Here is a 57,671-nt window from a genome sequence, read left to right on the forward strand (position 1 = left end):
AAGAAATAATAAGAGAGAGGTCTAGTTATGAAAAAAATTATGAGTCTGGAATAAAAACTGTAAAAAATTTTGTACAAAATTTTAAAAAAAAATCTAGCCAAAATGCAACTGTTGGTGTTGCTATACCTGGATTTTTATCAAATGAAACTGGCTTAGTACATAATGCTAACTCTGATTGGTTAAACAAAAAATCTTTTAAAAAAGATTTAGAGAAAGAATTAAATTGTGAAATTAAAATGATGAATGATGCCAATTGTTTCACGCTTTCAGAGTCTATTGATGGAGCTGGTAAAGATTTTAGAAGTGTTTTTGGTGTTATAATTGGAACTGGTTTTGGTGGTGGATTATCATTTAAAAAAGAAATAATTGAGGGTGTTAATCAAGTTGCAGGCGATTGGGGTCATCAACCATTACCCTATCCAACTGAGGATGAAAAAAATGCTGAAATAAAATGTATTTCTCCAACTTGTGGTAGACCATTATGTGCAGAACAATTCATTTCAGGAACAGGCTTTGCAGATAACTTTAATAAAAAATATAATACAAATTACAAATCACCTGAAATTGTAGAATTAGACAAAAATAATGATGAAAGAGCGAATAAAGAATTTGAATTGTATGAAGACAGATTTGCAAGACTTATTGCTGTGATGATTGGGATATTTGATCCAGAGGCAATTATTTTAGGTGGAGGAATGTCGAATGTTGAAAGATTGTATAAAAATCTACCAAAAATCATTCCTAAATATACTTTTTCAGAGAAGGTCAGAACTAAAATTTTACAAAATAAACATGGCGACTCTAGTGGTGTAAGAGGTGCTGCATGGTTGTGGAAATAAATCTTCAAACTGTGGTTGTAAGTTAAAAAGTAAGTAATAATCAAGTAAATACTCTGCGACCTATAGAACTATTCTATACATGTATATGAATTATAATTAAATTTTTGTTGTTAGAATATTTCAAAAAATTAAAGTCAATATTATTAATTAATAAAGAGAGAAATATGAAAAACTTAAAAAACCTAATGGTTGCACTGTTTGCTCTTATATTTGCTACAACCGCAAATTCAGAGACAATTAAAGTTGCAACAGTAAACAACGGTGACATGATAAGAATGCAAGGTCTGACTGATGACTTTACTTCTAAAACTGGCATAAACGTTGAGTGGGTAACTTTAGAAGAAAATGTTCTTAGACAAAAAGTTACTACAGATATCACAACAAAAGGTGGACAATTTGATGTTCTTACAATTGGAACTTATGAAGTGCCAATTTGGGGAGGAAAGAATTGGTTAAATGAATTAAAATTTAGCGCTGCATACGATGTTGATGATTTATTACCAGCAATAAGAAGTGGTTTATCAGTAGATGGTAAATTATATGCTGCTCCATTCTATGGAGAGTCTTCTATGATTATGTATAGGAAAGACTTAGTTGCTAAAGCAGGTATGACTATGCCTCAACAACCAACTTGGGGTGAAGTTTATGATATTGCTAAAGCAATCACTGAAGGAAATGATGGAGTTTATGGTGCTTGTTTAAGAGGTAAACCTGGTTGGGGTGAAGGTGGAGCTTTCATTACAACAGTTGCGAACGCATTTGGTGGAAGATGGTTTGATGAAAACTGGCAACCACAAATGAATAGTCCTGAGTGGAACGCTGCAGTTTCATTTTATGTAGACTTATTACAAAACTATGGTCCTCCAGGAGCATCTTCAAATGGTTTCAATGAAAACCTTGCTTTATTCAATGAAGGTAAATGTGGAATGTGGATTGATGCAACAGTTGCTGCAAGTTTTGTGACAAACCCTAAACAGTCAAAAGTGCATGACAAAGTTGACTTTGCACAAGCACCTTGTGCTGTAACGTGTAAAGGTTCTAATTGGTTATGGGCATGGTCTTTAGCAATACCAGGTGGTTCTAAAAAAGTTGATGCAGCTACAAAATTTATTGATTGGGCTACGTCAAAAGAATACTTAGAGTTAGTCGCTTCAAAAGAAGGATGGGCTAATGTTCCTCCAGGAACAAGAACTTCTTTATATAAGAATCAAACTTATTTAAATGAAGCTCCTTTTGCAGCTATGACTTTAAATGCGATTAATACTGCTGATCCATCTTTTAATGGTACTTTAAAAAAGAAACCTTATATGGGTGTTCAGTTTGCAGCTATTCCTGAATTCCAAGGAATTGCGACATCTGTAAGTCAGCAAGTATCATCTGCATTAGCAGGAAAAATTTCAGTAGAAAAAGCATTAAACAATGCTCAAAAGATTGCTGAAAAAGAAATGAAAAAAGCTGGTTATATTAAATAATTATAACCAAAACTTTTAAGAATTAAAGGCCACTGATTTATTTAAATTAGTGGCCTTTATTTTAAACTAAATTAACTTAAAATTTTCTTATGAAAAATAAGTTTATCTCTAGAGCAACCTCCTATCCAACAATTACTCTTTTATTTATTTGGATGGCTGTACCACTTGGAATGACAATTTATTTTTCATTTCTCAGATACAGTTTGATGAATCCAGATGTTCAAGAGTTTACTGGTATTCTTAACTACGAATATTTTTTAACTGATTTTGCTTTTTTAGAAGCATTATGGAATACTTTTGTTTTAGTTTTTTCTGTACTAGTTGTCTCGGTACTATTTGGAATTGCATTTGCACTTTTATTAAACCAAAATTTTTTTGGAAGAGGTTTTGCAAGAATTTTAGCAATAGCTCCTTTTTTTATAATGCCCACTGTGAGCGCATTAATTTGGAAAAATTTATTCATGAATCCTGTTTCAGGTTTATTTGCTTGGTTACTATCTTTATTTGGTTTAGACCCCATTGATTGGTTTACTCATGTTCCAATGCTTTCAATAATATTAATTGTTTCATGGCAATGGATACCATTTGCCACCCTAATATTACTGACAAGTTTGCAATCAGTTGATAAAGATCAAATAGAAGCAAGTAAGATAGATGGAGCAAATCAACTTCAAATATTTAGATACGTAACATTGCCCCATTTATTAAGACCAATTGCAATTGTTATTTTAATTGAAACTATATTCTTATTAACTATTTTTGCTGAAATTTTTGTGACTACAACTGGTGGACCAGGTTTAGCCACAACAAACCTAGCATTTTTAGTTTTTACTGAAGCACTATTAAAATTTGATATTGGGATAGCATCTGCTGGAGGGGTGGTTGTTGTAATTCTTGCAAACATAGTAGCGTTCTTTTTAGTAAAAATGATTGGAAAAAATTTACAATAATTATGAAAAAAAAAATTACTCTAACCTTTTTAGCTTGGTTAATCTCTCTAATAATGTTTTTTCCAATTTTATGGATGATTGTTACTTCATTTAAAACTGAGTTAGATGCAGTAGCTATTCCACCCTTATTTTTTTCATTTGAACCAACAATTGAAAATTATGGAATTGTACAAGAAAGAAGTAACTATTTTAGATTTGCTTTAAACTCTGTAATCATTTCTTTTGGCTCAGCAATATTAGGGTTAATTTTATCAATACCAATTGCTTGGTCTATGTCTTTTCACCCTACAAAAAAAACTAAGGGAACTTTGTTATGGATATTATCAACAAAAATGATGCCACCCGTTGGTGTATTAATTCCAATATATTTAATTTTTAGAGACTTATCACTTTTAGATTCAAAAATTGGAATGATTGTAGTTTTATGTTTTGTAAATTTACCAATAATGATCTGGCTTTTGTATTCGTACTTTAAAGAAATTCCTAATGAAATTTTAGAGGCAGTTAGAATGGATGGTGCTAATACTTTTCAAGAAATAATTTATGTTTTGCTGCCACTCTCATTGCCTGGGTTAGCATCTACTACCCTGCTTTGTATTGTGCTTGCTTGGAATGAAGCTTTTTGGACCTTAAATTTAACATCAGTTGATGCAGCGCCACTCACAACATTTATAGCCTCTTATTCAAGTCCTGAGGGTTTATTTTACGCAAAACTATCTGCAGCATCCACTTTATCAGTTTTGCCTGTTTTATTTTTAGGTTGGTTAACTCAAAAACAATTAGTCAGAGGCTTAACTTTTGGAGCTGTTAAATAGATGATTTTGAAAAATGAAATAAATCAAAATTCTATACAATTAATTGAGAGTAGTTTTGAAAAAAAAAAATTAAAACCAGGTATTTTGCATATTGGTGTGGGTAATTTTCACAGATCTCATCAAGCTTACTTAATTGATGAATATATAGAAAAAAACTCTGAATTTAATTGGGGAATTGTTGGATTAAATCTAATCTCAAATAGCTCGAATATTATTAATAATTTAAAAAAACGTAATGGTGATTATATATTAAAGACTATTTCATCAAATGGTGATGTTAAATATAAAAATATTAAATCAATTATTGATTTAAATGACTGGTCTACTGACAAAGAAAATTCAGAAAAAATATTAAATAATGAAGATATTCATCTGGTAACAATCACAGTTACTGAAACTGGTTATTTTTTAAATGAAAAGAATGAGCTTGATCAAAATAACGAATTAATAAAAGATGAATTAAATAATAAAATATCTAATTCAATTTATTCGTATTTGAGAATTGCTTTAAATAATAGAAAAAAATCAATAAACAAACCAATTACTATTCTTTGTTGTGATAATTTAAGAGAAAATGGAAAGATTTTAAAAAATTCATTAATTAAATACCTGGAATTAATTAATGATAAAGAATTAATTAATTGGTTATTAAAAAACGTAACCTTTCCTTCATGTGTTGTAGATAGGATTACACCTAGAACACCAGAAAACTTGGCTGCGGAAATAGAAAGTAATTTCAATGTAAAAGAAAATTGTTCAGTTCTTTCTGAAGATTTCATTCAATGGGTAATAGAGGAAGATTTTGCAGCTCCATTTCCTGCACTAGATCAATTAGACAATGTATATTTTGCATCAAATGTAGTTAACTTTGAAGAAACAAAGATAAGAGTTTTAAATGGTGGTCATTCATGTTTGGCATACTTTGGTGCTCTAAAAGGACTGAATACATTTGATCAATGTTTTAAAGAAAAGTTTTTGGATAACTTTTTTAAGGAATTAGAAAATGAGGAAATTCTACCTGCACTAGGAAACATGAGTCCAATAGAATTACCTGAGTATCTCAAAACTATTTATAGTCGATTTAAAAACTTGTATATAAGTGATGCCCTTGAAAGAATTTGTATGGATGGTTCAAGTAAATTTCCAATTTTTGTAATACCTACAATAGAAAAAAGTTTTTTAAATAATAAAGAACCTCATAGAGCTATTACATCTATTGCTAGCTGGTATATATTTATGAAAAAAATTAACAATAATGAGATAAAATTTAAGTACATTGATCCTAAATGGGAGTGGTTACAATATTTTTTACAAGATGACAGAGTTGATGACTTCTGTGCAAATAAAGATCTTTGGGGAGATTTACCAAAAAGATTTCCTAGATTTAAAGAAATATTAAGATTAAAAATTAATGATATTAACTTTTGGAATAACTTAAATGGCTGACATAAAAATTAATAAACTTAATAAATTTTATGGTGATTTACATATCATTAAAGATATTGATATCGAAATAGAAGATAAGTCCTTTACTGTATTAGTTGGTCCTAGTGGCAGTGGAAAATCCACAATGTTAAGAATGATTGCTGGATTAGAAGAAATCAATTCTGGAGAAATATCAATTGATGATAAAATTGTAAATAAACTTGATCCAAAAGATAGAGAAATAGCAATGGTATTTCAATCTTATGCTTTGTATCCACATATGAATGTTTTTGACAACATGGCCTTAGGTTTGAAATTAAAAAAAACTCCAAAAGACGAAATTGAGAAAAAAGTTCACGAGGCAGCAAAAATTTTACAGTTAAATGATTATCTAGACAGATTACCAAAGCAATTATCTGGTGGTCAACGTCAAAGAGTGGCTATTGGAAGAGCAATTACAAGAGATCCAAAAATTTTTTTATTTGATGAACCTTTATCAAATTTAGATGCAAAATTAAGAGTGGAGATGAGAAGAGAATTAAAAAAACTTCATCAAAATTTAAAAACAACTATGGTTTATGTGACTCATGATCAAACAGAAGCTATGACACTTGGAACAAAAATTGCATTAATGAACAATGGAAAAATAGAGCAATATGATACACCAGAAAATATCTATAATAATCCTAAAAGTATTTTTGTAGCTGATTTTGTTGGGTCACCGCCAATGAATTTCATTAGAGGAAAGATTGTTAATAATAACAAGAAATATTTTTTGGCTAAAAATGCTGATAATGAATTTCAAATTCAGTTATCTGATGACGTGATAACTCCAAAAAATAATGATTCTTTACTTTTGGGTATTAGGCCAGAACATATCTTTTTTAAAAAAGAACATGCTGTAAGAGTATCTAAAGATGATAATTTTGCTCAGATAAGTGTTGTGCCAATATTAAACGAATATGTAGGGCATGAACAAATTGTGACATTTAATTACTTAGGTCAAGAAATTCTTGGAAAATTTTCATCTTCAATTTTAATTGAAATGAATAAAGAAATAAATCTATATGTAGATTTAAATAAAATTTGTTTTTTTGAAAATTAAATTAAGTTATAATTTTTACTAATCTCTTATTAATATTGATAATATCTGTAACTTGACCCTTTAATTCATCTACTGCTTTTTTTACTCCATACCCTTCTTGATCATAATCATCACATATAATCACCATATTTTTTTTGATATCTTTTAAAATTATTCTCAAATCTTCTTTAACTGTCTCGTAAGCATGCCCACCATCTAGAAATATAAATTCAATTTCTGATAAATTAACTTTTTTTAATGCGTCGTGACTTAAACCCTTAATTAATTGAATATTATTCCTAAACTTACTTAATAGTTTATTAACACTTTCCATTGAATTTAAATTTTGTTTTAAAATTATATTGAACAGAAAATGTTTAAGTGGATTAGAAATTTTATTATGTTTAACTGTACTTTCTTTTAAATCAATTTCTTCTGTAGAGTCTTCAAAGATATCAACACCATAATATCTAAAGTCATTTTTGTGTATTTCACATAATTTTTCACAAACATTTCTTGATGTTACGCCTTGAAAAACTCCAACCTCTAAAAAATGTTTTGGTTTATGATAATCTATTTGATCTAAAAGCAAATGTGCAGAGCTTTTATCTTTTTTAAAACTTGATTTTCTAAGATAATATTTAAATTTCATTTTAGATATTAGAGGAAATATATTTTTTCCAATTTTCTTGATAATGTTTTGTATTTTCAAATACAGCCTTTTTTTCCTCAGCTGTTACTTCTCTTATAACTTTGCCAGGAGATCCGACAACTAAAGAGTTATCTGGAATTTCTTTATTTTCTGTAATTAAAGCTTTTGCACCAATGATACAATTTTTTCCAATTTTAACTTTATTTAAAATAACGGCACCAATTCCAATTAAACTATTATCTCCGATTGTGCATCCGTGAAGCATAACCATATGTCCAATTGTTACATCTTTTCCAACTTTTAAAGGACATCCTGGATCAGTATGAAGGACACTACCGTCTTGTACATTTGAACCCTCGCCAATAAAAATGTTCTCAATATCTCCTCTTAAAACAGCATTAAACCAAATACTCGTATTTTTCTCTAAAGTGACATCACCTATAATAGTTGCATTAGGAGCAACCCAATTTTCACCTGAACTTTTAGGTTTTTTATCTTTTAAATCATAAAACATAATTTATATATTAGTACATCATGCCTATACAAACTCCAATATGTGATTTCGGTCAAAAGGCTCACCACTTTGAACTAAAATCCACAGATAATAAAATTTTATCACTCAATGATATCAAAGGTGAGAATGGTACTTTGATAATGTTTATTTGTAATCATTGTCCATACGTAAAAGCTATTACAGAGGATATTGTTAAAGATTGTAACGAATTAAAAAAAATTGGAATAAACTCGGTTGCTATTTGTGCTAATGATCCAGTGAACTATCCTGAGGATTCATTTGAAAATATGATTAAATTTTCAGAACAAAATCAATTTTCATTTCCGTATTTGATTGATGAGACTCAAGAAATTGCAAAAACATATGATGCAGTGTGTACTCCCGATTTTTTTGGTTATAATAAAAATTTAGAGCTTCAATATCGTGGTAGAATGAGAGAGTTGAAAAATTTAGTTCCAGTAAGAAGTGGTGAAAGTGATCTTTTAAAAGCTATGAAACAAATTGTAGAAACAGGAAAAGGTCCAGAAAATCAAATCCCTAGTGCTGGTTGTAGTATTAAGTGGAAAAATAATTAATGTATTTAATTGTAACAAGATCTTTTCCACCTGAATTAGGTGGCATGCAAAGTTTAATGTGGGGTCTTGCTCGTGAAATGTCTAAAAATTTTATGATTAAAGTTTTTGCAGATTATCACAATGGTCATAAAAACTTTGATGAACAAGCAAATTTCTCAATAGAAAGAGTTGGTGGAATAAAATTTCTTAGAAAAATAAGGAAATCTCAACTAATTGATGAGTTTACTAAAGAAAATAAAGTTAAAGGTATAATTGCTGATCATTGGAAAAGTTTGGAGCCACTTAAATCTAAGAATAAAAAATATTGTCTAATTCATGGAAAGGAAATCAATCATCCTAAAGGTAGTGCTCTCAATAAAAGAGTTTTGAACGTGTTAAATAATGTTGAAAAAGTTATTGCTAATTCTCAATATACAAAAAATCTTGCTATTGAGATTGGAGTAAATGAAGAAAAAATTATAGTGATTAATCCTGGAGTTGATCCTGCTAAAGAATTAGATAAAAAATCATTAGCAAAAGTAGAGAGTTTGCTAAAAATTAAAAAACCAAGATTAATTACAGTTTCAAGATTTGACAAAAGAAAAAATCATGAAAAAGTGATAATGTCATTAAGAAATTTAAAACAAATCTATCCTGACATTGTTTACATATGTATTGGTTATGGAGAAGAAGAAAAGAATATCAAAAATTTAGTCAAAGAATTAGGTTTAGAATCTCAGGTAATGTTTTTCAAAGATATAAGTGATGATTTGAAAAATGCTTTAATTTCAAGTTCAAATATTTTTGTGATGCCTTCGGTTATTCATAAAAAATCTGTTGAAGGTTTTGGTATAGCTTATGTTGAAGCTGCACAATATGGTGTTCCATCTCTAGGTGGAAAAGATGGAGGTGCGCCCGATGCAATTGAACATGAAAATACAGGAGTTATTTGTGATGGAAATAGTTTAGATGAAATTTATTCATCACTATCGTCTATGCTTAACAGCAATAAATTTGTTGAGTATGGAAGAAATGCTAAATCAAATTCAGATAAGTTTCTCTGGTCGAATATAATTAAAGAATATAAAAAAATTCTTTAAGCTTTCTTTTTGAAAGAAGAATAAATTTGCCAACCGACAATTGCTACAGTTATCAGTAATATTATTAATGTTAAAGGTCTATCCCACAAAAAACTAAAGGAACCATCACTTATTAACAAGGATCTTCTTAAGTTCTCTTCCATTAACTTTCCTAATACAAATGCAAGAATTAAAGGTGGCATTGGAAAATCATACAGCCGTAAAAAAGTTGCAAGCAATGCAATTCCAATCATTAAATATATGTCAAAATTATTAAAAGAAATTAAATAAATTCCTGTGATTGAAAAAAATAAGATTAATGGAATTAAAAAATTTCTTGGAACTGCTAAAATTCTAGCGATGTAAGGGATCAAAGGTAAATTTAAAATTAGTAGAACCACCATCCCAATATACATTGACATTATTACTGACCAAAAAATTTCAGGATTTGTTTGATACAATCTAGGACCAGGTTGAATACCAAAACCCAACAATGCTCCTAGCATCACAGCTGTTGTACCACTTCCTGGTATACCTAGTGTTAACAATGGAACAAAAGATCCAGAACATGCAGCATTATTCGCAGTTTCTGGTGCTGATAACCCATGAACACTTCCTTTTCCAAATTTTTGTTTTTCCTCATCATTTACATAATTTCTTTCCATTCCATATGCTAAAAAAGAAGCAATTGTTGCTCCTGCTCCGGGTAATACACCAATCAAAAATCCTAATATCGATGATCTAGGAATAGTTTTTGCCATCTTTATAGTTTCTTCTTTATTAACCTTAATTGAACCAAGTTCTGTTAAAGAAATTTGTTTAGCAGCTCTATTGGGGTCTTTACCTCTAAATATAATAGTTAAAGCTTCACTCATTGCAAATGTTGCCATTACAATCAAAACGAAACTTATCCCATCAGATAAATTCATATTTCCAAACGTAAATCTAGAAATATCAGATAATGAATCTTGACCAACAGATGCGAGCATTAATCCTAATACTACCATCATCATTGCTTTTAAAAATTGACCTTTAGATGAAAAGGCAGATACAGCGGTTAAACCTAAAATCATCAATGCAAAATAATCAGGTGATCTAAATGATAAACTTATTTTTGATAAACTTGGTGCTGCAATTAATAGAAAAATTGCAGAAATAGTTCCACCAGCAAATGAACTGTAAGCTGCAATTGCTAAAGCCTTACCAGCTTTTCCTTGTTGAGCCATTGGATAACCGTCAAAAGATGTTGCAACTGTACCTGGTACACCAGGAGCATTTAAAAGTATTGAGGATGTTGAGCCTCCAAATACCGCACCATAATAAACCCCTGCCATTAAAATTAACCCTGAAGCTGGATCAAAACCATAGGTTATAGGAATCATCAATGCTATAGCTGTCATTGGTCCTAAACCAGGCAACATTCCAATTATTGTTCCAGCAAAACAACCAATCATTACAATTAGGATATTTTGTAAAGATAAAGCTGTATTTAGACCAATTAATATTCCTTCAATCATCCTATTATTCCTAAGTATTTAAGTAATGGGTCTCGCAAATAGATATTTAAAACTCCATGTAACAAAAACATAAAAATAGCTACGAATGGAAATGAAAGTAAAAACATCCATAACCATCTTCTCTCACCCAATAAATAGTATGAAACAATTAAAAATAATGATGTAGATAAAAAATAACCTACTTTTAAAATCACAGCTCCATAAATTATCGAAACTAAAATTAAATATATAATACTTTTGTAATCTAAATATTTATGATCAACCTCTGTTGGTACTTTTTCTGGTAAAATTATTTTTAAACCTGAAAAAAAAATTCCTGCCCAGCCAAGATAAATTGGAAAAGTTCTGGCATTGAATGGAGCATTTTCATCAAAAGTAAAAACTACAATTTGATGAGCTGTATATAGATAAAATACTGAAAAAATAAAAAAGAGCAGTGAGATAAATTTTGTTGGACTTATTCTCACTGCTCTTCTCTCAATTAATTAATCCGCAAGGATTAAATAACTCCTAGTTTTTTCATAAGAGCTGTCATTTCTTTTGTTTGTTTTTCTAAAAATTTAACAAACTTTTTGTCTGGGTTGTAAATATTAACCCATGCATTTCTTGCTCTGACAGTTTCCCATTCAGGAGTTTTTTGTACATCGCCTAGCATTTTTGCAATTTTTTTCTTATCAGCATTGCTCATACCTGGAGGTCCAAAAAATCCTCTCCAGTTTACGAATTGTACATCATATCCTTGCTCTTTAAGCGTAGGTGCATCTGGTGCATCTGAAACTCTGCTAGGTGCAGTGATACCAATAATCCTTACTTGGTCTCTTGCCCCCATAAGTTCACCTAAACCTGTAGAAATAATTTGTGTTTCTCCAGATAAAAGTCCAGCTAAAGCTTTACCACCTGCATCATAAGGAACATATATTACATCATTTGGATTTGCTCCTGCTTCCTGAAAAGCTAAAGCACCAATTAAATGGTCCATACTTCCTCTAACAGATCCTCCAGCCATTTTTACTGACTTAGGATTTTTTTTGTAAGCATCAACTACATCTTTAAAATTTTTGAATGGAGAGTCTTTTGCAACAGCAATTGCACCATAATCTCCAATTACACCAGCAATTGGCACAACATCTTTGTAAGACAATACTCCACTTCCACCGCCAGAAACATAACCTTCATGTCTAGTAATAGATCTCAAAACCAAAGGAGTTGATTGTACTAATACAGTGTCAGCAGGCTTATTGTTAATCATATAAGCTAATGCTTTTCCACCACCACCACCTGACATGTTTTCAAATGATGCGCTTTTTAATAATCCAGCTTTTGTTAAAGCTTCTCCAGTACCTCTAGCAGTTCCATCCCAACCACCACCAGCACCACCACCAATTACAAAGTGTAACTTATCAATTGCAATTGAACTCGTAGTTGTTGCTGAAAATAGAAGGATTGCTGAAAATAATACTGAAAATATTTTTTTAATATTTTTCATTTTTCCTCTCTTAAGTTAATAAGATAAGATTAAACATAAAACATAATTTAATGTCAATCTCTCAATAAGTCTTTATGAGCTCGAATTTAAAAATTAATAAAGAAAATTTGTCTCAATTATTATCTAAAAAATTTTTTTTAGTTATTCTAATTGGAATACCTAGCGCAATAGTTACGGATTTTTTTAATATACCTCTTGCTTGGTTTTTAGGACCAAAGAAAACTAAACTAGCACCTCACCTCTCATCAAAGGTCTAAAGGTTCTAAAAAAAATTGCAGATTTTGCGTGAGGCTTTCCATCTTTGTTTTCTATAATTGCCCCAGAAGTAGTTAAGCCAGATGGATGTCCAACACGTAATTCTAATGGGTTTGAGTCTATTCTTTTAATTTTGTTTGGGATAGTTCCCTCTATAGCAGCTGCTACGCCAATATTAACTCCAGCTGTTCCCATAATTGCTTTATGAGTTTTTCCCATTGAAAACATTCGGGTAGTAATATCTTGATCATTTGAATTAATTTTTTTGTTATCTAAGCTCGAATAATCTTTTGGTGAAGTTACAAATCCTATTCTTGGATTACCTAAAGGCGCGTCACCTATTGATTTTGATAAACCAATAATGTGAGCTGATTTTTGCCTAATTTTTTCAATTAAACTTAATTTGTCAGTTTGATTATCTAATTCCTCTGGTGTTTCAGTTCCTGTTAATCCTAAATCTTCAGCAAGAATATAAACAAGAGGTGTAGCAGCATCTATAATACTTACATTAATTTTTCCAAAACCCTCAATATCTAATTCATCAATTGCATTTCCAGTCGGTAACAGTTTACCAGTTCCTGATCCACCTGGCTCAATATAATCCAATCTTACTTTAGCACCCGAGCCCTCTACGCCAGCAATACTATAATCTCCATCAATAACTGGTTTTCCATTTTTAACCTCAAAAGTTGAATGTATAATTTTATCAGTATTCATTTGATATATTCTGATCGTATTTTGACCTTCGTTAGGTTTAACAATTCCTTCTTGAACAGCATAGGGGCCAACTGCACCTGATAAATTTCCACAATTATTATCCCATTCTGCAACAGGTTTATCTATTGCTAACTGTATAAAATTATAATCAATATCAGCATCACTTCTTTCTGAAGGACTTATAATTACACATTTTGAAACTGAAGATAATCCTCCACCCATTCCGTTAAGCTGTCTTTTATTTAAATCTGGACTACCAATTACTTTTAGAAAAATTTCGCTTAATTCTTTTTGATCTTGAGTGGGGAGATCTTTTTTTTGAAAAAAAACTCCCTTACTTGTACCTCCACGATAATAAGTAGCTTTAATCCATTTTTGTTCCATTTTTACGCCTCTTTATAAGCGGTAGGTAAGATACCACCGTTTTTCCAAAAATTAACTTCTTCTGGAACATCTAGTCTTACTTTGAGATAAACTTCAATAACATCACCAGTTTCTTTATGTATTTGCATTAAAACTTTTTTATTATCATCACTAATTTTGTTTAAACCAGTTAAAGAAAATTGATCTGAACTATCAATCTTAAGTTCATCTATACCTTGTCCTTTTTCAAATTGTAAAGGAAGTAAACCCATTCCAACTAAATTTGACCTATGAATTCTCTCAAAACTTTTAGCAACAATAGCTTTTACACCAATTAATAATGGTCCTTTAGCAGCTACATCTCTTGAAGATCCGCAACCATAATTTTCACCTGCTAAAACTATTAAATCTTTATTTTCTTTTTTGTATTCAAGTGAAGCTTCGTAAATTCTCATCATTTTTTTTTCAGGATACTTAATTGTAAAACTTCCTTCTTGATCAGGTGTCATTTTATTTCTTAGACGTAGACTTGCAAAAGTTGATCTCTCTACTATTTCGTGGTTTGCTCTTCTAGTTGTATAGGTATTATAATCTTTAGCATCAATTCCGAGTTGATTTAAATAATCTGATGCCGCGGTTCCTTTCGTGATAGAGCTTGATGGGGAAATATGATCCGTAGTAATAGAATCTCCTAAAAGAACAATTGGTCTTGCTAAGTTGATATCTTTAACTTCATAATTTTCTGTATTCTTAAAATATGGTGGTTTTTTTATGTAAGTACTTTCTGGCCAATTATAATTTTCAGTATCTGAAACACTTAGTTTTTCCCAAAGATCGCCTCCATCAAAAACTTGATCATATTTTTCTCTAAAAGTTTCTGCTCTATAAAACTCATGAATTATTTTTTCCACTTCATCATTTGATGGCCAAACGTCTTTCATAAATACTTCTTGGCCATTTAAATTTTTACCTAAGCTATCTTTTAATATATTCTTTTTAACTGATCCTAATATTGAAAATAGTACAACTAAGGAAGGTGAAGCTAAATATGAAGCTCTTATATTTGGATGAATTCTTCCAAGAAAGTTTCTATTTCCAGATAATACAGCAACTGAAAATACCTTTTCATTTTCAATTGTGTTTGCAATATTGTCATCTAATGGCCCTGATCCACCATTACAAGTAGTACAACCAAAGCCTACTACATTAAAACCAAGCTGATCTAAGTATTTTTGTAATCCAGATTTATGTAAAATTTCAGCAGTAACTTTGCTTCCTGGCGCAAAAGACGTTTTAACTTTATCGTTCTTTTTTAAACCCTGCTCAACTAATTTTTTTGCAATTAACCCAGCTGCTATTACGTTTTTTGGATTAGCAGTATTTGTACAACTTGTTATTGCAGCTATCATGATATCTGCATCTTTAATTTCATAATTTAATTCAGGCACATTAAATTTATCTTCTCTCAAATCTTTCTGATAAAGCATATTCGAATGGGCATTTATATTTTTAGAAAAGTCATTAAGGTTAATTTTGTCCTCTGGATTTTTTGGACCAGACACACAAGGTTCTATAAATTTCAAATCTAGATTTAAAACTCGGTTGTACTCAGGCGTTACGTCAGGATTTCTCCATAATTTTTGATACTTAGAATATTCTTCAACAACTTTTATCTCTTCATCAGTTCTTCCTGTCATTTTTAAATAATCTAGGGTTAAATTATCTACAGGAAATAAAACTGCTGTTGCACCATATTCAGGAGCCATATTTGCAATAGTTGCTCTATCACCAGCTGTCAAACTCTCAACTCCCTCACCTGAAAACTCTATAAAACTGCCAACAACTTTATTCTGTCTTAGTAATTGAGTAATAAATAAAACTAAATCAGTTGAAGTAACACCTTCTTTTAAAGAATTTTTAAGATTTACTCCTACCACTTCTGGGACAGTCATAGGTATTGTTTTTCCTAACATCGATATTTCGGCTTCAACACCTCCTACTCCCCATCCTAACACTCCAATTCCATTAACCATGGGTGTGTGGCTGTCTGTTCCAATACATGTGTCTGGATGGATTAAATTAAAATCATTTTTCTTTTCTCGCCAAACAACTTTTGATAAATATTCAATATTAACTTGGTGACAAATCCCAACACCAGGGGGAATTACGTTAACTTTGTCTAAAAATTTAGAACACCATCTTAAGAAAGAAAATCTTTCAGAATTTCTTTCATATTCTTTTTTAAGATTATCTTTTGATGCATTCTCATTACCAAAATAATCAACTTGCAATGAATGATCGATTACTAAATCAATTGGTACATCTGGTTGAATATCTTTTGTATCTATACCTTTTTTTTGTAAGGCTTCTCTATAAGCAATAAAATCAACAAGCATTACTTTACCAAGAATATCATGACTTAGAATTCTATTAGGTGCAAAATTAATAGGTTGACCAATCTTTTTATCTAGAATTGAATTAATTTGTTCCTTAGAGTTATTATTTCGGTGTAAAAGATTTTGCCTGATTATATTTTCTATTAAAATTCTATAAGTATAAGGAATTTTATCAATATTGTTTATATTGCTAATATCAGCAAAATCATATTCGACATTATTAATTTTTAGTTTCTTAAATGTCTTGGGTATCATTTCTTATTTGTTTTAGTTCGATATTCCTCTGTGTCTACAGAAAATTTATGATCATTTTCAACTCTATCAATAATTTTTCTGAAATTACCCAATAAATTCTCTCTTTGTTGTAATAACCAAGTGTACTGCGCATCGCAACCTGAGACTGGTTGAGGATATTCAGATAATTCTTTATTAATTTTTTCTAATTTTAACTTATTTTTTTTTAACTTAACGGCCATGGTAATTCAAAATAAGACTGTAAAATCCCAGGGGGGAAATCCATTATCATAAAATGAGAAATTGCTCCTAAAAAAAACCAAACAAACAAACCACTTATTATACTATATGTCATACCTTTTCTTGCTATTTTATTTAAAAATAAAATCACAAACAAACCAATAGAAAAAAAGAATCCTATAAATACTGATAAAAATAATGGTGAAATAAACCAAAAAATTGTCATCCAATAACTTCTTATCTCTTTATTATCCCTCAATAAGTTTTCACCATCATAAAAAACTTTAGCTCCTGTTTTTCCAAAAAACATTTGTAGACCAATTATAGAAGTGAAAATGATCATAAAGATTCCAACACTTATAGGAAAAATTTTTCCAAGATATTGTAAATGATCAGTTACAAATATTGTATATACTCCCACAAACATGAGTAAGAATAAGAATATCCATTGAGAATTCGTATTTGAGTTTAATAGATCCGATTTAGATTTAGCAATTTCATCTTTTTTATTTATGATTTTTATACCTGAGTAAATAGAAAAAATTGAAATTAGAATTAATATTAAAAAAATAGGTCTAGTAAATAATTCAGAAAATTTATAGAACTGCATAGTTTGATAAAGATAAGTTTCAATACTATCGCTCAAAACAAAACCAATCATTAAAGCAACACGAGAATAATCAAACCTTTTCATAAAAACTGCTATCACACCAATGAATGTTGCAAATAATAAGTCTCCCCATGATCTTGTTGAGTTAAATATTGCAAACAAAATTAAAGATATAAGAAATGGTGCTAAGACTGTAAAATTTATAGTTGTTAATTGAGATATTGGTTTTGCCATAGCAACACAAATAATTGCACCAAAAATGTTCGCAACTGCTAGAGACCAAATAATTGTATAAATTAGATCTAGCTGTGTATCTATCATTTGAATACCTGGATCTACGCCCAACAAAATTAATCCACCCATTAATATTGCGGTTCCACCAGAACCTGGAATTCCAAACAACAAAGTAGGTATTAATGCTCCACCTTCTTTAGAATTTGAGCTGGACTCAGGACCAATAACACCTCTGATATCTCCATTTCCAAAATTTTTATTGTCTTTGACAGTTGTTTTGGCGTGACTATAACTTATCCAGTCAATACACGATCCACCTATACCAGGTATTAATCCAATAAAACTTCCAATAAAAGAACATCTTAAAACTAAAAATTTATTTCTTAAGAAATCTTTAAGACCTATAAGCCAACCTGATTTTTCTAATTCAGCTTTTTCAGAAACTGCTTTATTTGACCTTAATAACTCTACTATTTCAGGAAACGCAAATATTGAAATAGCAACAACCATTAGATGAATTCCACCACCAAGATACATTACAATAGGATTTTGAACTTCCAAAACTGTACTAAAGTCCAATCTATATTCTGAACTAGCTGGAGAAATTCCTATGCAACCAACTATCATTCCAAGACATGCAGCTACTAACCCTTTAAATATACTTGACCCTGTTAATGTTCCTACAACTGAAATTCCAAAAATTGCTAGCATCAACATTTCTCCTGTTCCAAAAGCTAGAATTATTGGTTTGGCAATCTGTATTACTGCTGTTAACAGCACAGCTCCAAATAATCCTCCAAACAGAGAAGAGAAAAAAGCTGCAGACAATGCTCTGGCTGCTTGTCCTTTTTTGGCCAAAGGAAAACCGTCCATGACAGTTGCTTGAGCTGAAACAGACCCTGGAACACCAATCAAAACAGCTGGAAAAGTATCAGCAGTAGCCACAACTGACATTAAACCCATCATCATTGCAATACCAGATATTGGTTCCATGCCAAAAACAAATGGAAGTAATAAAGATAAACCTACAGTGCCACCAAACCCTGGAATAACACCAACTACTAAACCTAACAACACACCTAAAATTAAAAAGAATAATGATTGTCCTGAAACTATTGTGATGAGTGCAGATAGTAAGGCTTCGATCATATGAAAACATTATATAAAAAAAAAGGGGGCAAAGCCCCCCTTTTTTCTCAAATTAGAACTTATTACTTAGTGTTTTTCCACTCTTGTAAAAATTTTTCTGATTTTGAATCAACAGAAGTTGCTTTTTTTAATGAAGATTTTAAGTTTTTTGAACCAGTAACTTGATCGTATTTACCAAGTTTCTTATTTAAAACTTTCATTGCCTCTGGATCATTAACGATAGCAGCTGCAGCATTCTGCCAAGCTTTTACAACATCTCTTTTTGCTGATTTTGGAAGCATCACATATTTTTGTGTTGCAAATCCTGCATAAAATAGAGCTGTCCAAGATTTAGCCTCAGTTCCTTTAAATTTGTTCCCAGTTACAACTTCATAAACTTCAGGAAAAGAAGGAAGATCTGGAAAGTTTGGGTCTCTTTCAACTTTTCCACCAACTGGAGCTCCCCAAGTCATTACCGCAACCATTTCTCCTTTTTCTACCAATGGCTTTACATGTTTTAGGTATGATGCTGTTGTTTGGTAATCAATTGTTGTTTCACCTCTAAGAATTGCGGCTCGTCCTGCTTTTCTTCCTTTCATGCCATAAACAACATTTACGTCTAATCCCAACATATCAAATGCTAAAATAGGAACAGCATCTAAAGATGTTTTTCCTTGAGAACCATAAACTAATTTTGATCCTTTTAATTTGTCAAAATCTTTAATAATGTCAGTTATTCCCATATCTTTTCTAACGTAAACAACACCGCCTGTTCCACTTGCAAATACTGGAACCATATTTTTATATTGGTATCTTACTCTTTCATCTTTAAAGATATATGGTAATTGCACCGAACCTGATGTTCCAAAAACAACTAGGCCATCTTTGTCTTTACCATGCTCTGCAAAATATTTATTTGAAGCGCCAATTGCCTTTCCATCTGTTACATTCTTTACCACAACTGTTGGATTGCCTGGTAAGTTTTTACTAAATGCAGGACCAATAGCTCTAGCCCAAGTATCTGAACCACCACCAGCTTTAAATGGTATCCACATTGTTACTGTTTTTCCAGAATAGTCCACTGCTAATGCTGAAGAAACTGAGATCACTGAAGCAACTATTGTCGCTAGTATTTTTTTTATCATTACGTCTCCCTATTTAATTTAATAATTTTTAAACTATAGGAAAAAATTTAATATAATTATAAAAGACAAAAGGTCTCTATTTTAAAATAATTATTTGCTTTATTGGTTTAATGCAGCAAATCTTCCAGAAATTCTACCAAATACAGATCCTGAGGTTAGTCCACTTCCGCCAGGATAATTATTATAGAAAATTCCACCAACCATTTCACCTGCAGCGTACAGGCCCTTGATTGGTTTATTTTTTTTATTCAGGACTTCACATTTTTTACTTACTTTGAGGCCACCATAAGTAAATGTAATCCCACACGTAACTCCATAAGCGTAAAAAGGAGCTTTATCAATTCTATTTGCCCAATTAGTTTTATTTATTCTAAGACCATTAGTTCTTTTGCCATCTTTGATAGTTGGGTCGAATTTGATTTTATCATCAACTTTATTATTGTAATCTATAATAGTTTTTAACGCTTTTTTGCTATTTACACCTTTTAATTTTTTTACCAAAGTTTCTAAAGTATTGGCTTTAACCATGGTTACATTTTTTACATCATATTCTTTATACAACATCGGTCTTACTTTTTTATCAAATATCTGCCAAGCAAATTGATTAGGTTGTTTAATTACTTCTCTACCAAATTTAGCATATGTATAATTTCTAAGATCTTCACCTTCATCTACAAATCGATTACCTTTAGCATTTAAAACTATACCCCAAGGATAACTAATTTTTCTATACTTTGCTGCGATTTTTAAATCACTAAATTTTGGGCCATTCATATCATGAAAAACAGCATGACAACCCTTCCATTCACCATAAGCAGCGGCACCATGTTCAAAAGCCATATTAAGACCATCTCCAGTATTAAACTTTGTCCCTCTTACTTTAGCCTTATCCCAACCTTTACCAAGAAATTTTGACCTCATCTTCGCGTTTGCTTCAAAACCACCACAGGCTAGTATTACTGAGTTACAAAAAATATCTTGTTGTTTTTTTTTATTTAAAACTTTTAGTCCTATAATTTTATTATTTTTTTTTATTAGTTTTTTTGCAGCAATTTCATATTTAATTTCAATTTTATTTTTTTTCACAATATTAGAAAGAGATTTTATTAATCCTTCTCCTTGATCTTTCACTTCCAAAGTTAGTCCACCCCAATATTTTGTTACACCGTTTACAACAAAAGATTGTTTACCTTTAATGGGTACAAATTTTAGCCCTTTTTTACTAAGCCAATAAATCGCCTCATGACTATCATTAACTAATTTTTTACTTAAAAATTTATCAGTTTTATTTTTTGTAACTTTTATCATGTCGTCATAAAAATTTTTTTTCGAATATTTCCCATAATCTATTTTTTTTGTTTTTTTTAATGAAGGGATTATCTTTTTTAAATCTTTAAAATTTTCATAAGCAAAACGATAGGATCCATTAGTGTATCTGCTATTTCCACCCGATAGTTTTTTTTTAGCTTTTTCTATGACTAGAATTTTTTTTGCTCCGTTATCTTTTGCTGATAAAGCCGCACATAAAGCTGCATTACCACTTCCAACTACTATTACATCGTATATATTCATAATTTTAGACCTTATGCAAAATTTTAAAAATATAATCAAGCAAAGTTATGTCGCTTTGTTACTGGGAACTTTAGGTGGTGTAATTGCTTTATTTCTGAATTTGCCTCTACCATGGTTATTAGGTCCTTTGCTATTAAATTTATCTATTTCATTCACTTCATTTAAAGTTACTTTTTCTAAAAATCTTCTAAGTCCAATTTTTCTCATCATTGGAATAATTTTAGGTGGAACACTTAATGTTACTTTGCTTTATAAAATTCATCTTTGGATATTTTCTTCAATTTCAATGATATTTTATGTTTTGATAAGCACAGTAGTAGTGGCTTATTATTTTTTGAAAATTTGTAAATTTGAGAAACTAAATTCTATTTTGGCAGCCCTTCCAGGGGCTTTTGTGCCAATTTCTGCTGCTTTATTAAATTTAAAAAATAATAATAATCAAAGAGTTCTCATACCACAAGCAACAAGAGTTATTTTTTTAGTATGTATGTTGCCAGTAATATTCGTTTATCAAGTTGGCTATATTGAAATTGAAGGTTTTGGAAATGAAAATAATTATGATTTAAAATATTTTTTTGAGTTGTCACTAATTTTTTTTATTTGTTATTTTTTTTCATTATTTTTAAAGAGATTTAAAGTCCCATCATCGACTCTTTTAGCTGGCATGTTGATTTCTGGAATTTTGTACACATTTGATATTACCAATGCTAGATTTCCAGATGTATTTATAAATATTGCTTTTATTTTTTTAGGAACTGCACTTGGAAGTCGGTTAAATGGATTAAAAATAAAAGATTTATTATTCTATATTTTTCATGGAATAATTATTTCTTCAATTTTAATAATAATTGCTGCTTTGGCAGCTTTATTTTTAGAAAGCTATTTTGGTTTTGATTTCCTACCAACTTTTTTAAGTTTTGTACCAGGTGGAATTCATGAAATGGTTGTAATAAGTGTTGCGTATAATATTGATCCTATATTTGTAAGTTATCATCATTTTTTAAGAATAATTTTGATTGTACTTTTGATACCTTTTATAATAAATAAATTTTACCCTAAATGAATGATCAAATAAAAATACCATGTATGTTTATCAGAGGCGGAACGTCTAGAGGTCCCTACTTTTTGAAAGAAGATCTTCCTTCGGATGTTAATAAAAGAGATAAAACTTTATTGGCTGTAATGGGCTCTCCAGACATGAGGCAAATTGATGGACTTGGTGGTGCCGAACCAGTTAAAAGCAAAGTTGCTATAATAGATAAATCATCCGAAGATGGTATTGATGTTGATTATTACTTCGCCCAGGTGAAGATAGATCAACCAATTGTTGATACGAAACCATCATGTGGAAATATCTTGGTAGGTGTTGGGCCCTATGCAATTGAAAAAGGTTTGGTTAAACCTGATGATGGCGAAACATCAGTTGTAGTTCGAGATAAAAATACAGGTATGAAAATTGAGCAAATTGTAAAAACTCCTGGAAAGAAAGTTCAATATGATGGGGATTTCAAAATTGATGGGGTGCCCACACCAGGATCTCCAATAAAATTAAAATTCTTAAATATAATTGGCTCACAAACAAATAAACTGTTCCCAACTGGAAATAAAATTGATTGTATTGATGGGGTTAATTTCACACTAATAGATTGTGCGGTTCCAATGGTTATTTTTAAGGCTAAAGACTTGGAGCTGAACGGTAGCGAAACTTTTAATGAATTAAATGAAAATAAAAATATAATAAATCGTATGAATGACATTCGTATAAAAATAGCAAAAGAAGTTGGTTTAGGAGATGTATCAAATTCTGTAATACCTAAAACTGCAATTATAATGAACTCTGATAAAGCAGATATTAAATCAAGATACTTTATGCCTTGGGATTGCCACCCAGCCTATGCTGTAACAGGATCGATGGCACTTTTAGCTTCTTGTAAATCTAAAAACACAATTTGCTCGGAATTTTATAAAGATTACACTGACACAGGTAATTTTTCCCTAGAACATCCTTCAGGATTATTAAAAATTAAATTTGATATAAAATATGAGGAAGATGAAATTAAAGATATAAGTGTTACAACAACTAGAAATGCAAGATTAATAATGTCTGGTAACGTTTATGTCAAAAAAAGTTTAATTGATTAATTAAGCTTTTTTAAAAGTCTTTCAAAAACTTTTTCGGCACTTAGATTATTTAAATCTTCTACTTGAATAGCTTTAAAATTTTCTCTTTCAATACTAACTTTGTAAGCTGTTGTGTGTTTTCCAAATAAAGCTAAACCTTTTGTATTTGTATGAGCAGCTATATGTGCGGGACCAGTATCATTAGCAATTACAAAACTGCTTTTTTGAATTAAAGTTGTTAATTGCGAAATACTTAATGCTTTATCATTATCAAGCACAGGTATTGCTTTAAAATTTTTAGAATCTTTAATTTCATTTGGTCCAGGTGCAGTTATAACTTTATATTCATTACCAAAATTTTCTAAAATTAAATCAGTAATTTTTTCATAGTAAGGCCATTTCTTAAGAGTTAAATGAGGTGAACAAAATGGAAATAAAAGTATAAATTTCTTTAAGTCATACTTGTTAATTAATTCATCAATATTTTCCGAAGCCCAATTAAAATTAGGTTTTAAAGTATTATTTGTTTTCAAATTAGAAGTTCTAAGTTGATGATCAAATCTCTCTAATACTGACAATTTATCAAATTCTTCTTTTGTTTTACTTTCAGGGAGAGTTGTTAATGAACTAGACCATTTTTCACTATTTGCATTTGGAAATAAAATTTTTTTATAAAAAGTACTCCTAGATGAATTTTGAAGGTCAAAAACTTTAAAAAAATTATGTTTTTTTAACTCTTTCATTAAAGAGAATAGATAAAATATATTAAATCTTGATAATCTTTTATCTAGTATTACTTCATGAATGTTTGGATTTTTTTTAAATAATTCAAAATATGGTTTTGTTGTTAATAAATAAATTTTGTCATTTGGATGATTTTCAAAAATATCTTGAATAGCGCCACTTGCTTGCGCTATATCACCTAAAGAACCATGTTTGATTATTAAGATATTAGACATTATAAGTATTTTAACACACAAATTATTTTTATGAATAAAATTATAGTTGAGGTTTCAGTAGGTGAACTTTTAGATAAAATTTCAATCTTAGAAATCAAACAAGAAAAAATTAAAAGTCAGGACAAGCTGAAATTTATTAATTTAGAACATAAAATTTTAAAAGAACAACTAAATCAAAATATCAAATCTGATAATAAGCTTGATGAATTATTTAATTCTCTAAAAGAGATTAATGCCAAGCTTTGGGTAATAGAAGATGATAAAAGACAATGTGAAAAAGATAAAGATTTTGGTGAAAAATTTATAAAACTATCTAGAGATGTTCATTTTCTTAATGATGATCGTGCAAAAATTAAATTAGAAATTAATAACCATACTGGATCAATAATTAAAGAAATTAAAGAATATACTAGTTACTAAAAACTTTTGGAAACCAATCTTCTCTCATTTGATCTCCAGTTTTTAGGTTGATCCCATCAAAAGGTGGAGAAGTTGGACCTCCTCTCTCAAAAAAAGTTACATCATCACCAATAAATCTCATAGAAAATGCTCTCCGTTTTTGAAAGCTATTATTACCAGTAGAACCATGAACAGTTTTAAAATTAAACAAAACTGCATCACCTAACTCTAAATCAGGTATTAAAATATTCTCTCTAAATTCATTTTCTGTAGGAAAATCCATGAAAGAGTTATTATCTTGATACCAAGGTTGATTATTAGACCATTTGGTTGGTCTTAATAGTTTTTGCCATTTATGAGACCCTAAAATTAATTTTAAATTATTTTCTTTGTTTACATCATCTAAAGGAATCCAAAAACTTCCTGTATTATCTCCATCTACACAATAATAAGGCATGTCCTGATGCCAAGGCGTTTCTTTTTTAGTTCCAGGCTCTTTAATAAATAAATGATCATGAAATATTTGTATTGATTTTGAACTTGTTGCTTCAGCAACAATTTGTGCTGCTAATGAATTAAAAATACAATCCTTAAATTCTTCTACTCTTTCCCAATTACAATAATCCTCAAAAAATCTTCCCTCATTTTCACTTACATTTTCTCTTCCATGTAAACTTGGTTTGTCTAATACTTTTTGAAAACCATTTCTTAATGGCTCGATCCAATCTTTGAATACACTTTTAATAATTACAGCACCATTTTTTTGATAATCATCAATCTGCTTTTGAGATAAATACATTTTATTGTTGGAAACTGTATTTTTTTTCTAAAAATTTTATTACGTTATGAATTATAAAAGTCATAAAGAGATAAATACTTCCGGCTAATATAAACACTTCCACAGGTTTAAAAGTAGTTGAAATAATATGCTTAGCAACACCAGTAAGATCCATAATTGTAACAGTGCTTGCTAAAGAAGTTCCTTTAAGCATTAAAATTATTTCATTTCCATATGCTGGTAATGATTGTCTAATTGCTATTGGAATTTGAATTTTGTAAAAAATTATTTTATTAGATATTCCTAAACTTTTACCAGCTTCAATTACACCAGGTTTTATAGTTTGAAAAGCTGATCTTAAAATCTCAGATGTATAGGCTCCAGTATTTAATGCGAATGCAATTATTGCACACCAAAAAGGTTCTTTTAAAAATACCCATAGAAATGTTGATCTAATAAATTCAATGTTTCCTAATCCAAAATAAATTATATAAATTTGAACCAATAATGGTGTTCCTCTAAATAAATATGAATATCCATAAGCTAATTTGTTAATGAAAATATTTTTGTTTAATCTTAGAATTGCTGCAACTAATCCAATGAACAAACCAATCAATAGAGATAATGACAAAAGCTGAATAGTAATAAATGCAGCGTTAATCATTTTAGGAAAGCTAGAAATTATTAAATCAAAGCTCATTTTAATATCCCTTGCTATATTTCAGTTCTAATCTGTTAATTAACTTCATACTTATAAAAGTTAAAAATAAATAAAGTACAGCTGCTACTGAATAAAAGAATAATGGATCTCTTGTAGAGCCTGCTGCAACATAAGATTGTCTCATAATTTCTACTAATCCAGTGACTGAAATTAATGATGTATCTTTCAATGTAATCTGCCAGACATTACTTAAATTTGGAATAGCAAGCCTCAACATTTGAGGCATAATAATTTTATAAAACTGACCAAATTTACTCACACCTAAAACTCTTGCGGCTTCAAATTGACCTTTGTCAATTGATTGAATTGCTCCTCTAAAAACTTCTGTAGAATATGCTCCTGAAATAATTCCAATAGCTAGAGATCCGGTTGTAAAAGCATTTATTTCAATATATTCGAAATATCCAAATATAGATGCTACATACATAATTGCGCTACTTCCTCCAAAGAAAAATAAATAAATCACTAATAGCTCAGGCACACCTCTGATTACAGTTGTGTAAAAATTTCCAATTAAATTTAAAGATTTATATTTTGATAATTTTAAAGGAGTAAAGACTCCTGCAAATAGAAAACCGATTACCATTGCTGTAATCGATACAGCTACAGTCATTAGGGTTGCGTAAAATAACTCATCTCCCCAACCTGTTTTACCAAATGCAAGAATTTCCATAACGAAAGGGCGGTTAATTAAATAACCGCCTTTTCATAATCTTTTTTACATAGAAGCATCAAAGCCAAAGTGTTTGATAGCAAGTCTGCTAATAACACCATCTTTTCTTGCTTGATCGATAGCTTTATTGAAAGCTTTTAACAACTCAGCATCTCTTTTTCCAATTGCTGAATCTGCTCCCATTTGTGAAGCTTGTCTTAAGCCTACTCCAACACCATTTCCAAATGAACCGCCTGAAAAAGTTGGTCCAACTAAAACTACATCTTTTCCAGATTTATCTGCATAGTCAGTAAATGCTACTGCAGCAGCTAAAGCTACATCACATCTTCCTGATGTTAAATCTAAGTTTACTTCGTCTTGAGTTTTGTAAGTTCTAACGTTTACACTACCTACATCACCAGACTCTAAGAAGTTTTGGTGAATTGTTCCAGTTTGAGTACAAACTGTTTTTCCAGCTAAAGCTTTTTCAATTGTCTTCAAAGCTTTTTTTGCAGCTGAATTAGGTTTTGTTAGATTAATACCTGCTGGTGTTTCCATGCCTTCTAAGTCAGAACCTTTCATTACAGCTAAAGATGCAACTTCATCAGCATAACCTTGTGAAAAAGTAATTACTTTTTTTCTTTCATCTGTAATTGACATACCTGCCATGATTGCATCATATTTTCTAAGTTGTAGAGCTGGTATCATTCCATCCCAATCTTGCTCAACAATCTCGCATTGTCTTCCAATATATCTGCAAAGTGCCCAAGCTAATTCAACTTCAAAACCAATTAGTTTACCGGCTTCATTTTTTGAATTCCATGGAGGGTAAGCGCCTTCAGTCGCAATCTTTATTTTGTCAGATGCATATACATTTCCTACAAATAATAAGACTGCTAAAACTGAAAAAATAGTTTTTTTGAATATATTCATTATTTTCTCCTTTAATATTAAAGTAGAATTATTTCACAATTTTTAAAAAGAAAAAAGTAAAATTAATGATTTATTGAAGAAGAAAAGTTCCAAGAACAATCAAAACTTGGGATATATACTCTCGACAGTTTAGTATTTCCAAAGTTTTCATTAAAAACGTTCATCCAACTTTGGACTTGTTTAGGTTTTTTATCTTGGCTACCAACTTGCGCTGTTATTACACCCTTTGGTTTTAAGATCCTAACTAAAGAGTCCATGTTTTTGGCTGCAAGATCAATACAAAATTGATCATCATTTAAATCTACAAATATATGATCGTAAGTATCATCTTCTATAGATTTAATACTTTCAAATGCATCACCCCAAACACATTTAACAGAATTTTTTTCAGTAGATTTTTGTCCTATGTCTCCGAGATGCTTGTTACAAATATCAACTACTTCTGGATCTAATTCAAACCAATCAATAAAATTAAATTTTTTTGATATACACTCTCTTGCAACTCCGCCATCACCTCCACCAATAATAGCAGCTCTTTCATTAGCTTGATTTAATTCTAATCCTGATCCAACAAAAGTTGAGCTATATAAATGTTCATCACTTTCAGCTACTTGTATTTCATTATCAATAAATAAAGCTTTACCAAATTGTTCTAAATCTAAAATTTCAATATGCTGGCCAACTTTAGATTTAAAATCCTCCAAAACATCTTTGACAATATAAGATTTCTTCAAACCAGGTGAACTATAAATATCATGATATAAAGACTTTGTATCTCTATCAAATTCTTTTATTGAAAGTCTTTTATATTTAAATTCTTTTTTTATAATCTCTATTGCGATTGAAGGACTTACTTTACCGCAAGTAAAGAAATCAAAACTTATAATTCCTTTTTCTGGAAAAGTATGAAAACTAATATGACTTTCAGCTAATAACGCCAATATAGTGAAACCTTGAGGTTCAAACTTATATTTTGATATGTTTAAAATTGTTACTTTAGCTGCACTAGCAATATCTTTAATGACTTTTTCATAAACAGATGAATTATATTCTTTAGTTGTTCCAATAATATCTACAGTAATATGTTCGCCAACTTTAGTCATAGTATATTATCCACTTTTATAATTTTTGACCTTATCCAAAATTTTATTCATTTCAGCTAATGAAAGGTTTTTTGGCTGGCCCATCTTTAAAGCAATAACATACTGATAGCAAATATTTTCTATCTCTTGAGCAAGCTCAAAAGCTTTTGATAAATTTTCACCAAATGCAACCTGACCATGATTTGCCATTAAGCATGCTTTTCTATCTTTTAGAGCATTAATAATATTTATAGAGAGCTCATGTGTTCCAAATGTTGCATAATCTGCACATTTAATATCTTCACCCCCTGCTAACGCTATCATATAATGAAATGGAGGAATGGATTTTCTGTGAGTAGATACAGCTGTGGCGTGTGGAGAGTGAGCATGAACAATAGCTTTTGCTTCCCATTTGTTTTTGTAAATATCCTGATGAAATCTCCATTCAGAAGATGGATTTTTTCCTGAATTGAACCAGGCTAAAAAATCTTTATCTTCATCTAAAGATAAAAAAACAATATCCTCAGGTTTTAAAGTCTCATATTTTTTTCCTGATGGAGTTATAAAAAAGCCTTCCTTATCATTTTCAAATCCTCTTACTGAAATATTTCCAGATCTTAAAGGTGATAAGTTTGTTTCGTTTAATTTAATTGAAAATTCAATTACCAACTCTCTTTCTTTCAAGTTATTCATTTAAATAAATTTTTTAATCCTTCTGTGGAAGCGTCACAAATACCTTTTTCAGTAATTAATTTTGTAACATATTTTGCAGGTGTAATATCAAAAGCTAAATTCATTGATTTACTTTTCTTTGGATAGATCAGAAAATTTTCAATTTCTCCTCTTGAATTTACACCATCAATATTTGAAAGCTCTTTAGAATCTCTTTCTTCAATAGGAATTTCTTTTGCATCTTTAATATTCCAATCAATTGTTGAGCTTGGAAGCGCGACATAAAAGGGAACTTTATTATCATGGGCAGCTAAAGCTTTTAGATAAGTTCCAATTTTATTGCAAACGTCTCCGTTTGATAAAGTTCTATCTGTTCCAACTATACACATATCAACATCACCTCTCTGCATTAAAATACCTCCTGTATTGTCAGCAATAATTGTATTTGGAATTTCTTCTTCGTTTAGCTCATATGATGTTAAATTTGCACCTTGGTTTCTTGGTCTAGTTTCATCTACCCAGATATGAACCGGAATTCCTTTTTTATGAGCTTGATAAATTGGTGAAGTTGCTGTCCCCCAATTAATAGTTGCTAACCAACCAGCATTGCAATGAGTTAAAATATTTACTGTATTTTTTTTTTTGTTATAGATTTCTTCAATTATTTCTAATCCATTAATACCTATATTTTCACAAAATTTTTCATCTTCATCACATATTTCTTTTGCTTCTTTTAAAGCAATATCTAAAATCAAATCATTATTAACGTTTAATAAATTTTTCATCATACGATCAACTGCCCATTTTAAATTAATTGCTGTAGGTCTTGATTTAATTAATTCATCTGCACTTTTATTAATAAATTCTTTATTGTTGTTCTCTTGAACAGCTAATACAATCCCATAAGCTGCAGTTGCACCAATTAAAGGAGCACCTCTTACCTCCATTATTTTGATCGCATTTATTGCATCTTTTACTGAATTAAGATCTTTTATTATAAATTGATGAGGAAGTTTTGTTTGATCAATTATTTTTACTACTTTATTCTCGTACCATATTGTTCGATATTCTTTTCCTTGAATTTTCATTTACTCAAAACTCTACCAGCAACAGTTTTTAACTTATCTATTGTTTTTTGGGTTCGTTTTTCTGGAGCAGTAATAATTGCTACATCTAAGCAATTATTTGTTGGGTCGTTTGGATCTATATAATTTTCAAAATTATCAATTAAATTTTTAATCATTACTTTTGCTTTTTCAGCATTTCCTAATAAAACTTTAATGACTTGTTGAACATCAACATTTTCATGATCTGGATGCCAACAATCAAAATCTGTTACCATTGAAACTGATGCATATCTAATTTCTGCCTCTCTAGCGAGTTTTGCTTCTGGCATATTTGTCATTCCAATCACATCAGCTTTCCAAGATCTATATAAATTAGACTCTGCTAATGTAGAAAATTGTGGACCTTCCATAACAATATATGTTCCATTTCTTTGATAATCGATTTCAGACATTTTAATAGCTTCCTCACATGCATTCATTAATCCATTTGATGTAGGATGTGCCATTGAAACATGAGCAACAATTTCATCATCAAAAAAAGTTTTTACTCTTGCAAAAGTTCTGTCAATAAACTGATCAACAATAACAAATTTACCAGGTGGCAATTCTTCTTTTAAAGAACCTACAGCTGAAACTGAAACAATATCGGTTACGCCCAATTGTTTTAGTGCATCTATATTTGCTCTAAAGTTTATATTTGAAGGAGAAACAAAATGCCCTCTTCCATGTCTTGGTAAAAAAAAAATTTCTTTATTGTTGTAATTTGTTTTTAAAATTTGATCGGATGGCTTTCCCCATGGAGTATTTATATCTAATAATTCTCTATCAACAAATTCTTCAACATCATAAAGGCCACTTCCACCAATTATTGCTAATTTATTAGTTGTCATAATTTAAAATATACTTATTTATAATTAAGAATTATGAATTTAAAAGATCATATTAGATCAATTACTGATTATCCGAAAAAAGGCATTTTATTCAGAGATATAACAACTTTAATTAAAAACGAGAAAGCTTTTGCTGAAACAATCAACCAAATAGTCGAAAGATCTAAAAAATACAAAATTGATAAAATTGCTGCAATTGAATCTCGAGGTTTTGTATTTGCCTCAGCAGTTTCTTACATACTTAAAAAACCATTTATAATGTTAAGAAAAAAAAATAAATTACCAGCGGAAGTTCACTCCATAGATTTTGAATTGGAATATGGAACTGCAACAATAGAAGTTCACAAAGACTCCATATTAAAAGATGAATCTGTTTTAATTATTGATGATCTTATTGCAACAGGTGGTACTGCTGAAGCCGCTGCAAAATTAGTTGAAATGTGTGATGCGAAAGTAACTGCATTTATATTTGTAATAAATTTATTTGATTTAGGTGGATCTGACAATTTAGTTAAAAAAAACTATCAAGTTGAAAATTTAATTGATTTTCCAGGTCACTAGAATTAAAGGAATTTTTAATTAATTCTTTAAATAATCTAAGTCTATTTTAGGTCTATAACTCGATGACTTTCCTAGCAGAGCATTTAAAAAACCTTGAAATCTGAGAATATAAATTTTTTTTCTGTTATGATTTATCATCGAATAAACAAAAAATTTTATAAGTGAATTTATTGCTCTTGGTGTTTCACTAAGCAAAGCACTAAAAAATCCAAAGTGTTTTTTTTTATAATAATATCTAGACCAAGACCAATGCCAATTTCTAGATAGTTCTATTTGATTTTTGAAAATTTGACTAACACCTTTAGCCCCCAGGTGATTAATCTTTGATGATTTAATTATAAAAATTTTTTCTTTTTTATTTATTAGTCTTTTGCACAAATCATCATTTTCAAGATACATAAAAATATTTTCATCAAAAAAACGATAATCTTTTAAATTAAGAGCTTTTTTTATTCTCTTTAAATTTAATAACATTGCATATCCATCTACACTAATAACATTTATAAAATTAGAATCATTATGTTCTAAACCCTTAACAGTTTTATAGTTAGGATAATCTTTATTTGAATGAATTGGGGCCAATATCGAAAATTTATCAATCACTTTTGAAGCATTTACTAACTCGCTGATTGTGTAGTTTTCTAAAACAACGTCTGGATTTAAAATTAAAGCATATTCAGTATTTATTTTAGATAAACCAAAATTGTTTCCTGCACCCATGCCAGAATTTAAAGAATTTAAAATACAAATTACATTTTTGTAATTTTGCTCTAGTTTTTTTTTTAAATCTAAATTATTTGAATTTTCAATCACAACAATATTCAAATCATCATCAATACTATCTATACAATTAAAAATTACATCATTGCTTGCAAAAGACACAATAATCACTGTTAGGTTTTTTTTAGAAATCATTTAAAATAAAACTGAAATATAACTATACTATCAGTTCTTACTAATGTAAAAACATTGCATTCATGAAAAAAATAATTGTTACTGGAGGCCTTGGTTTTATAGGTAGTAATCTTATTGAGTCTTTATTGAAGAAAAAATATTCTGTAATCAATTTAGATAAAGTAACATATTCTTCAAACTTTTATAATACAAAAAGCTTTAAAAATTCAAAAAATTTCAAGTTTATTAAATGTGATATAAAAGACAAAAAATTAAAAAAAATTATTTATGATATAAGGCCTAATGGGATCTTTAATTTGGCTGCTGAAACTCATGTCGATAGATCTATAGATGATCCTGAAAGCTTCATACAAAGTAATATTGTGGGTGTTTACAATATACTTGAAATTTTTAAAGAATTTTCAAAAAAATATAAGTCAAGGTTAATTCATATTTCTACAGATGAAGTTTATGGTGATATTTTAAAAGGAAGAACTTCTGAAAATTATCCATATCAACCTAGTTCACCATATGCCGCAAGTAAAGCATCTTCGGACCATCTAGTTAGCTCATATGTTAGGACTTATAATATCCCTGCCATAGTAACTAATTGTTCTAACAACTATGGACCCAAACAACATCCCGAAAAATTGATCCCTAAATTAATTTACAATATACTTAACAACAAACCATTACCAATTTATGGCAAAGGTACAAATTCAAGAGAATGGATTTATGTCGAAGACCACTGTGATGCTCTAATAAGAGTTTTTAATAAAGGTAAAATTGGTGAATTTTATAATATTGGCTCAAATAAAAATTTAAACAATCTTGAAGTTACAAAAAATTTGTTAAATATTTCAAAAAAATTAATTCCTTTGGGAAAAAATGTAAAAATCAATTTTGTAAAAGATAGACCTGGACACGATGTTAGGTACGCGCTTAATAGTAACAAAATAAAGAAAAAGCTTGGTTGGTATCCAAAAACTAGATTTAAAGATGGATTAAGAAAAACATTTGAGTGGTATCTTAAAAATAAAGATTATTATAATTCATTAAAGAAAAAAGATATTACAAATAGATTAGGTAAAATATGATTAAAAAAGGTATAATTCTTGCTGGTGGTAAAGGGACAAGAATGAGTCCGCTTACAAAAGCAGTGAACAAACAATTGCTACCTATCTATGATAAACCACTAATTTATTATCCATTATCAATTCTAATGTTGGCAAAAATTAAAGATATTTTAATCATTGTTAATGAGGGACAACTTGATCAATATAAGAAACTAATACCAAATGGGAAAAATTTGGGCATTAATATTACGTTTAAAGAACAAGATAAACCTAGAGGTCTACCAGATGCTTTTATCATAGGTGATAGCTTTATAAAAAATGACAACGTTGCAATGATACTTGGAGATAACTTTTTTTATGGTCAAAACTTAACTAAACTTTTACTAGAATGTTCAAAAATAAAATCTGGTGCAAAAATAATTTTGCATAGTGTGCAAAATCCTGAATTATTTGGTGTAGCAAAAATAAATAATAGAAATAAAAAAATATTAAAGATTGTAGAAAAACCAAAAAATTTTGTATCAAATCTAGCCATAACTGGTCTTTATTTCTTTGATAACAATGTAATCGAATACGCAAAAAAACTTAAGCCATCTAAAAGAGGTGAGCTAGAAATTATTGATTTATTAAAACAATACAAAAATAAAAATAAATTATATGCGGAGTCTATTGGAAGAGGTGGTGCATGGCTAGATACAGGATCAATTAGTGATTATTACAAAACTTCAGCTTTTGTTCAAGCAGTTGAAAACAGACAAGGTTTAAAAATTGCATGCTTAGAAGAAATCTCATTATTTAATGGTTGGATTGGTAAGAAAGAAATTTTAAATCAAATAAGTTTTTACGGAAACTGTGAGTATTCTTCGTACTTAAGAAAATTATTAAAAACGAAGTAAATTTAGGTGAAAAAAATTTTATTAACTGGATCAACAGGATTTATTGGTTCCGCAATACTTAACGAATTATCAAAAAATTATGAAATATGCTGTCTTAATCGAAAACATGTAAAACAATCAAAAAATTATAAAAATATTTATTTTAAATCATATGATGATTTAAATTTTAAATTAAGAAAAATACAAGCTGATACGGTTATTCATTGTGCAACTCATTATGTTAAAAATCATGAAATTAATGATATAAATAAGCTATCAAATTCAAATATCTTATTTGGTAATATTATCTTAGAAAATTTATCAAAAATGAAAGTTAAAAATTTTATCAATTTTTCAACTGTTTGGGAAAATTATGATGGAATTAAAGATAATTATTTTAATCTTTACTCAGTTTACAAAAAAAATTTTAGTAATCTTTTGAAATACTATGAAAAAAACTTACCAAATATAAATTTTTATAACTTGTTTATTTCAGATACTTTTGGGGAAACTGATAAAAGAGTAAAAATAATTAATGTTTTGAAAAAAAATTATAAGAAAAATTTAACTACAAATATTATTTCCTCAAAGCTCTATTTAAACCTACTAAATATTAAGGATATTATTAATTCTTTGTCAGTCGTATTCAAAAATAAACCTGGGCATTATAATTTAGTGAACAATAAGAGCTACTCTATCTCACAAATTATCAGTGCAGTTAATAAGAAAAACAATCAAAAAATTAAAGTGAAATGGTTAAGTAATCAAACAATTAAGGAACGAATCTTTGAAAACAAAAAATTAATTGGTTGGAAACCAAAAAATAGTACTATTGATGATATTGTAGATGTTATTAAGAATTAAATTATCATTGTAATTTTTTTTATTCTGGATAAATAAGCTTGAATGAAAAAAATTTACTATGGAAAAGCCGTATACGACAACAAGGAAATCAATGCTGTTCTTGGTGTTTTAAAAAATGATAGCCTAACCTTAATTGACGGAAAAAAGGTAAAGGAACTAGAAAAAACTGTTTCAAAAATTTTTGGGAAAAAATATGGATTGATGGTGAATTCTGGATCTTCAGCAAATTTATTAGCTCTATCATCGTTTAAGTTTAAGAAAGGTTCAGAGGTAATTACTCCAAACTTAACATTTTCAACTACAGTTGCTCCTATATATCAACTTGGTTTGATTCCACATTTTGTTGGAGTTGAAGAAAATAAATTTATAGCTGACCCAAAACATATAGAAAAATGCATTAACAAAAAAACAGTTGCTATAATGATTCCTAATTTATTAGGAAATATAGCAGACTGGAAAAAAATTCATTCAATTGCAAAAAAATATAAACTTAAAGTAATTGAAGACTCTGCTGATACAATTGGTTACTCGATAAATAAAAATCATGCTGGAAAATATTCAGATATTGTAACAAACAGTTTTTATGCATCACATATAATTAATGGAGCTGGTACAGGAGGGATAGTTTGTTTTAATGATTATAAGCTCTATCAAAAAGCAAAATTACTCAGAGGTTGGGGAAGATCATCTGCAACATTCAACGAATCTGAGAGTGTAAATAAAAGATTTAATATAAAAATTTCAGGAATTGATTACGATGCAAAATATATTTTCTCTGATTTAGGTTATAATTTTCTACCTTCAGAAATTTCTGCTGCATTTGCTTTAGAACAGATTAAAAAACTTAAAAATAATATAAAAATAAGAAACAAAAATTTTGAGTATTTAAAAAATTTTTTTAGTAAATATAGAAATTATTTTAAACTTCCAGAGCAAAACAAAGGTGTTGTAACTCCATGGTTAGCTTTTCCTTTAGTTATTAAAAAAAATAATAAATTTAACAGAAAACAAATGCAAATTTTCTTTGAGAAAAAAAATATTCAGACTAGAACAATATTTACAGGAAATATCCTCAAACAACCTGTAATGTCAAATAGACAATTTAAAAAACATCCTGCTTGTGATTCTGTTGCAAATGATGTGATGAAAAATGGAATTTTATTAGGTTGTCACCAGGGCATGATAAAGTCTGACTTGGATTATATTTGTAAAACTTTTTTAAAGTTTATAAATTAATGAAAATAGTAAAAACTAAATTTAAAGATTTAATTCTTTATAAGAAAGATACTTTTAAAGATAACAGAGGTTACTTTAGAGAGCTTTATTTACAAAAACACTTTAACACACGTTTTCCTTTTGATGTCATGTCCTATTCAAAAAAAAATGTGTTAAGAGGTCTTCATCTACAAATAAAAAAACCACAAGCTAAATTAATTACAGTTTTAAAAGGTGAGATATTTGATGTCTGTGTTGATTGTAGAAAAAAATCAAAAACATTTGGTAAATATTTTTCAATTAAAATGTCAGAAAATGAAAATAATTCACTTTTAATTCCAGCTGGATTTGCTCATGGATTTTATACATTGTCCAATAATGTAATACTTCACTACAAATGCTCAAATTATAGGCATAAAGATTCTGAAACAGGAATATTATGGAATGATAAAACTTTAAAAATCAAATGGCCCAATAAAAAACCGATAGTTTCTGAAAAAGATAAAAAAAATATCACTTTTGAGGAATTTATTTCTTAATTTTATTTTTTTAATTTAAAAGCAACAATAGCATCACCAAATTCATTGTATTCTGGATAACCTTGTTGAAGAGAATAAGAGCCTGTTGATTGAATTATTACATACTGTTCATTGTTATATAAATAAGTAGACGGTGGCGCAGATCCTATAAATGGTAATTCATAACTAAATAATTCGCTACCATTCTTGCTATCAAAAACATAAAACATTTTATCTAATGTTCCAGTTGCAAATATCAATCCTCCAGCTGTTGCAGTTAATCCTCCAAAATTTTCTGTTCCAGTTTTTTGATTGTCTTTAAGTAAATTTTTATAATTTCCAAATGGGATAGACCAATTTATATCTCCACTATTTAGATTTAGTGAAGTTATTTTCCCCCATGGTGGTTTATTTCCGGGGTATCCTTTTTCATCTTTTAATCTTTTAAAACTAGAAATTAAATTTCCTTCATTTGTTTTAATTAATTTTCCTAACCAAGCAATTTCATTTGAATTCACAAACATGGTTTGACTATTATGATCAATTGAAGCCCCCATCCATTCTGCACCACCATGAAAATTAAAAAAAATAGTACTATCTTTAACTGATATCGGTTGAAAAAAACCAAATTGAGAATTTTCAACAATCTTTTTTACATAGTCAGTAGCTTCAGGATTTAAATTCGTAATATCTTGTTTTGAAAATACACTTATTGAAAAAGGTATTGGTTTCTGGAAATCCAATTGATACATAGATGTTTTTTCACCTGGAATGTTAGAAAATGGAGCTACTTTATATCTTAAATCAAATGGTGATTTACCCGTAACCCTATCTAATATTAAAGTATTTCCTCGTTTTGTAGGTACTACTACCACATCATAAAATTCATTTTTTTGAATGATCGAAGTTAAAATTGGAGGTGCTGGTAAATCAAGGTTCCAAATATCATGAAAAGTTTCTTGAAAAGACCAAAGTAACTTTTTATTTTCTAAATCTATCGCAATGATGCTGTTGGAATTATAATTTTCACCTGGCCGTTCTGTTCCATCAAAATACTTTATAGGATTTCCAGTTGTAATATAAACTATACCTCTTTGTTCATCTAATGAAATACCGCCCCAAGGATTTCCACCTTTTAAATTATTATATTTGATGTCTGCATATCTTTTTCTCTTACCATCTCCAAAATAATACTTCCATTTTAACTCACCAGTAATTAAATCATATACTTCTAGAGTTTTCTTCCATGTTGCTACTATAATTTTATCTTTATAAACTATAGGAGTGATTTTTGAATATCCAGTTCTTATAGAGCCATTCTTACCAAATTTTTTATCTAGCTCACCAGTTTTAGGAACTAAGGAAATTAATTTAGAACCGTTATTAAAAAAGATTCTTTCTTTGGAAGAATTTTTGTTTTTCCAATAAACCAAACCTCTTCTTGCTACGTCTGCATTAAATTGCCCTGATCTCCACAACTCTTTTCCATTAGATCCATCTATTGCAGCTATAAAACCACCAATCACTGGCGTGTAAATGATACCATCTATAATTATTGGGTTGCACTGGATATCAATGTTTTGACCATTTTTATTATTTGAATTGTATATCCATGCAACTTCTAAATTTTTAATATTGTTTTTATTTATAATTTTTAAATCTGAAAAACGATTTGATAGATTGTTTCCATGACTTCTTTCCCAATTTTTTTTTGGATTAGAGTAATCATTTAATTTTATACTTGTTAAATCTGTTCCTTTAATTGTAAAATTTTCCTCTAAATCAAATCTCTCATCTTTTTCTTTTACCCAGTAAGTTTCAATATCTTTATAATTTAAATAATAATAAATTTTATTATATAAATTGTAGATAATTATATTTGATTTAAATGATAAATTTTTATTATCAAAAGTTACCAAATTTTTATTAACATATTTATAATTTACTTTTGAATAATCAATTATGTAAAACAAAATATAAAATACAAAAAATATAAAAAAAAATTTTTTTATTTTTGACTTAAAAAAGTAATTACTGCGCATAATCTAGCTAAATTTTTTAATGAATTTTTAAAGTTAAATATCAGAAGATATGTAATAGTTCTAAATAAATAAACTAAAAATTTTTTTTTTAATATAAAATTTTTTTTTGAAACATTAAAATATATATAAGAAGACAATATGTGATGTTTATGAATAATAAAGCTTGTTTTAAAATTTATCTTAGTTGATGCTCTTTCTTTGTGAAATGCCCTGGCATTATAAATTTTAATTGTTGCAATTTTTGAATTCTTTAGTTTTCTACACAAATAAAAATCTTCCCAAAATAAGAATATTTTTTTTTCAAAAAGACCAAATTTTCTAATAATATCATTATTAACTAATATAATTGCGGCCCAACAAAAATTAACACAAACATCACCATGAAAATTATTTGAAACTGGAGAATGTTTTTGTAGATTATTTAATTCAGGAAGATTATCTAATTTATCAATTACTATATTATTTTGATTTATTAATGTGGGGACCAAAATACCTGCTTTTGGGTATTTGATAAAACCATCATGTAATATCTCGATATTTTTTTCGTTAATCAATACATCTGGTTCGATGAATAAAGTATAATCTGTTTCGACATATTTAAAGCAAAAATTACAAGCCCTTCCAAATCCAATATTTTTTTTAAATTTGAAATATTTTTTTATATTAGAATATGACTTAATTTTTTCTACAATTTCTCTGTCATTGTCTCCATTATCGGCAATTATTATGTCTATATTTTTTAAATTTTTAAGACATTCTAAAATTATTTCTGTAACATTATATAATACAATTACAGCAGTTATATTTTTTCTATAAATATTCATTATATAAATTTTAAAACAATAATTCTGAAATTATTATATCTTTTTTATAAAAAATTTGATTTTAGAAATTATGGTAGCGGGAAGTGGGATCGAACCACTGACCTCGGGCTTATGAGTCTATCGCCATGAACCCTGCTCTCACTCTAAAGCAATTACTCCTGTAAATGCTCTCTTTCCTTTCTAGTGATATTGAATCAAATTAAAGAATCTTAGTCAAGAACCAATGTCATTGACGCGTATATGGAGCAATAGAGGTGCCAGATAGATCTTCTAATTGAATACCTAGTATTGACTTCTTTTATCAGATCCTGTGTAAAAAATTTCTTGAAGAGACTGGTTTTCTTTTTGTCTTAAAATTAAGTCTTCTTTGCCCATTAAAGCCTTTGGTCTTCCAATTACCTCATGATAATTAAATTTATCTTCACCTCTTGCTATTTGAACTCCATTTTTACCAAGTGTTTGTTTTACATTAGTTCCAATATAACTTTGAATAACAAATCCAATTCTTCGATCATTACCTCTATTTAAACCTGAGCCATGTACAATTCTTGGGTGATGCAATGATACTTGACCTGCCTTAAGCTCAACAGGCTTTACTTCATTTTCAGGTACATCGTTAACTGTTTGGCCTCGTGTTAATAAATTTCCATCATCAAATTTTTGAACATGATCTTTTTCTGTAACTTCTTGATGAGAACCAGGCCACATTCGCATACAACCATTTTCTTCATTAGAATCTGTTATTGCAACCCAAGCACTGACCCAATTATGAGGCTCTAAACCAATATATTTAGAGTCTTGATGGTAGCTTACAAAACCTTTTTGATCAGGATCTTTGATAAATAAAGTTGAGCTACAAACTAAGATGTCTCTTCCAATAATTTTCTCTACTGAGTCTAAAATTTTAGAATTATGAACTATCTCATCTAATTTAGGAGAAATTAAATGTACATTATATCTTCCAGATTTATTAATTTCATCTGGCATTTGTCTTTCTATCAGTTCAATTTCTTTTCTAGCTTCTAGTGCTTGTTCTTTTGTTAAAGCATCAATAGGCGCTATATAACCTTCTTCGTTATATTGAATAACTTGCTGATCTGTTAATGACATAATTTAATAATAATATTTTACGAAATTAATTTTTTTTATTCAAAAGACTAACAATATCAAATTTATAAATAAAGTAATTACTCAAGAACCAATGTCATTGACGCGTATATGGAGCAAAATGATATAGATCTATATTATTTATTTTGCTCAGTCTTAATATAGTTCGCGAGTGCTTTATTGACACTTTCATAAATAGGTTGCATCACCTTTGCATCCCAGAACCAGACATAAAAGCCATGGTAGTCTTCTTCTTGAATTAAGAGTGTTGTTCCATCATTTTGTGGTTGGAGATGAAAGCGATGGTCATAAGTTATAATACCTGGAAATCCACCATGTTGATGAAGTAAAATGTTTTTCTCTATTTTTTTTACACGCACTTTCATCACCACAGGCTTACTTGCACCAGGCATCAATCCATGAACAATCATTTCTGCATCTAGCCCATATTGACCTTCTACTTTCACGGCAAAAGGGTTCCATTCACCATAGGATGAATTATCCATCAGCGCTGACCAAATTATTTGGGGTGTGCTATTAATTTTTAATTCTGTGTAAACACGCTTGTGACCAGTTATTGCAAGTACCACTACCACTAGCACAATCAGAACCAGTCCTATTACTATTCTTGTCATCATTTCTAGTGTTATTGAATCAAATTAAAGAATTTTAGTCAAGAACCAATGTCATTGGAGCACTATTGTAGCAATTAAAAAAAAATCGTTATTATTTAAGTTTATCTAGATTTGAATAAGCACATCCTAGATCCAGTCCATACCCTGAGCTCATTGCAGTGAATTTCCAACCATATGGTTCTAAATAATATTTTTTAACTTTTTGTGCTGTAGGATGATTTGGAAAACGATTGTAATAAACATTTAAATATCCAAGTGTATAGTCTGTATCTTTTTGTTTTCTTAGATCCGATTTATCTAATTTTTCAGGGTTAACATATGACTTTTTTTTGGCACCAGACTCGGGATAAGCGTAGTATGTAATTAGGAAATCAATCATCTTATGAAGATCAACATCTTTTTTAGTTTTAAATGAATATAAATCGTAGCCTTGATTAGCAAAGATTTCTGCTGTCATTACCATGCCACCTACAACTTGAGACATCTTTGTTAAAGCTCTAACTGATCTTTGACTTTTGCCTTTTTCTTTTCTAACTTCCCAAGATGAACTTCCATCTTTTCTAGTGATATTTAAAGCAACAACATATGCTTTTAAGGCTGCTTGGAAATAATCATTATCTCCACTAATAATGCTCCATAATAAATAATTTCTAGATTTAGATGCTTCTGTATGATTCCCGGGTGGTACGCCATTTTTTTCTTTCGATCCATCATTAGGTCCAATAGAAGTTTTTTTAATAACTTTATTAAACCATTCAAAAATAATTTTATCTTCTTCATCAGTTAAAAATTTATTTTGTCGCAAAAAATCAAATGCAATAAGCATAGGAGCTATAGTTTGCCTAATATTTTCTAGGGTATCAATATATCCAAAATCTGACTTCCAATTTTTGTTATATCCATCGGAAATTAAAATTTCGAAAGAATTTCCTTTTGCCCACATTAATAATTGTTTTTTAAAATACTCTAAATACATTTGATCTCCACTTGCCATAAAAAATCTTATTCGTTTATTCATATTTTTTATTAATGGTTGAGCAAAATTTATAAAATTAATTGGATTGCCGTCCTGTTTCCATGAATGACCTCCAATTTCTTTCATGGGCTTTACATACGATGAGTCAAAATTTATTTTTGATCTTGAGATTTCTAACTGTGAGCTAGAAAATACACATTGTCTTAAAAGTTTTTTTTCGCTTAAATTTTGGAGTTTTTTGGTTCTTTCTTTAACATTAATATAAATATTTGAACCTGAATTTTTGATTGTATAATCTTTAATATCTAAATTTTCTGGGTATTTTAACTTTTTGATATTTCCTGCAATTGAAATTACAGGGCTTTTAAAATCAGGATAATTTTCAGCTAAAATATTATTACTAAATCCAAAGATTGTTAAAACTAATATAATTAATCTGATACTCATCTAAATAGATTTGTATTATTTTAAATTAAGATATCAAACAAATATATTTAATGACTTCTTCTAATTGGAGCACTATTGGAGCAAAATGATATCGATCATCTAGAATGGTAGCGGGAAGTGGGATCGAACCACTGACCTCGGGCTTATGAGTCCCGCGCTCTAACCAACTGAGCTACCCCGCCACAGAAGATGAACTTATAATGGCTTTGAATTAAATTTCAATATACTTTTTACTAAGGTTTAAAACAATCAGCTAATTGAGTATTTATATCATAAATACAACTTATTAATTTTGGCTCAAAAATTTTTTCCTCAGAACCATTATTTGCAAGATTATATAAAAGTTTATTTTGATCTATTATACTGATTGATTGCAGTTGATATCCATCGGAAAGATAGTCATTAATTGATTTGTTTGTTCCTAATGAGTCTCCAAAGGAATTTGATGACAAAAATAAAAATATAATAAATAAAAAATATTTATTCATAATACATAAAGTTTTAAGTGATTTTTCATGAAAAATGAATACAAGAACTTTTAATGAAAAAAATAATAACTCTTTTATTTACACACTCTTTTGTATTGGCCATTGGTTTTGGATTAGGAGTTTATTTTTTACCAATTCTTACTGCACCAAAATCAGTTGAAATCAGTAAAATTAATGAATACGAAAATAAATCATTATATCAAACAGAGTTTGTAAAGGATTTAAGAGGGAGTGACCCTTTTCATTGGGGAGAGGCAAAAGTAACAATATCTGATAAAAAAATTACTGTGAATGGTGCCATAGCGCCAGGACCTGATTATAAACTTTATTTAACAAATGAGTTTACTCAACATGAGGATGAATTTTTACCAATTAAAGATACAGCTCAATATGTGGCTGAAGTAAAAAGTTTTGAAAACTTTGTTGTAAATGTTCCTTCAAATGTTGATGTAAGTAAATTCAATACTGTTGTAATTTGGTGTGAAAGCTTTAGTGAATTTATTACTGCTGCAAAATACCAGTAATATTAAAATCCACCTCGCCAATTATTCTTAGACTTAAAATTTCTCTCTTCAATTTTTGAGGTAGGTCTAAATAAATAATAAACAATAAACAAACCTATTCCTAGAAATAATAGAAATTCCATTAATGTATTATAACTCTAAAACTATCTTTCCTACAAATTTTTTTGATAGAAATTCTTTTTGAGCTTCTACAATTTTCTCTAATGGAAATGTTTTGGCGATCAAAGGTTTAATTTCATTGTTTTCAATATATTTGATAAGATTTTTAAAAACTTCTACAGGCTGATAAGTGCATCCATAAAATGTTAAATCTTTAAGATATAAAGTTCTTATATCTAAATTTACAATTGGGCCTGCTATAGCTCCTGCAGTCACATATCTTCCACCTTGCTTTAAAATATCTAGCAATTGTTTCCAATTACTACCTGCTACTAAATCTACAACTACATCAAATTCATTGGTGCCAAATTTATTTATTAAATTTTCATTTCTATCTACTACTTCATCTGCTCCAATTTTTTTTATTTCTTCAAATTTTGATTTTGAACACTGAGCTATTACAAAAGCACCTCTTCTTTTTGCTAATTGTATTGATGCAGAGCCAACACCTCCTGAGGCACCAGTTATCAATACTTTTTCTTTTTTTAAATTAATTCTATGTAACATTCCTTCTGCTGTAGAATAAGCACAAGGTATTGATGCAAGCTCTACATCTGTCCAGTTAGAGTTAATTTTAAAAGTTTCAGAAGATCTTACTGCAACATATTCTGAAAAACCCCCATCAATTTCAGAACCAATTACATGTGATGAAATTTTATTTAAATTCTCTGGATCAGATTGCATTGATCTGACTATTACTCTTTCTCCTACTCTTGATTGATCAACACCCTTACCAACTGAAATTATTTTTCCACAAATATCTGCACCTTGAATTCTTGGAAACTTTAAGGCATTACCTGACCAAGTAGCATCTTTATCATCAGATGTAGAAAAACCTTTTTCACCACCATCATTAGTATTACTTGTAACTGATTTTGAATACCATCCAATTCTAGTATTGATATCTGTATTGTTTACTCCTGCAGCAGAAACTTTAATCAAAACATCGTCATCTTTAGGTTCTGGCTTTGGTATATCTGACTTAAAAACTAATTTTTCAAAACCACCATGACCAATCAAATGAATACCTTTCATAACTTTATGATTAATTTATTTTATAGATTTTTAAATAAAAATATTTATAGGTTTGACTATATGAACTTCTTATCAAAATTAGCTAAAGGTGAATACAGTCTCCCAATGACTTTTTGGGTTTATGGCACACTTTACCAAATAATCATTGGTGCGATAATGATTGCTACAATTTATTTTGGAGTAGCTTCAGTTGACACTTCTGGCATTGATTATTCTCAGGAAAAATCAGTTGTTATTGAACAAGTATTTTCTTCAATGGGACTTGGTTATCTAATAGCAATTTTATTAGAAATTTTAATTCTTCTTATCTACACAATAATTGTAACTATTGGTCTCTGGCGAAGTGCTTCAAATAGAGACGGATGGTTTTGGTCAGGACTTGTAAAAATAATGATAGTGGGATCTTTGCTTTATTATCTTTATGGAGTTCTTGTAAGTTACAACATTATTTAATTTTTAATCATGAAAATGAACAATGAACTATTGGGTATTTTGTACATGATTATTGCTCAATTTTCATTTGCAACCAATGATGCTTTGGTAAAACACATTTATCAAAACTTTGATGAACTTGCTGTTTTAAATCAAATAATTTTCTTAAGAGGAATTTGTTGTTTAATATTTATTGGAATATTTTTGAGTATTAAAAACCAATTTAATACAAAATTAATTTTCTCATCTAATAAATTAACATTAAGAGGTTTACTTGAAGCTTTAGCTGCTGTTGGTTTTTTTGTGGGTGTTGCAAAATTACCTTTTGCAATGGTTTATATTTTATTAAGTTTAGCTCCAATAATAATGACTACCTTTGGTGCATTATTTTTAAATGAAAAAGTAAGATGGAAAAGATGGACAGCTGTAATAATAGGTTTTGCAGGAGTTGTTGTGGTTATTAATCCTGGTGAATTAAAGTTTGGTTATTATTTTATATTTCCACTTTTATCAGCATTATTTTTATCAATTAGAGATTTAGTTACTAAAAATATGAAGACAGAACATAATAGTCTTCAAATAGCTTTTATAACTTGTTTAGTTGTTACAATTTTCTTTGGATTTTTATCAGTTTATAAAATCTATTCATTTAATTTAGAGCAAAGTATAATTTTAATTATTTCAGCATTTTTTTTATCTTTTGGTTATATTTTTTCTGTTGCAACGATTAAAGCTGCATTAGTTTCTGTTACTTCAACTTTTAGATATACAGCTATACTTTGGGGAATACTGTATGGTTATTTCTTTTTTAATGAAACACCAGAATATAATACTTACTTGGGAGCTGTAATGATTGTTATCAGTGGACTGATTATTATCTTAAGACAAAAACAGTTAGGTAAAATTAAATAGTTTCCTCTTTAATTACTTTCTCTATTTCATCTACTAATTTTTGGGCAGCTTTGTTTGAAGGATAAATTTTCAATACTTCTTTATAACTATCTAATGCTTTTTCTAAATTATCTAATTTAATTTGAACCATTCCTTGTCCAGACAAAGCTCCAAAATGTCTATTCTCTAATTTAATTACTTTATCTATATCTGCTTGTGAAAGTTCATATTTTTTTTGATAATAATAAACTGTTGCTCTTTTATTCCAGCCTTCTGCCCAATTAGGATCTGCATCTATAATTTGTGTAAAAATTCTATTAGCCTCATCATAATTCCTGTTGTTCATTAACACAGTTCCATAATTCATCATTTGTGTCAGATCATTATTAGAGTGGTGTGTGGTCCATAATTTCCATATTTGATCTTCAATATTTCGAGCGATGTTTTGATCCTGAATTTTTTTTAGTTTTTTGAATAAATTATCTAATTCTTTATTATCATCTGCAAAGCAGATTGTTGGTAGTAGAAATAAAACTAATATTAATGATGAAAGTTTTTTAGACATTTAATAATTACAAACAAAATGTATGTAAAAATCAAATATATTTTTTCTTAAATAACCTTATAAAATTGCGATTATACCAGTAACTGCTACTGCACCTAATGCACTAGCTGTGATTATTAAGTTTTTCTTAACCTCGCTATTTTTTTCAGCTCTTACTCTGTTAAGTAAAATATTAACGTCAACTTTTTTTGGAGTATTAAAATCTTTTTCTACTAGATTATTTTGAGAATTTAATTCTGTGTTTATTTCTGAATTTATCATAGTGTAAGTTAATCATGATCTAAATATCTAAACAACAAATTTTTTGAATCTACAAATACGTCACATACACACCAGCGATGACGATGACAATCATACAGCTGATCCATACAAAAAGATTTCTTTTGAATATTTTATCTTGCTCGACTCTAATTCTAGACTTTAGAACGTTGATATCTACACGATCTGGTGTCATCTCATTATTATCATCCTCAGCTTCAGATGCACCTTCCTCAACTTTCTTTTTAAGAAATACTTTCGCCATATCTAATGAGAACATTTATCGAAAACTTTATCTATAGAGCTAAAGTTCAAAATGGGTCATATTTAGATTTATGGTTGTTCATTTTGGGTCATACTCATATATTGTTATCATTAGGATGAAAAAGGACATCAACATATCAAAAAGAATTCAAAGCAAAGATGTCTGTAATTGTTTGCTAGACAATTATAGTTATTTTTCATCAGACTGGATTTATCATCAATGGAATTGGCTTCATCAAAATTACTCTGCATTTAATGATTTAATTAAATACTTTGCTGCAATCTCTTTAGTTAGAAACACTTTAAGATTTTATGATCAAAATGGTTTTAAGTATAATTATGAACAATATTATGCTCGTAATGAAATTCAAATAGGTGAATTTAATATTTCCGAATTAGCAAAAGAATTTGAGCTTCCAAAAGAAACAATGCGAAGAAAAGTTTTAGAGCTTGAAAAAGCAAAAGTAATTAGAAAAGAAGGAAAGAAAGTTATTTTAAATAGATCTAATTACAATTTAATAAAACCAATTAATCAAATTCGAATTACATCAAAATATATATCAAAATTATCTAAATTATTATTTAAACAAAAATTAATTCACAAAGTTATCACTGAAGAAGAAGTCAAAACAAAAATACAAAAAGAGTTTTCAAAAACTTGGTTATGGTTTTATGAATTTCAATTGCCATTAATGATAAGTTGGAAAAAATTTTTTGAGGATGTACATATATTATATATTTGGGGCACATTAGGTTTAAATCAAGTTTACAATCAAAAAAATAAATCTAATTTGGAAGAAATTGAATCTATTGTATTTGATGATTATTTAGAAAATTTATTGGCTGACTCTGGTTCTGGATTAAACATTATGTCAATTGCTGAAATGACAAATATACCAAGAGCAACTGTAATTAGAAAAATGAAATATCTTGAAAATGAAAAATTAGTAAAGGTGAATAAAAAAAAACAATATTACCTTTCAGACTTTACACCTTTTAAAGTATCTCCCCTTATTAAAAAACATTTTAAATTAAAAAGTGATTTTATTGCAAAAATAATGAATTTAATTTTAGTTGAAGAAGCAAGTTAAACTAAAGTATAATTTAAAAATGGAAGTCGTTACAAAAATAGCACCAATCATTCTTGCACTTATAATGCTTGGATTGGGATTAGGATTAAAGTTAGAAGATTTTACAAGAGTATTTAAAACTCCTAAAGATTTTTTTATTGGTCTTATTTCTCAATTAATAATACTTCCAATAGTTGCATACATTTTAATTTTAGTTTTAAGAACTCCACCAGAAATTGCAATCGGAGTTATGATAATTGCTGCAGCTCCTGGAGGAGTTACTTCAAATATTTTAACAAGATTTGCTAATGGTGATGTTGCTTTATCAATTTCATTAACAGCAATTATAAGTTTGATTAGTATAGTTACTGTTCCATTAATTATTTTTACATCTGCTGAAGTTTTTGGAATTACAAATATATCTCAAAATATTTCAATGACTGGAATAGCTTTAAAAATGTTTTTGGTTGTAACAGTTCCTGTTTTCCTTGGAATGATTGTTAGAAAATTTGCAGAAAACTTTGTGGCTTCAAAAGTTGAAATGTTTAACAAATTAAACATGGTATTTTTTGCAATATTCTTTGTAGCTGCATTTTATGAGGAGAGAGACAACTTAATAAATTTTATAGCACAAGCAGGTTTAATTGCTTTAATTTTAAACTTAACAATGATGGCTATTGCATATTACCTTGCTAAAACTTTTGCATCAGGAATTAAGCAACAAAAATGTATTGCTTTAGAGTGTGGTCTTCAAAATGGTACTTTAGCAATTTTTGTATCTACTCAAATATTTGGAACAGATATTTTGTATGCAATCCCAACAGGAGCATATGGATTTATAATGTATGTAACTGGATTTATATTTGTTTATTTTCTAAAAAATAAATCTTAATTATTTTTAAAATCAGTTTGTTTTAAAGGCTTGGTAATTAAATTAATTGGATATTTTATCTTTTCTACTTCTACAAATAAACTTTTAGATTGTAGATCTTCATTTGTGTGATCATTCTTTATATATCCAAAAATTAAGTTCTTTTTAAAGTTAAATGAATAATTTCCTGAGGTTGTCCTACCAATAATTTTATCTTCTAAATATATTGGTTCATCATGAAGTAATAATGGTGCCCCTGGCTTGTTGTCTTTTAGAGTAAACATTGCAAATCTTCTATCTACCTTTTGATCTTTAATCTTTAGGAGTGCTTCTTTACCAATGAAGTTTACATCTTTTTTATAGCTAATTGTAAAATTTAGACCTGCTTGATATTGGTTTTCTTCTGGAGAAATGTCATGCCCCCAGTGCAAAAATCCACTTTCCATTCTCATTGTGTCCATTGCATGCATACCACAATTAGATAAGTTAAAATCTTTACCTTTGTCTACTAGAAGTTCATAGATCTTTTTTGCATCAGCAGTTTTAACGTATAATTCAAAACCTAATTCACCAACATAAGATAATCTTTGTGTCCAGATTTTAATTCCCTCAATTTCAATATATTTAGAAGTAGCAAATTTAAAGTTATCATGGCTGATATCATCTTTAGTAAGTACTTGTAATAAAGATCTGCTTTTTGGACCAAATATTCCAAACACGCAATAATCATCAGTAACATCCACCAGTTCAACACCCTCAGATAAATGTTTATTGATATGAAATTTATCTCTTTCTCTTGTTGCTGCTGAACTAATAATTCTAAAATGATTTTCTCCAACACATACAACAGTTAAATCAGTTTCAATACCACCATCCACATTAAGCATATGAGTATAAGTACATTTACCAACTTCATGCTTAATATTTGAGGTACATATTTTTTGTAATTCTTCATGTGCTTTATCTGATTTAATTTCAAATTTAGAAAAAGGAGTAAGATCATAAAGACCTACATTTTTCATTGTATTACTTGTTTCATATTCAACAGATGGATACCAGTTTTGGTAGTTATAACTATATTCGTATTCAGCTTTCTCTCCATCTAATGCAAACCACATTGGTCTTTCATAACCAGCTGAAACACCAAAACATGCTCCAAAACTTTTTAAGTTTTCATGATAAGGAAGTGTTTTTACATTTCTTGAAGTTTTGTGTTGTTTATACGGCCAATGCATTCCATACAAATCACCTAAAGACTCTGTAATTCTATCTTTAATAAAACCAAGATCTGAATGAAAGTTTTGAAATCTTTTTATATCGTAATTAAAAATATCTTCATTGATATGACCAGTCATTAACCATTCAGCAGTAACTTTACCTACTCCGCCACCACTTCCAATTCCAATACTATTTAGTCCACAACTTACAAATAAGTTTTTAACTTCAGGAACTTCGCCTAATAATGAATTTGTATCAGGTGTAAAAGATTCTGGTCCTGCAAAAAACTTTCTTATTCCAGCTTGCTCTAAGACAGGAAATCTTTTCATTGATGCTTCTAAATAAGGTTCGAAGTGATCAAAATTTTCAGGAAACTCACCAAATGAAAAATCTTCTGGAACTTTATTTGTTTTGTCAAACGCAGGAATTGATTTACCTTCAAATATTCCAATTAATAATTTTCCAGCATCTTCCTTTACATAAACACTACTATCAAAATCTCTAATCACAGGCAAAGTAGGTGATAAATTTTCAATTGGTTCTGTAATTACATAAAAATGTTCTGCGGGATATAATGGAATACTTACGCCCATTTTTTCACCTATTTGTCTAGACCACATTCCAGTTGCAAGCACTACATACTCGCACTCTATATCTTTTCCATTAACTCTTACTCCATGAACTCTTCCATTTTTAGTAAGAATTTTTTCAACAGGTGATTGTTCAAAAATTTTAGCTCCTCCTTGTCTAGCACCTTTTGCTAGCATATGTGTAACTCCACTTGGATCAGCGGCACCATCACCTGGCATTAAAACTCCACCTTTTAAATCTTCAGTATGCATCATTGGATAATTCTTTTTCATTTGGTCTTTATCCAAAATTTGAATGTCTACATCGTATAACTGTGCTGTTGTTGCTTGTCTTTGAAGTTCTTGCCATCTACTTTCTGTTTGTGCAATTGATAAAGCACCATTAATTCTTAAACCTGCAGAATGATCTACTTCTTTTTCTAATTTTTTATAAAGATCTAAAGTATATTTTCTAATCTTTGTTACAGCTGCAGTTGGACCTAATTGACTAACTAACCCTGCAGCATGCCAAGTAGTTCCTGATGTTAATTGATCTCTTTCTAAAAGAACAACATCTTTCCAACCAAATTTAGTTAAATGATAAGCAACGGAACAACCAATAACCCCTCCTCCTATGACTACTACTTTGGTGCTCGAAGGGTAATTCTTTTCCATTATTAATTTTTGACAGCTTCTCCTGGATCTACAAAGTTATGGCCAAATACGTCTGCAACTGCTTTATATGTAACCATTCCTTTATGCACGTTTAATCCAGCTAAAAAGTTTTTATCTTCGCTTAATGCTTTTTGATATCCACTGTTAGCTAGTTTAACTAGATAAGGTAATGTCGCATTATTTAGTGCCAAGGTAGAAGTTCTTGGAACACCACCTGGCATATTAGCTACACAATAGTGAACTATATCATCAACGATATAAGTAGGCTCACCGTGAGTAGTTGGCTTACTAGTCTCAACGCAACCACCCTGATCAATTGCTACATCAACAATCACCGAACCTCTTTTCATACTTTTAATCATGTCTTTAGTTACTAATTTTGGAGCTTCTGCGCCTGGAATTAGAACTCCACCAATTAATAAATCAGCTTCTGCTACTAATTTTGGTAAATCAATTTTATCACTTTGTTCAGGAATAATTTTATCTCCAAACATTCCAACTAATTGTTTTAATCTTGCTTCAGATTTATCAACTATATGAACTTTAGCTTGCATGCCAGTTGCAATAACTGCAGCGTTTTCACCAACAACACCACCACCTAAAATAACAACTGTCCCACCAGTAACGCCAGGTGCACCGCCAAGTAAAAGTCCTCTTCCTTTTTGATTTTTTTCTAAACAATGCGCACCAGCTTGAACTGACATTCTTCCTGCAACTGCACTCATTGGAGCTAACAATGGTAATCTGCCATTATCATCAGTTACAGTCTCATAAGCAATGTTAACACTTTTTGATTTGATTAAACCTTCAGTAAGTTCTTTAGCAGCTGCTAAATGAAGATAAGTATAGACAATTTGATTTTCTCTAATCATGTCTACTTCAACTTTTTGAGGCTCTTTTACTTTAACAATGATCTCAGCATCATTAAAAATATCTTCTGCTTTATCAACTATTTTTGCACCAGCGTTTGTGTATTGCTCATTTTCAAAACCAGCTTCAAAGCCACCATTATTTTCAACTAAAACTTCATGCCCTTCCGACACTAATGTTTTAACACTGTCAGGTGTTAAACCAATTCGATTTTCTTGAGGCTTGATTTCCTTAGGAACTCCAATTTTCATATCTAGAAAAAATTAATTCTTTTTACTTTTAGAATAATTTGTAATTCCAGTTCTTAGTTTATCTATAATTTCATCAATATGTTTTTTCTCACAGATAAACATTGGAGCAATAATTAAACAATCACCTGTTGCTTTAAAGTTTACTCCTGCTTCATAACAATGTTTGAAACAAGTATAACCTGCAGCACCTGGTTTTTTGTCCATCTTAATATCAATTCCACCCATCATTCCATAACCTCTGATGTTATCAACCACATCGATGTCTTGTAATGACATTAAACCTTTTTGGAAATACGGAGCTAATTCTTTTGCTCTATTAAAGATATCATCTTTTTCAAAAATATCTTGCACTGCTAGACCAGCTGCAACTGAAATTGGAATACCAGAATAAGTATAACCATGGAATAATTCAACTGATCCCTTTGGAGCTTCATCTAAGATTGCATCATAAATTTCTTCTTTACATGCAACAACTCCTAATGGACTAATTCCGTTTGTAGTTGCTTTTGCCATTGTCATTAAATCTGGAGTTACTCCATACTCATGAGATGCAAATGGTGAACCTGTTCTTCCCCATCCTGTAATCACTTCATCAAAAATTAAAAGTATTCCATGTTGATCACAAATTTCTCTTAATCTTTGTAAATATCCCTTTGGTGGAACAAGAGTTCCTGTTGATCCTGCAATTGGTTCAACAATACATGCAGCAATATTTTCTGCACCAAAGTTCATACAAATTCTCTCGAGATCATTTGCAAGTTCAGCTCCTGTTTCAGGTTGACCACTTATAAATTTATGCTCAGGTAAATGTGTGTGTCTCATATGAACAACACCTGGCATTAATACACTTGCAAAAGTTTTAACATTGTTAACCATACCTCCAACAGAAGTAGCTCCAATGTTCATACCGTGGTACCCTCTTTCTCTACCTACAAATCTAAATCTTTGGCTATCACCTTTTGCTCTGTGATATGCGATACAAATTTTAATTGCTGTTTCAACTGCTGTAGATCCACATATCGTATAAAAAATTCTGTTTAAGTTTCCTGGTGTATGTTTTGCAATTCTTGTTGCAAGTTCAAATGAACCTCCATAACCTTGTTGGAATGGTTGACAATAATCTAAAGTTTTTAATTGATTAGTTATTGCTTCAATAATTTCTGGTCTTCCATGTCCAAGAGGATTACAAAATAATCCTGAGCTTGCATCTATTTGAGTTTGTCCTTGATGGTTTTTTAAATATACACCCTTAGCTTCAACAATTAATCTTGGGTTTTCTTTAAAATCTTTGTTGGATGTGAATGGCATCCAGTGTTCATTTAATGAATTAGGTATCGCAGTTTTATTTTCTGAACTCATATTTTTCTTCTCTCTTTTTTTTATAATTATTTTAAATTGTTGAAACAGTGCATCTGTAGACTAAAAATAAAGCTAAAACCATAAATTTGTTATACAACCTTAAGTTGTCACATGTGCTACTTTGTGGTGCTACTTTTTTGTTTTACTTCTAGTTGAAATTAATTTTAAACTCAGGAATTATAAAACAACAAAGAGGAATAAATGAAAAAAATAATTAGTTTTATCCTAAGCTGTTTCGTAGCTCTTAATCTTTCAGTATCAGTTGCAAATTCTGCGGCAAATGAAGTTAGAGTTGCTTACTTCTTAGAATGGCCAACACCAAATTTAGAGGACATGAATAAAAAATTATTCGAAAAAGCTTTAGGTGTACCAGTAAAATGGACTAACTTCACAAATGGTGGAGCAATGACTGACGCAATGTTAGCAGGAGATATTGATATCTCTTACTCTCAAGGTTTAGTTCCATTTATTAACGCTGTAAAATCAAAAGCTCCACTTAAGCTTGTTGATATTGCAATGGAATACGGAATGGGTGGTACTACTTGTGTAACATCTAATGCATCTGGTATTACAAAAGCAAATGGTTCAGAATTAGAAGGTAAAAAAGTTGCTGTTCCACTAGGTACAATGGCTGAGTACGTATTTGACGAAAGTATGAAAGTTGTTGGTGCGGACAGAAATAAAATGGACGTCATTCAAATGGATCCTGAAGAAGGTGCTGCTGCATTAGTAAGTGGTGACGTTGTAATGGCTTGTTTATTTGGCGGTAACTCTATTAAAGCTGCGACTGCAGTTGGATCAAGATTATTAACAGTACAAGAAGCTAGAGATGCTGGAATTTTAGGTATCGACATTACTTCTGTGACTGACAAATTCATGAAAGAAAACCCAGGAATGGTAAGAACTTTCATCGAAGTTACTCACGAAGCAAATGCTAGATATGCTGCTGGTAAGAGTGATCTTAACGCAATGGCAAAAGAGTCTGAAATGAAAGTTGGAGACATGAAAGATACTTTAAGTGGCTTCAAATTTTTAAATGCAGAAGAAACTGCTCAATCTATGACTAAAGGTAACCTACATAAATTCTTAGAAGGTATGGGGACACCTAGAGGTAACGTAGATACTAGTTTCTTACCTCTTTAATCTATAGATTAGACAAATTTAAAATAGGCGCCAATTAAAAATTGGTGCCTATTTTTTTTATCAAAATTCGAATATAAAGTTGGCTTTATGAGTGATCTAGTTTCTGAAAATTTAAATATGATTTTCACAACGCCTCAAGGCGAAACAGTTCATGCATTAAAAGATGTTAACTTCACATTAAAAAAAGGTGAGCTTCTTTCAGTTCTTGGTCCTTCTGGATGTGGTAAGACAACTTTATTAAATATTACAGCAGGTTTTATTAGACCTACTTCAGGAAAAATTACTTTAAATAATAATGAAATAGATGGACCTGGTGTTGAAAGAGGAATGGTATTTCAACAAGGTGCTTTGTTTGAATGGCTAACAGTTGCCGAAAATGTAAACTTTGGGCTAAGAATGAAAAAAGAAGATCCTACTTTAACTGCAAAAAAAGTTGATGAATGGTTAGAGATAGTTGGTCTAAAAGGATTTGGTAATACACCTACTTATCAATTGTCTGGTGGTATGCAACAACGTGTTGCTTTGGCTAGATGTTTGATTAATGATCCTGATTTGATTTTAATGGATGAACCATTAGGAGCATTAGATGCATTAACCAGAGAAAAAATGCAATCGCTTGTGCTAAAAATTTGGAAAGAAACAGGTAAAACAATTATTTTAATCACTCACTCTGTTGAAGAAGCATTGTTGTTAGGTGAAAGACTTTATGTAATGGCACCAAGACCTGGACGTATACATAAAGAGTACAACTTACCTTTTGCAGCAAGAGGTTTAAAAGAGGATTTAAGAGAAATAAAGAAAGATACAGATTTTTCAAAAACAAGAGAAGAAATACTTACAATGATCTGGAATATGGAAGAAGAGATCATGGGGAGAGAAGAATAATTGTTAACTCAGATAGTAACATTTTTAATATTTGTCGCCATTAGTGGATGTATTCTTTATGGAAGAAAATTAATTAGAACTGAGAAAGTTGATGCAGTATTTGGTAATCCAGAAAGAGCCAAAGGGGGTGTTCACTGGGTTATTGTTGGAAGTAGTGCAATACTTTTAACTTGGCTTTATTATTCATGGGATATTGCTAAAGGATTTTATCCACAATCTGCAAATGAGCTTTGTCAGGTTGCTAAAGTAAACGACTCTTTACTTGGTTTAAAATATCAATTTCCAATTACTGAACGACAGTTCAAAAGCACATATCAAATTAAAAATGAAAATGAAAATCTTGAGCTAGTAAAAATTGATATTCAAAATTCAACTTTATTAAATAACCAAGAAAAAAATCAATTAATTGGCTTTGCTAACAGTACAATCAATTTAGTTCCTTTATTAACTAATCAAGACTTAATGGAGATAGATACTAAGAGGCAAATAGACGAAATTACAGAAGAGATAAAATTTCTAACTTCAAATTTTATAAAACCAGATTATCCATTCGAA

Annotated in this window: 59 protein-coding genes and 1 tRNA gene (2 of these 60 running past the window's edge); 25 read left to right on the top strand and 35 right to left on the bottom strand. The window is 29.5% G+C overall.

Features of this window, described 5'->3' with window-relative positions; genetic code table 11:
• From ACTT9U_RS05560 to ACTT9U_RS05585, 6 genes are all read left to right on the top strand, one after another.
• Window positions 1–839, top strand: the 3' portion of a protein-coding gene (locus ACTT9U_RS05560) for an ROK family protein (protein ID WP_440932177.1). Its footprint begins 76 nt before the window's first position; only the last 839 of its 915 coding nucleotides appear in the window; its start codon lies off the left edge, out of view; its stop codon occupies window positions 837–839.
• A 164-nt stretch (window positions 840–1,003) separates the two neighbouring features.
• On the top strand, window positions 1,004–2,311 hold the full coding sequence (locus ACTT9U_RS05565; RefSeq protein ID WP_440932178.1) for an ABC transporter substrate-binding protein: 1,308 nt from the start codon (window positions 1,004–1,006) through the stop codon (window positions 2,309–2,311).
• A gap of 89 nt (window positions 2,312–2,400) precedes the next feature.
• Window positions 2,401–3,261 (top strand): carbohydrate ABC transporter permease, encoded by an 861-nt coding sequence (locus ACTT9U_RS05570; protein ID WP_440932179.1) that lies wholly within the window; start codon window positions 2,401–2,403, stop codon window positions 3,259–3,261.
• 2 nt (window positions 3,262–3,263) lie between these two features.
• Complete coding sequence (locus tag ACTT9U_RS05575) at window positions 3,264–4,076, top strand: carbohydrate ABC transporter permease (RefSeq protein ID WP_440932180.1); 813 nt, start codon at window positions 3,264–3,266, stop codon at window positions 4,074–4,076.
• Window positions 4,077–5,522 (top strand): mannitol dehydrogenase family protein, encoded by a 1,446-nt coding sequence (locus ACTT9U_RS05580; protein ID WP_440932181.1) that lies wholly within the window; start codon window positions 4,077–4,079, stop codon window positions 5,520–5,522.
• Complete coding sequence (locus tag ACTT9U_RS05585) at window positions 5,515–6,606, top strand: ABC transporter ATP-binding protein (protein ID WP_440932182.1); 1,092 nt, start codon at window positions 5,515–5,517, stop codon at window positions 6,604–6,606. The genes ACTT9U_RS05580 and ACTT9U_RS05585 overlap by 8 nt, the downstream gene beginning before the upstream one ends.
• Window position 6,607: 1 nt before the next feature.
• On the opposite strand, the gene ACTT9U_RS05590 is transcribed toward ACTT9U_RS05585, so the two are convergent.
• Both ACTT9U_RS05590 and ACTT9U_RS05595 read right to left on the bottom strand, forming a co-directional pair.
• Complete coding sequence (locus tag ACTT9U_RS05590) at window positions 6,608–7,237, bottom strand: class I SAM-dependent methyltransferase (protein WP_440932183.1); 630 nt, start codon at window positions 7,235–7,237, stop codon at window positions 6,608–6,610.
• A gap of 1 nt (window position 7,238) precedes the next feature.
• Complete coding sequence (locus ACTT9U_RS05595) at window positions 7,239–7,751, bottom strand: gamma carbonic anhydrase family protein (protein ID WP_440932184.1); 513 nt, start codon at window positions 7,749–7,751, stop codon at window positions 7,239–7,241.
• A 20-nt stretch (window positions 7,752–7,771) separates the two neighbouring features.
• Here ACTT9U_RS05595 and ACTT9U_RS05600 point away from each other — a divergent pair, with 20 nt between their 5' ends.
• Entirely contained in the window at window positions 7,772–8,326 is a 555-nt protein-coding gene (locus ACTT9U_RS05600) for a thioredoxin family protein (RefSeq protein WP_440932185.1), read from the top strand.
• Window positions 8,326–9,405: a glycosyltransferase family 4 protein gene (locus ACTT9U_RS05605; protein ID WP_440932186.1), complete on the top strand. Its 1,080-nt coding sequence runs from the start codon at window positions 8,326–8,328 to the stop codon at window positions 9,403–9,405. Before ACTT9U_RS05600 ends, ACTT9U_RS05605 begins: the two co-directional genes overlap by 1 nt.
• On the opposite strand, the gene ACTT9U_RS05610 is transcribed toward ACTT9U_RS05605, so the two are convergent.
• The 9 genes from ACTT9U_RS05610 to tcuA all read right to left on the bottom strand — a co-directional run bounded on the left by ACTT9U_RS05610 (window position 9,402) and on the right by tcuA (window position 21,281).
• Complete coding sequence (locus ACTT9U_RS05610; protein WP_440932187.1) at window positions 9,402–10,901, bottom strand: tripartite tricarboxylate transporter permease; 1,500 nt, start codon at window positions 10,899–10,901, stop codon at window positions 9,402–9,404. The genes ACTT9U_RS05605 and ACTT9U_RS05610 overlap by 4 nt on opposite strands.
• Window positions 10,898–11,368, bottom strand: coding sequence for a tripartite tricarboxylate transporter TctB family protein (locus tag ACTT9U_RS05615; RefSeq protein ID WP_440932188.1), 471 nt, complete (start codon window positions 11,366–11,368; stop codon window positions 10,898–10,900). Before ACTT9U_RS05615 ends, ACTT9U_RS05610 begins: the two co-directional genes overlap by 4 nt.
• 32 nt (window positions 11,369–11,400) lie before the next feature.
• Window positions 11,401–12,387, bottom strand: a complete 987-nt coding sequence (locus ACTT9U_RS05620) for a tripartite tricarboxylate transporter substrate binding protein (protein ID WP_440932189.1) — start codon at window positions 12,385–12,387, stop codon at window positions 11,401–11,403.
• A 222-nt stretch (window positions 12,388–12,609) separates the two neighbouring features.
• Window positions 12,610–13,743: a 2-methylaconitate cis-trans isomerase PrpF family protein gene (locus tag ACTT9U_RS05625; RefSeq protein ID WP_440932190.1), complete on the bottom strand. Its 1,134-nt coding sequence runs from the start codon at window positions 13,741–13,743 to the stop codon at window positions 12,610–12,612.
• A 2-nt stretch (window positions 13,744–13,745) separates the two neighbouring features.
• A complete protein-coding gene (gene acnA, locus ACTT9U_RS05630) occupies window positions 13,746–16,373 on the bottom strand; it encodes an aconitate hydratase AcnA (RefSeq protein ID WP_440932191.1) in 2,628 nt (875 codons plus the stop codon).
• Entirely contained in the window at window positions 16,370–16,594 is a 225-nt protein-coding gene (locus ACTT9U_RS05635; protein WP_440909694.1) for a hypothetical protein, read from the bottom strand. The genes acnA and ACTT9U_RS05635 overlap by 4 nt, the downstream gene beginning before the upstream one ends.
• Window positions 16,579–18,585, bottom strand: a complete 2,007-nt coding sequence (locus ACTT9U_RS05640; protein WP_440909695.1) for a tripartite tricarboxylate transporter permease — start codon at window positions 18,583–18,585, stop codon at window positions 16,579–16,581. The genes ACTT9U_RS05635 and ACTT9U_RS05640 overlap by 16 nt, the downstream gene beginning before the upstream one ends.
• Window positions 18,586–18,647: 62 nt before the next feature.
• The gene (locus tag ACTT9U_RS05645; protein ID WP_440932192.1) at window positions 18,648–19,709 is read right to left on the bottom strand and encodes a Bug family tripartite tricarboxylate transporter substrate binding protein; all 1,062 of its coding nucleotides are present in this window, start codon (window positions 19,707–19,709) and stop codon (window positions 18,648–18,650) included.
• Window positions 19,710–19,808: 99 nt separating this feature from the next.
• A complete protein-coding gene (gene tcuA / locus ACTT9U_RS05650) occupies window positions 19,809–21,281 on the bottom strand; it encodes an FAD-dependent tricarballylate dehydrogenase TcuA (RefSeq protein ID WP_440909697.1) in 1,473 nt (490 codons plus the stop codon).
• Window positions 21,282–21,294: 13 nt separating this feature from the next.
• On the opposite strand from tcuA, the gene ACTT9U_RS05655 reads away from it, so the two are divergent.
• A complete protein-coding gene (locus tag ACTT9U_RS05655; RefSeq protein WP_440909698.1) occupies window positions 21,295–22,344 on the top strand; it encodes an AbrB family transcriptional regulator in 1,050 nt (349 codons plus the stop codon).
• Window positions 22,341–23,423, top strand: a complete 1,083-nt coding sequence (locus ACTT9U_RS05660; protein WP_440932193.1) for a 2-methylaconitate cis-trans isomerase PrpF family protein — start codon at window positions 22,341–22,343, stop codon at window positions 23,421–23,423. The genes ACTT9U_RS05655 and ACTT9U_RS05660 overlap by 4 nt, the downstream gene beginning before the upstream one ends.
• Here ACTT9U_RS05660 and ACTT9U_RS05665 read toward each other — a convergent pair.
• Window positions 23,420–24,361, bottom strand: coding sequence for a glycosyltransferase family 9 protein (locus ACTT9U_RS05665; protein ID WP_440932194.1), 942 nt, complete (start codon window positions 24,359–24,361; stop codon window positions 23,420–23,422). The two genes, ACTT9U_RS05660 and ACTT9U_RS05665, sit on opposite strands and share 4 nt — an antisense overlap.
• A gap of 30 nt (window positions 24,362–24,391) precedes the next feature.
• Between ACTT9U_RS05665 and ACTT9U_RS05670 the strand changes: the two genes are divergently transcribed.
• Window positions 24,392–24,781, top strand: a complete 390-nt coding sequence (locus ACTT9U_RS05670; RefSeq protein ID WP_440932195.1) for a DUF6165 family protein — start codon at window positions 24,392–24,394, stop codon at window positions 24,779–24,781.
• Here the strand turns inward: ACTT9U_RS05670 and ACTT9U_RS05675 are convergent.
• The 8 genes from ACTT9U_RS05675 to ACTT9U_RS05710 form a co-directional block, all read right to left on the bottom strand.
• Window positions 24,771–25,559, bottom strand: a complete 789-nt coding sequence (locus ACTT9U_RS05675; RefSeq protein ID WP_440932196.1) for a phytanoyl-CoA dioxygenase family protein — start codon at window positions 25,557–25,559, stop codon at window positions 24,771–24,773. The two genes, ACTT9U_RS05670 and ACTT9U_RS05675, sit on opposite strands and share 11 nt — an antisense overlap.
• A gap of 1 nt (window position 25,560) precedes the next feature.
• Window positions 25,561–26,238: an ABC transporter permease gene (locus tag ACTT9U_RS05680; protein WP_440932197.1), complete on the bottom strand. Its 678-nt coding sequence runs from the start codon at window positions 26,236–26,238 to the stop codon at window positions 25,561–25,563.
• A gap of 1 nt (window position 26,239) precedes the next feature.
• The gene (locus ACTT9U_RS05685; RefSeq protein ID WP_440932198.1) at window positions 26,240–26,932 is read right to left on the bottom strand and encodes an ABC transporter permease; all 693 of its coding nucleotides are present in this window, start codon (window positions 26,930–26,932) and stop codon (window positions 26,240–26,242) included.
• A 45-nt stretch (window positions 26,933–26,977) separates the two neighbouring features.
• Window positions 26,978–27,844 carry a transporter substrate-binding domain-containing protein gene (locus ACTT9U_RS05690; protein ID WP_440932199.1) on the bottom strand — a complete coding sequence of 289 codons (867 nt, stop codon included), beginning with the start codon at window positions 27,842–27,844 and terminating at the stop codon, window positions 26,978–26,980.
• A 62-nt stretch (window positions 27,845–27,906) separates the two neighbouring features.
• The gene (gene speD / locus ACTT9U_RS05695) at window positions 27,907–28,947 is read right to left on the bottom strand and encodes an adenosylmethionine decarboxylase (protein WP_440932200.1); all 1,041 of its coding nucleotides are present in this window, start codon (window positions 28,945–28,947) and stop codon (window positions 27,907–27,909) included.
• Window positions 28,948–28,953: 6 nt separating this feature from the next.
• Window positions 28,954–29,619, bottom strand: a complete 666-nt coding sequence (locus tag ACTT9U_RS05700) for a class II aldolase/adducin family protein (RefSeq protein WP_440932201.1) — start codon at window positions 29,617–29,619, stop codon at window positions 28,954–28,956.
• Window positions 29,616–30,686 carry an S-methyl-5-thioribose-1-phosphate isomerase gene (gene mtnA / locus ACTT9U_RS05705; RefSeq protein WP_440932202.1) on the bottom strand — a complete coding sequence of 357 codons (1,071 nt, stop codon included), beginning with the start codon at window positions 30,684–30,686 and terminating at the stop codon, window positions 29,616–29,618. Before mtnA ends, ACTT9U_RS05700 begins: the two co-directional genes overlap by 4 nt.
• Complete coding sequence (locus ACTT9U_RS05710) at window positions 30,683–31,555, bottom strand: S-methyl-5'-thioadenosine phosphorylase (RefSeq protein WP_440932203.1); 873 nt, start codon at window positions 31,553–31,555, stop codon at window positions 30,683–30,685. Before ACTT9U_RS05710 ends, mtnA begins: the two co-directional genes overlap by 4 nt.
• Window positions 31,556–31,588: 33 nt before the next feature.
• Here ACTT9U_RS05710 and ACTT9U_RS05715 point away from each other — a divergent pair, with 33 nt between their 5' ends.
• Entirely contained in the window at window positions 31,589–32,116 is a 528-nt protein-coding gene (locus ACTT9U_RS05715; protein WP_440932204.1) for an adenine phosphoribosyltransferase, read from the top strand.
• 18 nt (window positions 32,117–32,134) lie between these two features.
• On the opposite strand, the gene ACTT9U_RS05720 is transcribed toward ACTT9U_RS05715, so the two are convergent.
• Window positions 32,135–33,031 (bottom strand): glycosyltransferase, encoded by an 897-nt coding sequence (locus ACTT9U_RS05720; protein ID WP_440932205.1) that lies wholly within the window; start codon window positions 33,029–33,031, stop codon window positions 32,135–32,137.
• A gap of 62 nt (window positions 33,032–33,093) precedes the next feature.
• On the opposite strand from ACTT9U_RS05720, the gene rfbB reads away from it, so the two are divergent.
• From rfbB to rfbC, 5 genes are read left to right on the top strand one after another with little or no spacing between them, the layout of a single operon-like run.
• On the top strand, window positions 33,094–34,107 hold the full coding sequence (gene rfbB / locus ACTT9U_RS05725; protein WP_440932206.1) for a dTDP-glucose 4,6-dehydratase: 1,014 nt from the start codon (window positions 33,094–33,096) through the stop codon (window positions 34,105–34,107).
• A complete protein-coding gene (locus tag ACTT9U_RS05730) occupies window positions 34,104–34,982 on the top strand; it encodes a sugar nucleotidyltransferase (RefSeq protein WP_440932207.1) in 879 nt (292 codons plus the stop codon). Before rfbB ends, ACTT9U_RS05730 begins: the two co-directional genes overlap by 4 nt.
• Before the next feature lie 6 nt (window positions 34,983–34,988).
• Window positions 34,989–35,825, top strand: a complete 837-nt coding sequence (locus ACTT9U_RS05735) for an NAD-dependent epimerase/dehydratase family protein (protein ID WP_440932208.1) — start codon at window positions 34,989–34,991, stop codon at window positions 35,823–35,825.
• Between the two features lie 42 nt (window positions 35,826–35,867).
• Window positions 35,868–37,061 (top strand): DegT/DnrJ/EryC1/StrS family aminotransferase, encoded by a 1,194-nt coding sequence (locus ACTT9U_RS05740; RefSeq protein WP_440932209.1) that lies wholly within the window; start codon window positions 35,868–35,870, stop codon window positions 37,059–37,061.
• Window positions 37,061–37,579: a dTDP-4-dehydrorhamnose 3,5-epimerase gene (gene rfbC, locus ACTT9U_RS05745; protein ID WP_440932210.1), complete on the top strand. Its 519-nt coding sequence runs from the start codon at window positions 37,061–37,063 to the stop codon at window positions 37,577–37,579. Before ACTT9U_RS05740 ends, rfbC begins: the two co-directional genes overlap by 1 nt.
• A 2-nt stretch (window positions 37,580–37,581) precedes the next feature.
• Here rfbC and ACTT9U_RS05750 read toward each other — a convergent pair whose 3' ends face one another.
• The 7 genes from ACTT9U_RS05750 to ACTT9U_RS05780 form a co-directional block, all read right to left on the bottom strand.
• Complete coding sequence (locus ACTT9U_RS05750) at window positions 37,582–39,531, bottom strand: hypothetical protein (RefSeq protein ID WP_440932211.1); 1,950 nt, start codon at window positions 39,529–39,531, stop codon at window positions 37,582–37,584.
• 35 nt (window positions 39,532–39,566) lie between these two features.
• Window positions 39,567–40,424, bottom strand: a complete 858-nt coding sequence (locus ACTT9U_RS05755; RefSeq protein ID WP_440932212.1) for a glycosyltransferase — start codon at window positions 40,422–40,424, stop codon at window positions 39,567–39,569.
• A 282-nt stretch (window positions 40,425–40,706) separates the two neighbouring features.
• Entirely contained in the window at window positions 40,707–41,534 is an 828-nt protein-coding gene (locus tag ACTT9U_RS05760) for a phytanoyl-CoA dioxygenase family protein (protein ID WP_440932213.1), read from the bottom strand.
• A gap of 134 nt (window positions 41,535–41,668) precedes the next feature.
• A complete protein-coding gene (locus ACTT9U_RS05765; RefSeq protein WP_440932214.1) occupies window positions 41,669–42,169 on the bottom strand; it encodes an SRPBCC family protein in 501 nt (166 codons plus the stop codon).
• Window positions 42,170–42,257: 88 nt separating this feature from the next.
• Window positions 42,258–43,589, bottom strand: coding sequence for an alginate lyase family protein (locus tag ACTT9U_RS05770; protein ID WP_440932215.1), 1,332 nt, complete (start codon window positions 43,587–43,589; stop codon window positions 42,258–42,260).
• A gap of 105 nt (window positions 43,590–43,694) precedes the next feature.
• A tRNA-Met gene (locus tag ACTT9U_RS05775) sits at window positions 43,695–43,771 on the bottom strand.
• A 51-nt stretch (window positions 43,772–43,822) separates the two neighbouring features.
• On the bottom strand, window positions 43,823–44,077 hold the full coding sequence (locus ACTT9U_RS05780) for a hypothetical protein (RefSeq protein WP_440932216.1): 255 nt from the start codon (window positions 44,075–44,077) through the stop codon (window positions 43,823–43,825).
• Window positions 44,078–44,130: 53 nt separating this feature from the next.
• On the opposite strand from ACTT9U_RS05780, the gene ACTT9U_RS05785 reads away from it, so the two are divergent.
• Window positions 44,131–44,601, top strand: coding sequence for a DM13 domain-containing protein (locus ACTT9U_RS05785; protein WP_440932217.1), 471 nt, complete (start codon window positions 44,131–44,133; stop codon window positions 44,599–44,601).
• Between the two features lie 129 nt (window positions 44,602–44,730).
• Here the strand turns inward: ACTT9U_RS05785 and ACTT9U_RS05790 are convergent, their stop codons facing one another.
• Window positions 44,731–45,795 carry an alcohol dehydrogenase family protein gene (locus ACTT9U_RS05790; protein WP_440932218.1) on the bottom strand — a complete coding sequence of 355 codons (1,065 nt, stop codon included), beginning with the start codon at window positions 45,793–45,795 and terminating at the stop codon, window positions 44,731–44,733.
• A 6-nt stretch (window positions 45,796–45,801) separates the two neighbouring features.
• On the opposite strand from ACTT9U_RS05790, the gene ACTT9U_RS05795 reads away from it, so the two are divergent.
• The gene (locus ACTT9U_RS05795; RefSeq protein WP_440932219.1) at window positions 45,802–46,248 is read left to right on the top strand and encodes a hypothetical protein; all 447 of its coding nucleotides are present in this window, start codon (window positions 45,802–45,804) and stop codon (window positions 46,246–46,248) included.
• Between the two features lie 15 nt (window positions 46,249–46,263).
• Window positions 46,264–47,139, top strand: coding sequence for a DMT family transporter (locus ACTT9U_RS05800; RefSeq protein ID WP_440932220.1), 876 nt, complete (start codon window positions 46,264–46,266; stop codon window positions 47,137–47,139).
• On the opposite strand, the gene ACTT9U_RS05805 is transcribed toward ACTT9U_RS05800, so the two are convergent.
• Genes ACTT9U_RS05805 through ACTT9U_RS05815 form a run of 3 tightly spaced genes read right to left on the bottom strand, consistent with a single transcriptional unit; the run spans window position 47,132 to window position 48,206 of the window.
• The gene (locus ACTT9U_RS05805) at window positions 47,132–47,683 is read right to left on the bottom strand and encodes a tetratricopeptide repeat protein (RefSeq protein ID WP_440932221.1); all 552 of its coding nucleotides are present in this window, start codon (window positions 47,681–47,683) and stop codon (window positions 47,132–47,134) included. The genes ACTT9U_RS05800 and ACTT9U_RS05805 overlap by 8 nt on opposite strands.
• A 57-nt stretch (window positions 47,684–47,740) precedes the next feature.
• Window positions 47,741–47,944: a hypothetical protein gene (locus ACTT9U_RS05810; RefSeq protein WP_440932222.1), complete on the bottom strand. Its 204-nt coding sequence runs from the start codon at window positions 47,942–47,944 to the stop codon at window positions 47,741–47,743.
• Window positions 47,945–47,993: 49 nt separating this feature from the next.
• On the bottom strand, window positions 47,994–48,206 hold the full coding sequence (locus ACTT9U_RS05815; protein ID WP_440932223.1) for a hypothetical protein: 213 nt from the start codon (window positions 48,204–48,206) through the stop codon (window positions 47,994–47,996).
• 115 nt (window positions 48,207–48,321) lie between these two features.
• Between ACTT9U_RS05815 and ACTT9U_RS05820 the strand changes: the two genes are divergently transcribed.
• Together ACTT9U_RS05820 and ACTT9U_RS05825 are read left to right on the top strand one after the other, a co-directional pair.
• On the top strand, window positions 48,322–49,296 hold the full coding sequence (locus ACTT9U_RS05820; RefSeq protein ID WP_440932224.1) for a hypothetical protein: 975 nt from the start codon (window positions 48,322–48,324) through the stop codon (window positions 49,294–49,296).
• A 19-nt stretch (window positions 49,297–49,315) separates the two neighbouring features.
• The gene (locus tag ACTT9U_RS05825; protein ID WP_440932225.1) at window positions 49,316–50,167 is read left to right on the top strand and encodes a bile acid:sodium symporter family protein; all 852 of its coding nucleotides are present in this window, start codon (window positions 49,316–49,318) and stop codon (window positions 50,165–50,167) included.
• On the opposite strand, the gene ACTT9U_RS05830 is transcribed toward ACTT9U_RS05825, so the two are convergent.
• Genes ACTT9U_RS05830 through ACTT9U_RS05840 form a run of 3 tightly spaced genes read right to left on the bottom strand, consistent with a single transcriptional unit; the run spans window position 50,164 to window position 55,088 of the window.
• On the bottom strand, window positions 50,164–52,608 hold the full coding sequence (locus tag ACTT9U_RS05830; RefSeq protein ID WP_440932226.1) for a GcvT family protein: 2,445 nt from the start codon (window positions 52,606–52,608) through the stop codon (window positions 50,164–50,166). The genes ACTT9U_RS05825 and ACTT9U_RS05830 overlap by 4 nt on opposite strands.
• Window positions 52,609–52,610: 2 nt before the next feature.
• Complete coding sequence (gene ald / locus ACTT9U_RS05835) at window positions 52,611–53,729, bottom strand: alanine dehydrogenase (protein ID WP_440932227.1); 1,119 nt, start codon at window positions 53,727–53,729, stop codon at window positions 52,611–52,613.
• 12 nt (window positions 53,730–53,741) lie between these two features.
• Window positions 53,742–55,088 carry an aminotransferase class III-fold pyridoxal phosphate-dependent enzyme gene (locus ACTT9U_RS05840; RefSeq protein ID WP_440932228.1) on the bottom strand — a complete coding sequence of 449 codons (1,347 nt, stop codon included), beginning with the start codon at window positions 55,086–55,088 and terminating at the stop codon, window positions 53,742–53,744.
• A gap of 201 nt (window positions 55,089–55,289) precedes the next feature.
• Between ACTT9U_RS05840 and ACTT9U_RS05845 the strand changes: the two genes are divergently transcribed.
• The 3 genes from ACTT9U_RS05845 to ACTT9U_RS05855 form a co-directional block, all read left to right on the top strand.
• On the top strand, window positions 55,290–56,231 hold the full coding sequence (locus tag ACTT9U_RS05845; RefSeq protein WP_440932229.1) for an ABC transporter substrate-binding protein: 942 nt from the start codon (window positions 55,290–55,292) through the stop codon (window positions 56,229–56,231).
• 87 nt (window positions 56,232–56,318) lie between these two features.
• A complete protein-coding gene (locus tag ACTT9U_RS05850) occupies window positions 56,319–57,116 on the top strand; it encodes a taurine ABC transporter ATP-binding protein (RefSeq protein ID WP_440932230.1) in 798 nt (265 codons plus the stop codon).
• A protein-coding gene (locus tag ACTT9U_RS05855; protein ID WP_440932231.1) for an ABC transporter permease crosses the window boundary here: on the top strand, window positions 57,117–57,671 show its start. 1,371 nt of this gene lie beyond the right edge of the window; only the first 555 of its 1,926 coding nucleotides appear in the window; the start codon lies at window positions 57,117–57,119; its stop codon lies off the right edge, out of view.

The organism is Candidatus Pelagibacter sp. (assembly GCF_052049975.1).
Lineage (GTDB): Bacteria > Pseudomonadota > Alphaproteobacteria > Pelagibacterales > Pelagibacteraceae > Pelagibacter.

Excerpts from the sequence above, each read along its gene's own strand:
- ACTT9U_RS05565 (WP_440932178.1), top strand. The coding sequence starts at position 1,004 with ATGAAAAACTTAAAAAACCTAATGGTTGCACTGTTTGCTCTTATATTT.
- ACTT9U_RS05570 (WP_440932179.1), top strand. The coding sequence starts at position 2,401 with ATGAAAAATAAGTTTATCTCTAGAGCAACCTCCTATCCAACAATTACT.
- ACTT9U_RS05575 (WP_440932180.1), top strand. The coding sequence starts at position 3,264 with ATGAAAAAAAAAATTACTCTAACCTTTTTAGCTTGGTTAATCTCTCTA.
- ACTT9U_RS05580 (WP_440932181.1), top strand. The coding sequence starts at position 4,077 with ATGATTTTGAAAAATGAAATAAATCAAAATTCTATACAATTAATTGAG.
- ACTT9U_RS05585 (WP_440932182.1), top strand. The coding sequence starts at position 5,515 with ATGGCTGACATAAAAATTAATAAACTTAATAAATTTTATGGTGATTTA.
- ACTT9U_RS05590 (WP_440932183.1), bottom strand. The coding sequence starts at position 7,237 with ATGAAATTTAAATATTATCTTAGAAAATCAAGTTTTAAAAAAGATAAA.
- ACTT9U_RS05595 (WP_440932184.1), bottom strand. The coding sequence starts at position 7,751 with ATGTTTTATGATTTAAAAGATAAAAAACCTAAAAGTTCAGGTGAAAAT.
- ACTT9U_RS05600 (WP_440932185.1), top strand. The coding sequence starts at position 7,772 with ATGCCTATACAAACTCCAATATGTGATTTCGGTCAAAAGGCTCACCAC.
- ACTT9U_RS05605 (WP_440932186.1), top strand. The coding sequence starts at position 8,326 with ATGTATTTAATTGTAACAAGATCTTTTCCACCTGAATTAGGTGGCATG.
- ACTT9U_RS05610 (WP_440932187.1), bottom strand. The coding sequence starts at position 10,901 with ATGATTGAAGGAATATTAATTGGTCTAAATACAGCTTTATCTTTACAA.
- ACTT9U_RS05620 (WP_440932189.1), bottom strand. The coding sequence starts at position 12,387 with ATGAAAAATATTAAAAAAATATTTTCAGTATTATTTTCAGCAATCCTT.
- ACTT9U_RS05625 (WP_440932190.1), bottom strand. The coding sequence starts at position 13,743 with ATGGAACAAAAATGGATTAAAGCTACTTATTATCGTGGAGGTACAAGT.
- acnA (WP_440932191.1), bottom strand. The coding sequence starts at position 16,373 with ATGATACCCAAGACATTTAAGAAACTAAAAATTAATAATGTCGAATAT.
- ACTT9U_RS05635 (WP_440909694.1), bottom strand. The coding sequence starts at position 16,594 with ATGGCCGTTAAGTTAAAAAAAAATAAGTTAAAATTAGAAAAAATTAAT.
- ACTT9U_RS05640 (WP_440909695.1), bottom strand. The coding sequence starts at position 18,585 with ATGATCGAAGCCTTACTATCTGCACTCATCACAATAGTTTCAGGACAA.
- ACTT9U_RS05645 (WP_440932192.1), bottom strand. The coding sequence starts at position 19,709 with ATGATAAAAAAAATACTAGCGACAATAGTTGCTTCAGTGATCTCAGTT.
- tcuA (WP_440909697.1), bottom strand. The coding sequence starts at position 21,281 with ATGAATATATACGATGTAATAGTAGTTGGAAGTGGTAATGCAGCTTTA.
- ACTT9U_RS05655 (WP_440909698.1), top strand. The coding sequence starts at position 21,295 with ATGCAAAATTTTAAAAATATAATCAAGCAAAGTTATGTCGCTTTGTTA.
- ACTT9U_RS05660 (WP_440932193.1), top strand. The coding sequence starts at position 22,341 with ATGAATGATCAAATAAAAATACCATGTATGTTTATCAGAGGCGGAACG.
- ACTT9U_RS05665 (WP_440932194.1), bottom strand. The coding sequence starts at position 24,361 with ATGTCTAATATCTTAATAATCAAACATGGTTCTTTAGGTGATATAGCG.
- ACTT9U_RS05670 (WP_440932195.1), top strand. The coding sequence starts at position 24,392 with ATGAATAAAATTATAGTTGAGGTTTCAGTAGGTGAACTTTTAGATAAA.
- ACTT9U_RS05675 (WP_440932196.1), bottom strand. The coding sequence starts at position 25,559 with ATGTATTTATCTCAAAAGCAGATTGATGATTATCAAAAAAATGGTGCT.
- ACTT9U_RS05680 (WP_440932197.1), bottom strand. The coding sequence starts at position 26,238 with ATGAGCTTTGATTTAATAATTTCTAGCTTTCCTAAAATGATTAACGCT.
- ACTT9U_RS05685 (WP_440932198.1), bottom strand. The coding sequence starts at position 26,932 with ATGGAAATTCTTGCATTTGGTAAAACAGGTTGGGGAGATGAGTTATTT.
- ACTT9U_RS05690 (WP_440932199.1), bottom strand. The coding sequence starts at position 27,844 with ATGAATATATTCAAAAAAACTATTTTTTCAGTTTTAGCAGTCTTATTA.
- speD (WP_440932200.1), bottom strand. The coding sequence starts at position 28,947 with ATGACTAAAGTTGGCGAACATATTACTGTAGATATTATTGGAACAACT.
- ACTT9U_RS05700 (WP_440932201.1), bottom strand. The coding sequence starts at position 29,619 with ATGAATAACTTGAAAGAAAGAGAGTTGGTAATTGAATTTTCAATTAAA.
- mtnA (WP_440932202.1), bottom strand. The coding sequence starts at position 30,686 with ATGAAAATTCAAGGAAAAGAATATCGAACAATATGGTACGAGAATAAA.
- ACTT9U_RS05710 (WP_440932203.1), bottom strand. The coding sequence starts at position 31,555 with ATGACAACTAATAAATTAGCAATAATTGGTGGAAGTGGCCTTTATGAT.
- ACTT9U_RS05715 (WP_440932204.1), top strand. The coding sequence starts at position 31,589 with ATGAATTTAAAAGATCATATTAGATCAATTACTGATTATCCGAAAAAA.
- ACTT9U_RS05720 (WP_440932205.1), bottom strand. The coding sequence starts at position 33,031 with ATGATTTCTAAAAAAAACCTAACAGTGATTATTGTGTCTTTTGCAAGC.
- rfbB (WP_440932206.1), top strand. The coding sequence starts at position 33,094 with ATGAAAAAAATAATTGTTACTGGAGGCCTTGGTTTTATAGGTAGTAAT.
- ACTT9U_RS05730 (WP_440932207.1), top strand. The coding sequence starts at position 34,104 with ATGATTAAAAAAGGTATAATTCTTGCTGGTGGTAAAGGGACAAGAATG.
- ACTT9U_RS05740 (WP_440932209.1), top strand. The coding sequence starts at position 35,868 with ATGAAAAAAATTTACTATGGAAAAGCCGTATACGACAACAAGGAAATC.
- rfbC (WP_440932210.1), top strand. The coding sequence starts at position 37,061 with ATGAAAATAGTAAAAACTAAATTTAAAGATTTAATTCTTTATAAGAAA.
- ACTT9U_RS05755 (WP_440932212.1), bottom strand. The coding sequence starts at position 40,424 with ATGAATATTTATAGAAAAAATATAACTGCTGTAATTGTATTATATAAT.
- ACTT9U_RS05760 (WP_440932213.1), bottom strand. The coding sequence starts at position 41,534 with ATGTCATTAACAGATCAGCAAGTTATTCAATATAACGAAGAAGGTTAT.
- ACTT9U_RS05765 (WP_440932214.1), bottom strand. The coding sequence starts at position 42,169 with ATGATGACAAGAATAGTAATAGGACTGGTTCTGATTGTGCTAGTGGTA.
- ACTT9U_RS05770 (WP_440932215.1), bottom strand. The coding sequence starts at position 43,589 with ATGAGTATCAGATTAATTATATTAGTTTTAACAATCTTTGGATTTAGT.
- ACTT9U_RS05780 (WP_440932216.1), bottom strand. The coding sequence starts at position 44,077 with ATGAATAAATATTTTTTATTTATTATATTTTTATTTTTGTCATCAAAT.
- ACTT9U_RS05785 (WP_440932217.1), top strand. The coding sequence starts at position 44,131 with ATGAAAAAAATAATAACTCTTTTATTTACACACTCTTTTGTATTGGCC.
- ACTT9U_RS05790 (WP_440932218.1), bottom strand. The coding sequence starts at position 45,795 with ATGAAAGGTATTCATTTGATTGGTCATGGTGGTTTTGAAAAATTAGTT.
- ACTT9U_RS05795 (WP_440932219.1), top strand. The coding sequence starts at position 45,802 with ATGATTAATTTATTTTATAGATTTTTAAATAAAAATATTTATAGGTTT.
- ACTT9U_RS05800 (WP_440932220.1), top strand. The coding sequence starts at position 46,264 with ATGAACAATGAACTATTGGGTATTTTGTACATGATTATTGCTCAATTT.
- ACTT9U_RS05805 (WP_440932221.1), bottom strand. The coding sequence starts at position 47,683 with ATGTCTAAAAAACTTTCATCATTAATATTAGTTTTATTTCTACTACCA.
- ACTT9U_RS05810 (WP_440932222.1), bottom strand. The coding sequence starts at position 47,944 with ATGATAAATTCAGAAATAAACACAGAATTAAATTCTCAAAATAATCTA.
- ACTT9U_RS05815 (WP_440932223.1), bottom strand. The coding sequence starts at position 48,206 with ATGGCGAAAGTATTTCTTAAAAAGAAAGTTGAGGAAGGTGCATCTGAA.
- ACTT9U_RS05820 (WP_440932224.1), top strand. The coding sequence starts at position 48,322 with ATGAAAAAGGACATCAACATATCAAAAAGAATTCAAAGCAAAGATGTC.
- ACTT9U_RS05825 (WP_440932225.1), top strand. The coding sequence starts at position 49,316 with ATGGAAGTCGTTACAAAAATAGCACCAATCATTCTTGCACTTATAATG.
- ACTT9U_RS05830 (WP_440932226.1), bottom strand. The coding sequence starts at position 52,608 with ATGGAAAAGAATTACCCTTCGAGCACCAAAGTAGTAGTCATAGGAGGA.
- ald (WP_440932227.1), bottom strand. The coding sequence starts at position 53,729 with ATGAAAATTGGAGTTCCTAAGGAAATCAAGCCTCAAGAAAATCGAATT.
- ACTT9U_RS05840 (WP_440932228.1), bottom strand. The coding sequence starts at position 55,088 with ATGAGTTCAGAAAATAAAACTGCGATACCTAATTCATTAAATGAACAC.
- ACTT9U_RS05845 (WP_440932229.1), top strand. The coding sequence starts at position 55,290 with ATGAAAAAAATAATTAGTTTTATCCTAAGCTGTTTCGTAGCTCTTAAT.
- ACTT9U_RS05850 (WP_440932230.1), top strand. The coding sequence starts at position 56,319 with ATGAGTGATCTAGTTTCTGAAAATTTAAATATGATTTTCACAACGCCT.